This window comes from Cryobacterium sp. MP_M3 (genome assembly GCF_015752155.1).
Taxonomy (GTDB): Bacteria; Actinomycetota; Actinomycetes; order Actinomycetales; family Microbacteriaceae; genus Cryobacterium.
In genome coordinates this window covers 455,982-511,483 of record NZ_JADOVI010000001.1, presented here as the reverse complement: position 1 = coordinate 511,483, position 55,502 = coordinate 455,982, and the positions used below count along the sequence as shown (strand labels likewise).

Below are 55,502 nucleotides of genomic sequence, written 5' to 3'. Positions count from 1 at the left end.
GCGCGGCTTCCGAACGGCCGACTTTGGTGCTGCCATGAATTTCTCCTGAATCCTGAGGGCGAGACGGGCCGGGCCGAGGCCTAGCGCGCCTTCTTCTTGCCGGCTACGGTGCGCTTCGGGCCCTTGCGGGTGCGAGCGTTGGTCTTGGTGCGCTGGCCGCGAACGGGCAGGCCCTTGCGGTGGCGGATGCCCTCGTAGCTGCCGATCTCGACCTTGCGGCGGATGTCAGCGGCAACCTCACGGCGGAGGTCACCCTCAACCTTGAAGGTTCCTTCGATGTAGTCACGGAGGGCGACGAGCTGGTCGTCACTCAAATCCTTGACTCGGATGTTTCCATCGATTTCAGTGTCGGCGAGGGTCTTGAGTGCCCTCGTACGGCCAACACCAAAGATGTAAGTCAGTGCAACTTCCACGCGCTTATCGCGAGGAATATCAACGCCGGCTAGACGTGCCATTGTGGCTTCTCCTGTATATGAGTGGAGGTCTGTAGCAATGCCTGTTCATCGGCCTCCAACCGATGGTGTCGCCCCGAAGGGTTCCCGGCATTGCTATTTTCTGTATTCAGTTTGTCTCGACGTGCTCGACACCAGTGCGGTGATCGAGCGTGGCGAGATCAGCCCTGACGCTGCTTGTGACGCGGGTTCTCGCAGATGACCATCACGTTGCCGTTACGGCGGATGACCTTGCACTTGTCGCAGATCTTCTTGACGCTGGGCTTGACCTTCATTGTGTGTCCTTGTATTCGCTGTCTTCGTACCCCAGGAACGCCTCGGGCCGTTACTTACAGCAACGCTTACTTGTAGCGGTAGACGATCCGGCCGCGAGTCAGGTCGTACGGGCTCAGCTCCACGATCACGCGGTCCTCAGGGAGGATACGGATGTAGTGCTGACGCATCTTGCCCGAAATGTGGGCAAGAACTTTGTGGCCGTTGGTCAGCTCAACACGAAACATCGCGTTGGGAAGAGCTTCGACTACTGCGCCCTCGATTTCGATGACACCGTCTTTTTTTGCCATAACTCACTATCGCTAGGGTATTGATTGCTGGTCGTGCGTGGATTGTGGTGCCTTGACACGCCGAAAGCGACGGCATCAGACACCAAGGATTTACTCTATGGTATGAAGTTGCGATTTGCCAATTCATGCCTATAATCCTCGGAGTGTCCGACGCCGTCGCCGGGTTCGTGTCCTCGAGCGTGGCCCTTACAGCCGGTCCTGGGCCGCGCGGACGACCTGCACCACATCGGCGAAGAGCGGATGCGCGGGGTCGAGGCCGCAGACCTGGCCGGTGAAGGCGTCCGCGGTCTCGGAGCGCAGCATCCGCTGCAGTTCGACGCTCTGCTCGTCGTCCGGCACGTCGAACCGGAGGGCCGCTCCGACCGCCGCGAGCAGCGCCGTCGGGCGTGTGCCGCGCTCGGCGATCTCCGCCGCCGGCCCGATGAACCGTTCGTGGCGGCTGAGCTTGCGCATCGGCTGGCGCCCCACCCGTTCGACCGTGTCCGGGAGGGCGGGGTTCGCAAAGCGCACCAGGATCTTCTCCCGGTAGGCGCGCTGCGCCGTCTCGTCGAGGCCGTGCTTGGCCACGAGCAGGGCGGAGGTCTCCTCGAGAACGCGACGGGCCCCGTCCAGGACCGCCGGCTCCGCGAGGGCGTCGGAGATCCGGGAGACACCGGCGAGCGAGCCGAGGTACGCCACCGTGGCATGGCCGGTGTTCACGGTGAAGAGTTTGCGTTCGATGTAGGGGGCCAGGTTGTCGACGAAGGTCGCCCCGGGGATGACCGGCGCGGAGCCGCCGAAGGCGCCGCGCTCGATCACCCATTCGTAGAACGCCTCGACGGTGACGTCGATGCCGGAGCCTGCCGCCTGGCCGGGCACGATCCGGTCGACCGCGGTGTTGGCGAACGCGGCCCTCCGGGCGAGGTTCTCCCGTTCCTGGACGGGCACGTCCTTCCAGACGTGCCCGGCGAGCACGTCGGTGGCGTTGATCGCGTTCTCGCAGGCCATCACGGCGAGCGGCGCGAGCTCGGCCGCCCTTCGGCGCAGGCCGGCGAGGATCACCGGCGCCACGAAGGGGAGGACTGTCGGCCCGACCGCCGTGGTGACGATGTCGGCCGTCGCGATTTCCTCGATCAACCTCTCTTCGTCGGTTCGGCTGTTGATGGCACGGAAGTCGTCGACCACGCGGTCGGTCGACGTCTCCCCTGCCTCGTGCACGGTGTAGCTCGTCGCGGCCTGCAGGGCCTCGATCAGGGAAGCATCCACATCGGCGAAGACAACCTCGTATCCGGCATCGTGGAGCAGGAGGCCGACGAATCCGCGGCCGATGTTGCCGGCGCCGAAGTGGATGGCTTTCATTCTGCGTTGACCTCCTCGAGGAGCGTGAAGATGTCCTCAGCCGTTGCTGCATCGATCAGTTTCTGCACCTCGTCCTCGTCCGAGAAGACGACGGCGATTTTCGAGAGGATCTCCAGGTGCTCATTGTTGAGGCCGGCGATTCCGACGGCGAACCGCACGGGCTGACCGTTCCAGTCGATCGGGTCGGGATAGCGCACGAGCGACAGGGACGACCGGATGATCGATTCCTTGGCCTCGTTCGTGCCGTGCGGGATGGCGAGGAAGTTGCCCATGTAGGTCGACACGCTCGCCTCCCTGTCGAACATCGAGTCGACATAGGCGCTCGTCACGGCGCCGGCTGCAACGAGCAGGGCACCGGCCTCGCGGATCGCGTCCTGCTTCGTGGTGGCCGTGCCGGCGGCCACCACATTTCCGGGTTCCAGGATGTGCTGGGTCATCGTGTCGCTTCCTCGGTCGCCCTGCTCTGCAGCAGGGTGACGACCTCGTCGTATTTCGGGCTGTTCATGAAGTTGTCCACCGAGACGAAGATCGAGTCGGGCGACTTGGCCTGCGCGCGGGCGGCCAGGTCCTGGTGGGTGATGACCAGGTCGGCGGTGCCGTCGAGGTTGGCAATGGCCTGGTTGACCACCGTGATTCCTTCGAGCCCTGCCTTCTTGATCTTGTTGCGGAGCACCGATGCGCCCATGGCGCTCGAGCCCATGCCGGCGTCGCAGGCGAACACGATGTTCTTGACGGGACGGCTGGTGCCGGTCGCCGTGGTGCCCGCTCCGGCGAGTCCGCCGAGGACACTGCTGGACTTGCCCTTCATCGCCTCCGTCTTCGCGACGGCCCCGGTGAGGTCGCCGTCGAGGCCGTTGGCGATGTCGCGCTTGCGGCTGGACCGCAGGATGACCGCGGCGATCAGGAACGACACCGTAGCGGAGAGGATCACGGAGAGGATCACGCCGACGTAGCTGTCCGACGCGGTCTGGATGAGGACCGCGAAGATGCTGCCCGGTGAGGCGGGAGCGCGCAGGCCGGTCTGGAAGGCCACGTTGGTCGCCACGCCGGTCATGCCGCCGCCGATGGCCGCGAGGATGAGGATCGGCTTCATCAGCACATACGGGAAGTAGATCTCGTGGATGCCGCCGAGGAAGTGGATGATGATCGCACCGGGCGCGCTCGCCCGGGCGAGGCCGAGACCGAAGAACGAGTAGGCGAGCAGGATGCCGAGGCCGGGGCCGGGGTTCGCTTCGATCAGGAAGAGCAGCGACTTGCCGGATTCCGAGACCTGCTGAACGCCGATCGGTGTGAACACGCCGTGGTTGATGGCGTTGTTGAGGAAGAGCACCTTGCCGGGCTCCACCAGGATGCTTGCGAGCGGCAGCAGGTTGTTGGCGACGAGCCAGTTCACGCCGCTCTCCAGCACGGAGCTGAAGCCGGTCACGACGGGGGCGATTCCGAAGAACGCCCCGAGGGCGAGGATGCCGCCGAGGATTCCGGCGGAGAAGTTGTCCACGAGCATTTCGAAGCCGGGCTTGATCTTGCCGGCCCACAGGCTGTCGAGCTTCTTGAGCAGGTACGCCGAGAGCGGGCCGACGAGCATGGCGCCGATGAACATTGGGATCTCACTGCCGACGATGACACCCATGGTGGCGATCGTGGCGATGACGCCGCCGCGGATGCCGTAGACCATCCGGCCACCGGTGTTGGCGATGAGCAGTGGGAGCAGGTACACGATCATCGGGCCGACCATCTTGGCGACCGTCTCGTTGGGGGTCCAGCCGGTGGGAATGAAGAAGGCGGTGATGAGGCCCCACGCGATGAAGGCCGCGATGTTGGGCATGATCATTCCGCTGAGGAAGGTGCCGAAACGCTGGACGTGCACGCGGGCTCCCCCGCTCTTGTTCTGTGTCCCGGTTGACGTCGTCGTCATTTTTCTGCCTTTCGTGTGGGTTGTGATTGGGCTGGTGCGTGGATTGTGTTCTCGTGCATTCGTTCTCCCGCGGTCTCGGTGGAGTCGGGGTGGTCAGCGGGTCAGAGCGTGGAGCGCCGCATCCAGTGCCTCGGCTCCGTCCCGTGCGGTGAAGATGGTGTTCGGCAGCAGTGAGCAGCCGGCGCCCGCCCGTTCGGCCTGTGCGGTGAACTCGTCGAAGCGGGGAGCAAGGTGCGGTCCGACCAGGAGAACGTCGACCCCGTCGAGGGCATCGGGCAGGTCTGCCTCGCTGCCCGCCGTCACCTCCAGGTCCAGGCCGCGGGCTTCGGCCGTCCGGCGCATCCGCAGGGCCACGAAGGTGCTGGACGCACCGGCACCGCAGACAACCAAAATCCTCATCGATCCACCTTTCGCTGTAGCGCTGAACCCAGTCTGGCCAGATCGTCCGAAACGGGCCACCACATCCTTTTCCGCACCCCCGGAAGCCGTTCTGGGCGGAACGATCACGCCAGGCATGGTTGACTACAAGCGGATTGATGGAGCTGTGTGCAATGAGCGATAAACAGACACGGATGCTGGACTACCTGTCCCAGACGCCGGCCTGGGTCACCGCCGGTGAGCTTGCCGACCTCCTGGGCGTCACCCCTCGCACCGTGCGGAGCTACATCACGGCGCTGAAGGCGGCCGCGCATCCGCTCGAGGTCGTCGAATCGGGTGCCGCCGGCTACCGGCTCGACCTGGACGCCTACGCCGCCTACCGGGCGGCGCGGCGGTCGAGCACCGAACCGGAGACCCCGCAGAACCGGCTCTACGCGCTGGTGCGCCGGCTCACCGAGGCGGAGGCAGGACTCGACGTCTACGACCTGTCCGAGGAGCTGTTCGTCAGCGACTCCACCGTCGACGCCGACCTGGCGAAGGTCAGGCAACTTCTTCCCGACACCGGGCTCACCCTCAGCCGCCACGGCAGCGTGGTCACCCTCAAGGGCTCCGAGACGGATCGCCGCCGCCTGCTCAGCCGGATGTTCCGCGAGGAGAGTTCCCGCGGCCTGCTCGAGCTCGAGGCGATCCAGAAGGAGTTCGCGTCCGAGAGCCTGGGGGCGTTCAAGACCGACCTGATTGCGATGCTCGACTCCCAGGGCTACTTCGTCAATGAGTACGGCACCAACGACGTGCTGCTGCATGTGGCCATCGCGATCGACCGGGTGACCAGGCGCACCGCCCCCGTGTTCGCCGCCGCCCCCACCGGCCAGCCCGACGACATGACCCTGGCCCTCTCCACACTGGTCACGCGCCATTTCCAGGTCGAACTGGGCAGCGGGGACCTCGACTACCTGGCTCTGCTCCTCAAGACCAGGGTGATCACGCCCGGCCACGACAAGCCGGCCGCCGTGCTGATCGAGAGCTTCGTGCGCGCCGAAGACCTCGAATCGGTGCGCCGGATCGTCGGCCAGGCCGGCGAGGAGTTCCTGGTCGACCTGGTCGAGGAGAACTTCATCGTTCGCCTGACGCTGCACGTTCGAAACCTGATCAACCGCGCGCAGGACCGTTCATATTCGCACAATCCGCTCACCCGGTCGATCAAGACGAGCTACCCGATGATCTACGAGCTGGCGGTGTACATCGCCAGCGCGCTGCAACGCCAGGAGAACATCGTCATCAACGACGATGAGATCGCCTACATCGCCATGCACGTCGGTGCGCACCTGCAGCAACAGTCCCGCCGGGAAGACCTGGTCAGCTGCGCCCTGGTCTGCCCGAACTACTACGACATGCACGTGTTGCTCCGGGAACGCATCGAACGGGTGCTGGGCGATGAGCTCGAGGTGGTCTCGGTGATCACCCGCAGCGACGTCGAATGGGCAGACATCGAGGCGGACCTGGTCCTCACCACCATCGACCCGCTGGTGCCCTCCGAGGGCGTCATCGTGATCCAGCCGTTCCTCACCGAGGGCGACATCGATCGAGTCAGGAAGGCCGCCAGCCGCATCCGCCGGATGCGTCGCCGGGCACACCTCAAAGACGACCTGCTGCAGTTCTTCGACGAGTCGCTGTTCTCGCACAACTTCTACGTCGCCGACGAGAGCGCCATGATCACGGCCCTCGGCGAGCGGATGCTCAGCCAGGGCGCCATCGGCCAGGACTACATCGACGGCGCCATCGAACGCGAACTGATGTCGTCGACTGCATTCACCGACAATCTCGCGGTGCCGCACTCGATGTCGATGACGGCGAACCGGACCGCGATCGCGGTCGTCGTCAACGACTCGCCGATGGACTGGGGTGAGAACCGGGTCAACGTGGTGGCCCTGGTCGCGTTCAGCAAGGAGGGGCGACGCAGTTTCCAGACCGTCTTCGACCAATTCGTCGAAGTTTTCTCAGACCGGTCAGACGTTCAACGGCTGGTGAAGCGGTCGGTGGACTTCGCCTCGTTCATCGACGAACTCGTCCACCTGATGGACCAGTGACCGGTTAGGACTCCGGCACCGGCTCAGGCCGACGCGTCCACCCAGCTGCGGGACTTGAAGGCGTAGATGGCCGCGTCCAGGGCCTCGTCGCCGTTCTGGGAGGCGAAGACGGTGTCCGGCAGGAGGGCGATGCCGACGCCGGCCTTGATCGCCTGCGCCCGGATCTTGTCGAAGCGCGGCGCCAGGTGCGGCCCGACGAGCAGCACGTCGACCGGCCCGAGGGAGCCGGGCAGGTCGGATTCGCTGCCGGCGTGCACCGAGACGTCGAGGCCTCGCTCCGCCGCCGTGTGGCGAACGCGGTGTGCCACGAATGCGCTGGAGGCTCCGGCACCGCAGACGACGAGGATCTTCATTGACGTGCTCTTTTCTCTTGGCGGGCGATGACCCACCTCAATTCTCTCGCTTCCGGCACGGCCCTGCCACCAATCGAGCGCCACCCAACCCCGGCTTCGCGTAGGACTGCCCTACTGGATCGGCACCGGGGTGATGCCGAGGGGCGCCAGGCCGGCGGCGCCGCCGTCTTCCGCGGTCAACACCCAGATGCCGTCCTTGTGCACGGCGACGCTGTGTTCCCAGTGCGCAGCGGCTTTACCGTCCCTGGTCGCGACGGTCCAGTCGTCATCACGGGTGTACGTCTCGATGTCGCCGAGCACGACCATGGGCTCGATCGCGACGACCAGGCCGGGCTTGACGTCCGGGCCCTTCTGCCGCACCCTGTAGTTGAACACCGGCGGGGCCTCGTGCATGGACCGGCCGATGCCGTGGCCGACGTAGTCGGTCAGGATCCCGTACTGGCCTTGGGATTCGACATAGTCCTCGATGGCCTCGCCGACCTCGTTCAGGTGCCGTGCGACGGCCAGCCTGGCGATGCCATGCCACAGGGACTGCTCGGTCACGTCCGCGAGCTTCTGGCGTTCCGCCACGAGCTCGGGCCGGCTCGGGTCGGGAATGACGAAGCTGAAAGCCGCGTCGCCGTTCCAGCCGTCGAGGATGGCCCCGCTATCGATCGAAACGAGGTCACCGGCCGCGAGCACGCGTGAGCCGGGGATGCCGTGCACGACGTCGTCGTTGACCGACGCGCACACCGTGTGGTGGTAGCCCTGCTCGAGTTTGAAATTCGGCTGTCCGCCCAGCGCCACGATGGCGGCCTCCGCGGCGGCGTCGATCTCCAGGGTCGTCGCCCCGACCCGGATCGCGGCGCGGGCCGCGTCAAGCGACGCGGCCGTTGCCAGGCCCGGGGCGAGCATGAGTCGCATCTGCGCCGGCGACTTGTAGATGGAACGTCGAAGGCTCATGATGTCGATCCCTGCATTGCTGATTGTCGTGCGTGAATTGCCGCCGGCCGGGTGCGGCCTGCGTGCGCTCTGACCCGCGGCTCAAACGGCGTGGATGCCGCGCTCTGCCAGGGCGTCGAGGATGCGGGTGGTGACCTCGTCGACGGCGCCCAGGCCGTCCACGGTGACTACGATGCCACGGGACCCGTAGATGTCGATCAGCGGGGCGGTCTGCTCCGCATACACGTCCAGGCGGTGCCGGATGACCTCGGCCGTGTCATCGGCCCGGCCCTGTTCGGCTGCGCGCTTGAGCAACCGGGCGACGACCTCGTCGGTGTCGGCGACGATCTGCACGACGACGTCGAGAGCCGTTCCGTCGGCTTCGAGCAGCCGGTCCAGTTCCTGCACCTGATCGAGCGTGCGCGGGTACCCATCGAGCAGGAACCCCGCGGCGGCATCGGCCTGGTGCAGGCGGTCGCTGACGATCGCGTTGGTCAGGGAGTCGGGCACGTACTTGCCGGCGTCGATGAACTCCTGCACCTGGACGCCGAGGGGGGTCTTGTTCTTCACGTTGTAACGGAAGATGTCCCCGGTCGACACGGCCGGGATCGCGAAGGCGGCGGCCATCCGCTCGGCCTGGGTGCCCTTACCGGCCCCGGGCGGGCCGATCACGAGGAGACGCGTCATCGGAGAAGCCCTTCGTAGTGGCGCTGCTGGAGTTGTGAGTCGATCTGCTTGACCGTCTCGAGTCCGACGCCGACGATGATCAGGATGCTTGCTCCACCGAACGGGAAGTTCTGGTCGGCGCCGATCGCAGAGAAGGCGATCAGCGGCAGCAGCGCGATCAACCCCAGGTACAGTGCGCCGGGAAGGGTCACCCGGGTGAGCACGAAGTCGAGGTACTCGGCCGTGGGGCGCCCCGCGCGGATGCCGGGAATGAAGCCGCCGTACTTCTTCATGTTGTCGGCGACCTCTTCGGGGTTGAAGGTGATCGCGACGTAGAAGTAGGTGAAGCCGACGATGAGCAGGAAGTACATCGCCATGTAGAGCGGGTGATCGCCCTTGGTCAGGTTGTTGGTGATCCAGGTCACCCAGGCGGCGGGCGACTGGCCGGCCGCGGGCTGGTTGAACTGTGCGATCAGCGCGGGCAGGTACAGCAGCGATGAGGCGAAGATGACGGGCACGACGCCGGCCATGTTCACCTTGATCGGGATGTACGTGTTGTTCCCGCCGTAGGTGCGGCGGCCGACCATCCGTTTGGCGTATTGCACAGGGATGCGCCGCTGTGACTGCTCGACGAAGACCACGGCGGCAACCACGAGCAGGCCGACCACGATCACGATCAGAAGGATGTCGATGCCCTTCTGCTGGCCGATCGCACCGAGCGAGTTCGGGAAGCGGGCCGCGATCGAGGTGAAGATCAACAGGGACATGCCGTTGCCGATGCCGCGCTCGGTGATGAGCTCGCCCATCCACATGATGACGCCGGTTCCGGCGGTCATGGTGATGACCATGAGCATGATGGCGTACCAGGCGTCATTGGTGATCAGTTGCGAGCACTCGGAGCTGGCCGAGGTGCCGAAGAGAGCTCCACTGCGGGCCACCGTGATCAGCGTCGTCGACTGGAGGATGCCGAGGGCGATGGTGAGGTAGCGCGTGTACTGGGTCAGGGTGCTCTGACCGGACGCACCCTCCTTGTAGAGGGTTTCAAAGTGTGGGATGACCACGCGCAGCAGCTGCACGATGATCGAGGCCGTGATGTACGGCATGATGCCCAGCGCGAAGACTGAGAGCTGCAGCAGCGCGCCACCGCTGAACAGGTTGACGAGCTCGTAGAGGCCGCTGGTTCCCTGGTTCGCGGCAAGACACGCCTGCACGTTTCCGAAGTCGACGAACGGCGCCGGGATGAATGAGCCCAGGCGGAACAGGGCAACGATCCCCAGGCTGAACCCGATCTTCTTGCGAAGGTCGGGCGTGCGGAATATCCGCGCAATGGCGCTGAACACAATGCCTCCAGTTGATAACGTGAAAAACGAGCTTGTCGAGACCAGCATCGAAAGATTTCGATCGGTGGCCTCGACAAGCTCGTTCAGCGTCTACGGACTTACTTGATTGAGCCACCTGCAGCGACGATCTTCTGCTCTGCTGAGCCGGAGACCTTGTCCACCGCAATATTCAGCTTAACGGCAATGTCACCGTTGCCGAGAACCTTGACCTTCTCGTTGTCGCGAACCGCGCCCTTGGCGACCAGGTCGGCGATGGTTACATCGCCGCCGTTCGGGTAGAGCTCGGCCAGCTTCTCCAGGTTGACAACCTGGTACTCGACGCGGAACGGGTTCTTGAACCCGCGCAGCTTCGGGGTGCGCATGTGCAGAGGCATCTGCCCACCCTCGAAGCCGACGCGCACGTTGTAGCGTGCCTTCGTGCCCTTGGTGCCACGACCCGCGGTCTTACCCTTGGATCCTTCACCACGTCCGACGCGCTGGCGCGACTTCTTGGCGCCGGCGGCGGGACGAAGGTGGTGAACCTTCAGGACCTGCTCGCGCTTCTCAGCAGGAGCGGCCTTGACGGCAACCTTGGCGGCTGCAGCCTTCTTGGGGGCTGCAGCCTTCTTCTCGGTGGCGGGCTTGGCGGCCGTCTTCTTGACAGCTTCCTTCTCGTCAGCCATTAGTCGATCTCCTCAACCTTGACAAGGTGAGCGACGGTGTTGACGTAGCCGCGGTTCTGCGAGTTGTCCTCGCGGATGACCACGGCGCCAATGCGTCGGAGACCCAGGCTGCGAAGAGTGTCGCGCTGGTTCTGCTTCTCACTAATTTTGGACTTGATCTGTGTCACTTTGAGGCGAGCCATCAGGCACCTGCCTTTGCTGCTGCTGCGGCTGCTGCCGCTGCGGCGTCGGCACGCAGGAAACGTGCCGGGGCAACGTCTTCGTACGCGAGGCCACGGCGAGCCGCAACCGCACGCGGCTCTTCGAGCTGGTGCAGGGCCTCGACAGTGGCGTGGACGATGTTGATGGTGTTCGACGAGCCGAGCGACTTGCTCAGCACGTCGTGGATGCCGGCGCACTCGAGTACGGCGCGCACCGGGCCACCGGCGATAACGCCGGTACCTGCAGCGGCCGGACGGAGCAGGACGACGCCTGCAGCGGCCTCACCCTGGACGGGGTGCGGGATGGTCAGGCCGACGCGGGGAACGCGGAAGAAGTTCTTCTTCGCTTCCTCGACGCCCTTGGAGATCGCGGTAGGCACTTCACGCGCCTTGCCGTAGCCGACTCCGACCAGTCCGTTGCCGTCTCCGACGACGACGAGAGCGGTGAAGCTGAAGCGACGACCACCCTTGACGACCTTGGACACCCGGTTGATGGTGACGACGCGCTCCAGGAACTGGCTCTTGTCGGCATCGCGGCTACCGCGGTCCTTGTTGGGGTTGCGCTCACGGCCACCACGACGAGCCTCACGAGGCTCGTTCTGCGGGGGCGTCGTCGACGCAGCAGTTTCGACGGGTGCCTCAGCGGCCACCACGTTCTCCTTAGTTGCTGTGCTTGCAGTTTCAGTGCTCACAGGTTCAATCCACCCTCTCGAGCTCCCTCGGCGATGGCAGCGACGCGTCCCGCGTACTTGCTGCCGCCACGGTCAAATACGACGGCTTCGATACCGGCGGCCTTCGCGCGCTCGGCGACGAGTTCGCCGACCTTGCGGGCCTTGGCGGTCTTGTCACCATCGAAGGTGCGCAGACCGTCTTCGAGCGTGGACGCCGAAGCAAGGGTGAAACCCTTGCTGTCGTCGACGACCTGCACGAACACGTGGCGAGCCGAACGGGTCACGACGAGACGCGGCCGAAGCGCGGTCCCCTCGATCTTCTTGCGAAGACGTGTGTGCCTGCGTCCGCGGGCAGCAGCCTTGCTCTTACCTCTAGTTCCGAGACCCATGGTTACTTACCACTCTTTCCGGCCTTGCGGCGAACAATCTCGCCGGCGTAACGCACACCCTTGCCCTTGTAGGGCTCCGGCTTGCGAATCTTACGGATGTTGGCGGCGACCTCGCCGACAGCCTGCTTGTCGATGCCACCGACCGTGAGGCGGTTGACGCTCTCCACGGTGAGGGTGATGCCGGCAGGTGCCTCGACGAGGACCGGGTGCGAGAAGCCGAGGGCGAACTCGATCGAGGTGCCCTTCTGGGCGACGCGGTAACCGGTACCGACGATCTCGAGCGACTTGGTGTAACCCGTGGTCACTCCGATGATCTGGTTGGCGATCAGCGTGCGGGTCAGGCCGTGCAGCGAACGCGAGTTGCGCTCGTCGTTCGGGCGAGTGACGACGACGTGGCCGTCTTCGATCTTGACCTCGATGGGGTTCGCGACGGTGAGCGCGAGCTCGCCCTTCGGACCCTTGACGCTGACGAGCTGGCCGTCAGCGGCCACAGTGACATCCGCGGGGATCGGGATGGGGAGTCTTCCAATACGTGACATCGTCGACTACCACACGTAGGCGAGAACTTCTCCGCCTACGCCCTTCTTCTCGGCCTGGCGGTCGGTGAGCAGACCGCTGGAGGTGGACAGGATGGCAACGCCGAGGCCACCGAGAACGGTGGGGATTTCGGTCGACTTCGCGTACACGCGCAGGCCGGGCTTGGAAACCCGCTTGATGCCTACGATGGAACGCTCGCGGTTCGGACCGAACTTGAGGTTGAGCGTGAGGGTCTTGCCGACCTCTGCATCCTTGACATCCCAGGCCGAGATGTAACCCTGGGCCTTGAGGATGTCTGCGATGTTCGCCTTGAGCTTGCTGTGCGGCATGGACACGGTGTCGTGGAACGCCGAGTTAGCGTTGCGCAGTCTGGTCAGCATGTCTGCGACCGGATCTGTCATTGTCATTTGTGGTGCCTTTCTCGCCTGGTTTCGTTCATCCGTTACACGGGTGACGACCTTGGTCGTTGTGGGGCTGGACGGTTGTCCAGCCCCCGGGGTGTACTACAAGGAGCCGAAGCTACTTTACTTGGTGTTTTCGGCCGTCTTGAACGGGAAGCCCAGCGCCTTGAGCAGCGCGCGTCCTTCGTCGTTGTTCTTGGCCGTCGTCACAACCGTGATATCCATACCGCGGATACGGTCGATCCGGTCCTGGTCGATCTCGTGGAACATGACCTGCTCGGTGAGACCGAAGGTGTAGTTGCCGCTGCCATCGAACTGCTTGTCCGACAGGCCGCGGAAGTCACGGATACGGGGAAGGGCGAGGCTGAGCAGCCGGTCGAGGAACTCCCACATGCGGTCGCCACGAAGTGTGACGTGCGTGCCGATGGGCTGTCCTTCACGCAGTTTGAACTGCGCGATCGACTTGCGTGCCTTGGTGACCTGCGGCTTCTGGCCGGTGATCTTGGTGAGGTCGGCGACGGCGCCATCCATGATCTTGCCGTCGCGGGCGGCCTCGCCGACACCCATGTTCACAACGATCTTGACCAGGTTCGGAACCTGGTGGACGTTGGTGAAGCCGAGGTCCTTGGTGAGCTGGGCGGTGATCTCATCGCGGTACTTCTGCTTCAGGCGCGGCAGGACTGCCGGCGTTGCTTCGGCCGCTGCTACTGCAGTGTCGGTCATCAGAGGTCCTTCCCTGAATTCTTGGCGTAACGGATGCGGACGGTCTTGGTGACCCCGTCCTTCGTCACGTCTTCGAGGCGGACGCCGACGCGAGTCGGCTTCTTGGTCTCCGGGTCGACGATGGCCACGTTGGACACGTGAATCGGCGCCTCCATGGTCTCGATGCCGCCGGTCTTGGTGCCGCGCTGGGTCTGGCCAACGCGAACGTGCTTCGTGACGAAGTTGATGCCCTCGACGAGGACACGGTTCTTCTCCACGAACACGGCGATGACCTTGCCCTGCTTGCCGCGGTCGCCGCCGCGGGCCTGGGTGCGGCCGGTGATGACCTGAACGAGGTCACCCTTTTTGAGTCTGGCCATGATTTAGATAACCTCCGGTGCCAGCGAGATGATCTTCATGAACTTCTTGTCGCGAAGTTCGCGACCGACCGGTCCGAAGATTCGGGTGCCGCGAGGGTCACCGTCGTTCTTCAAAATCACTGCGGCGTTCTCATCGAACTTGATGTACGAACCGTCTGAACGACGGGTCTGCTTTTTGACGCGAACGACAACGGCCTTGACGACGTCGCCCTTCTTGACGTTTCCGCCCGGGATCGCATCCTTGACCGTGGCGACAATCGTGTCTCCCAGTCCGGCGTAGCGACGGCCGGAGCCGCCGAGCACGCGAATGGTCAACAGTTCCTTGGCACCCGTGTTGTCGGCAACCTTGAGTCGTGATTCTTGCTGAAGCACTTTTTAACTCCTTCTATCAAGCAAGCGCGAGGCTTACTTGGCCTTCTCGAGGATCTCGACCAGGCGCCAGCGCTTGGAGGCGCTGAGCGGACGGGTCTCACTGATCAGGACCAGGTCGCCGATGCCGGCGATGTTCGCCTCGTCGTGAGCCTTCAGCTTGGACGTACGGCGGATGACCTTGCCGTACAGGGGGTGCTTCACGCGGTCTTCGACCTCGACAACGATGGTCTTGTCCATCTTGTCGCTGGTCACGTAACCACGCAGCGTCTTGCGGTAGCCGCGAACGAGAGCCTCAGCCTCGGCAGCGACGACCTTTTCGTCAGTCTTCGCCATGACTAGGCCTCCTTCGTCTCGACGGCGTCGTCCGCAGCGGTGTCGTCAACCGACGAGGCTGCAGGCTTGGCCTTCTTTGTCTTCTTCTCAGCCTTTTCCGCCTTGGCGGGGGCTTCGACGGGCACGGGAGTCGGGCGAATGCCCAACTCGCGCTCACGGAGAACCGTGTAGATGCGAGCGATGTCGCGCTTGACCGCGCGGAGGCGGCCGTGGCTTTCGAGCTGGCCGGTGGCCGACTGGAAGCGAAGGTTGAACAGTTCTTCCTTCGCCTTCTTCAGCTCGTCGAACAGTCGCTCATTTTCAAAAGTGTCGAGCTCGACCGAGGCGAGCTCCTTGGATCCGATCGCCATTATGCGTCGCCCTCCTCGCGCTTGATGATGCGTGCCTTCAAGGGCAGTTTGTGAATTGCGCGGGTCAGCGCTTCCTTCGCGACGATGTCGGTGACACCGCTCAGCTCGAAGAGGACGCGACCCGGCTTGACGTTGGCGACCCACCACTCGACGGAACCCTTACCGGAACCCATGCGGGTTTCGGCCGGCTTCTTGGTGAGCGGGCGGTCCGGGTAGATGTTGATCCAGACCTTGCCGCCACGCTTGATGTGACGCGTCATGGCGATACGAGCGGACTCGATCTGACGGTTGGTCACGTAGGCGGGCGTGAGTGCCTGGATGCCGTACTCGCCGAACGACAGTTCAGTACCACCGGTTGCGTGGCCGGTGCGGCCCGGGTGGTGCTGCTTGCGGTGCTTGACTCTGCGTGGAATCAACATGGTTATGCCTCAACTCCTGCTGCAACCGGTGCCGCTGCCTCTGCGCGGGGCGCACGACGGGGTCGGTCGTCACGTCGTTCGGGGCGGGTCGACTTAGCGTTGGCCTGCTCGCGAGCGAGTTCCTTGTTGGTGATGTCGCCCTTGTAGATCCAGACCTTCACGCCGATGCGGCCGAAGGTGGTCTTGGCTTCGTAGAAGCCGTAGTCGATGTTCGCGCGCAGGGTGTGCAGTGGCACACGTCCTTCACGGTAGAACTCCGAACGGCTCATTTCGGCGCCACCAAGGCGACCGGAGACCTGGATGCGAACACCCTTGGCGCCGGCGCGCTGGGCACCCTGCAGGCCCTTGCGCATCGCGCGGCGGAATGCCACACGTGCGGAGAGCTGCTCTGCGATGCCCTGTGCGACGAGCTGAGCGTCGACCTCGGGGTTCTTGACCTCGAGGATGTTCAGCTGGATCTGCTTGGCGGTGAGCTTCTCGAGGTCGGAGCGGATGCGCTCGGCCTCCGCGCCGCGGCGACCGATCACAATGCCCGGACGGGCGGTGTGAATGTCGACGCGAACACGGTCACGAGTGCGCTCGATCTCGATGCGGGACACGCCGGCACGGTCGAGGCTGGTGCTCAACAGTCGGCGGATCTTGACGTCTTCAGCAACAAAGTCGCTGTAACGCTGGCCGGGCTTCGTCGAGTCAGAGAACCATCGCGACACGTGGTCGGTCGTGATTCCCAGACGGAAGCCGTAGGGGTTTACTTTCTGACCCATTACTTCGTACCCTCCTCAGGAGTGGCGAGCACAACAGTGATGTGGCTCGTGCGCTTCTTGATCTGGAATGCGCGACCCTGTGCTCGGGCCTGGAAACGCTTGAGGGTCGTACCCTCGTCAACGAACGCCTGGCTGACGAACAGATCCTGCTCGTCCAGGAAGGTGTTGGCTGCATCTGCCTTGACCCGGGCGTTCGCGATTGCCGAAGCAACCAGCTTGTACACCGGATCGCTCGCACCCTGGGGTGCGAACTTCAGGATTCCCAGGGCCTCATGTGCCTGCTTGCCGCGGATCAGGTTGACAACGCGACGAGCCTTCTGGGGGGTAACGCGGATGTGACGCACGCGTGCGATCGACTCCACCATTTCTTCTCCTCCTTCACGTCACCGCGTTAGCGGCGACGGCCCTTCTTGTCGTCCTTCACGTGTCCACGGAAGGTGCGGGTGGGCGCGAACTCGCCGAGCTTGTGCCCGACCATGCTCTCGGTGACGAACACCGGGATGTGCTTGCGTCCGTCGTGAACCGCGATGGTGTGCCCGAGCATGCCGGGGATGATCATCGAACGGCGCGACCAGGTCTTGATTACGTTCTTGCTGCTGGCTTCATTCGCCTTGACAACCTTGCGAAGCAGGTGGTCGTCAACGAACGGGCCTTTCTTGAGACTGCGTGGCATCGTCTACTCCTACTTACGCTTCTTGCCGACGGTACGGCGACGAACGATGAGCTTGTCGCTTTCCTTGTTCGGGTGGCGGGTGCGCCCTTCCTTCTGGCCCCAGGGGCTGACGGGGTGACGTCCACCGGACGTCTTACCCTCACCACCACCGTGCGGGTGGTCGACCGGGTTCATGGCAACACCACGAACGGTCGGGCGAACGCCTTTCCAGCGCATACGGCCGGCCTTGCCCCAGTTGATGTTCGACTGCTCGGCGTTGCCGACCTCGCCGATCGTGGCGCGGCAGCGGGCGTCGACGTTGCGGATTTCTCCGGACGGAAGGCGCAGCTGGGCGTAGATGCCATCCTTCGCGACGAGGCGAACAGACGATCCAGCGGAGCGGGCCATCTTGGCGCCACCGCCCGGACGCAGCTCGACCGCGTGAATGATGGTACCGGTGGGGATGTTCTTCAGCGGCAGGTTGTTGCCGGGCTTGATGTCAGCACCGGCGCCCGACTCTACGATGTCGCCCTGGTTCAGCTTGTTCGGGGCGATGATGTAGCGCTTGGTTCCATCAAGGAAGTGCAGGAGCGCGATGCGCGCCGTGCGGTTGGGGTCGTACTCGATGTGAGCGACCTTGGCGTTGACGCCATCCTTGTCGTTACGACGGAAGTCGATCAGACGGTACTGGCGCTTGTGTCCACCACCGATGTGACGGGTGGTGATGCGACCCTGGTTGTTACGGCCACCGGTCTTGGACAGGGGGCGCAGCAGGGACTTCTCCGGGGTCGACCGGGTGATCTCTGCGAAGTCTGCAACAGATGAACCGCGACGACCGGGAGTCGTGGGCTTGAACTTACGAATAGCCATTTCTTATTCCTCTAGTCCGCGCCGCTTAGCCGACGGCCGTGAAGATGTCAATGGAACCGGACTTGAGCGTGACGATGGCACGCTTGGTGTCCTTGCGCTTGCCCTGACCGAACTTCGTGCGACGCGTCTTGCCGATCCGGTTCATGGTGTTGATCGAAGCGACCTCCACCTTGAAGATCTTTTCGATCGCGAGCTTGATCTCGGTCTTGTTGGAGCGCGGGTCCACGATGAAGGTGTACTTACCCTCGTCGATCAGGCCGTAGCTCTTTTCAGAGACGACCGGAGCGATGATGATGTCGCGGGGGTCCTTGTTGAGCGGGGTAGCCATTATGCGGACACCTCTTCCTTCTTGGTCTTGCTCTCCACGAACGCGTCGAACGCGCCCTTGGTGAAGACGATGTCGTCGCTGACGAGCACGTCATAGGCATTCAGCTGGTCCCACGGCAGAACGTGCACCGTCGGCAGGTTGCGGATGCTGCGGAGCGTCATTTCGTCCGTGCGCTCCAGTACAACCAGGACGTGCTTGCTGCTGGCGATCTGGCTGAGCAGTTCGATGGCGCCCTTGGTGCTGGGCGTCTCGGCGCTGAACAGTGCCGTCACGACGTGCAGGCGGTCGCCACGGGCGCGGTCCGAAAGCGATCCGCGCAGTGCTGCCGCGATCATCTTTTTCGGGGTGCGCTGCTCGTAGTTGCGCGGGGTCGGTCCGTGGACGATGCCACCACCGGTCATCTGGGGGGCGCGGATCGAGCCCTGACGAGCGCGACCGGTTCCCTTCTGCTTGAACGGCTTGCGGCCTGCACCGGAAACTTCACCACGACGCTTGGTCTTGTGAGTGCCCTGGCGTGCGGCAGCGAGCTGCGCGACGACGACCTGGTGGATCAGCGGGATGTTGGTCTGAACGTCAAAGATTTCGGCAGGCAGCTCAACGGAGCCGGCCTTCTTGCCCTTGGCGTCGATGAGATCGAGTGAGGTAGTCATGCGACTAGGCTCCCTTCACTGCATTGCGGACGAATACGAGGCGGCCCTTGGCACCGGGAACGGCACCCTTGACCAGCAGGAGGCCCTTTTCGGCATCAACGGCGTGAACCTTGAGGTTCAGCACGGTGACGCGCTCGCCACCCATGCGACCAGCCATGCGCATGCCCTTGAAGACACGGCTCGGGGTCGAGGAAGCGCCGATGGAACCGGGCTTGCGGTGGTTACGGTGTGAACCGTGCGAGGAGGAGACACCCTTGAAGTTGTGACGCTTCATGACACCGGCGAAACCCTTACCCTTGCTGGTGCCCATGACGTCGACCTTGGTGCCGGCAGCGAAGACACCGTCAACGGTGAGTTCCTGGCCCAGGGTGTAGTCAGCGGCATCCGCGGTGCGGAGCTCGGTGAGGTGACGGCGAGGCGTGACGCCTGACTTTTCGAAGTGTCCGGCGGAAGGCTTGTTGACCTTGCGCGGGTCGATGGCCCCAGCAGCGATCTGAACGCCGGCGTAGCCGTCGATCTCCTTGCTGCGGATCTGGGTGACAACGTTGGGCGAGATCTCGATGACGGTGACGGGAACGAGCTTGTTGTTCTCGTCCCAGACCTGCGTCATACCGAGCTTCTTGCCGAGGAGACCCTTGGTGGTCTTGGTATCTGCGTAAGACATCGCGGGCCCTAGAGCTTGATCTCGATGTTGACGTCGGCCGGAAGGTCGAGACGCATGAGCGAGTCGACTGCCTTCGGGGTCGGGTCAATGATGTCGATCAGACGCTTGTGGGTGCGCATTTCAAAGTGCTCCCGGCTGTCCTTGTACTTGTGAGGGGAACGGATGACACACACCACGTTCTTCTCGGTCGGAAGCGGCACGGGGCCGACGACGGTCGCGCCCGCACGGGTCACGGTGTCGACGATCTTGCGCGCCGAGATGTCAATGACCTCGTGGTCATACGACTTAAGTCGAATGCGGATTTTCTGTCCCGCCATGTCGAACTCTCTTTCTTGTCAAGGCTTCGTACATCCCGAAGGCTGCATTGGACGCCGTAGTAGCACTGCTGCTGTCGCACCACTGTTCATCTGTCAATTTCGATTCATCGCGCCGCAGCCGCTGGGCCGCACCACTTCGAACCGCGCCAACACCTGTTCCCGGCCGGAGCCGGGGGGAAGGCATGGTTTTACCCGTGCAATCCCGGTTGTTGGTTTGAGCTCTGTTCTGCTACCCGCGGCCTAGCTGCGTATCCCGGCGTGTTGCCACACGCCCGACACCAGCTATGCACTGCCTGGCAGTGATCCCGACACCGCGTGCAGCGCGGCAGTCGAAAGTGTTGAACTAGAAGAGTCTGCCACAGGCTTGGGTCATTGTGCAACCCGGGCGTGTCGCGGGCGGCGTGTCGCGCGATCCGCGTCGTTCCGCGGGAGTTCCGCGTGAGTTTCGTGTGCTCCGGGTCACGCTGGAACCGCACACGGCAGAGTCTGTCTAGACGGCGCCGTCGGGTTTGATCACGGCGCGGACCGTGCGCCAGAGAATGGTGATGTCAGCGGTCAGCGACCAGTTCTCCACGTAATAGAGGTCAAGGCGGATACTGTCGTCCCAGCTCAGGTTCGACCGCCCGCTGACCTGCCACAACCCGCTCATCCCGGGCTTGACGATCAGGCGGCGCTGGGCCACGTCGTCGTAAAGCGCCACCTCGGCGGCCCGCTGCGGGCGCGGCCCGACCAGGCTCATCTCGCCGAGCAGCACGTTGAACAGCTGAGGCAACTCGTCCAGGGAGTACTTGCGCAGCACCTGCCCGACCGGTGTGATGCGCGGATCATTCGTGACCTTGAATAGAGGAGTGTCCGACGTGCCCTGGGCGTCGAGCAGGCTCTCCAGCTGGTCGTCCGCGTCGGGCACCATCGACCGGAACTTCAACATGCCGAACGGCTTACCGCGACGGCCGATCCGCTGCTGGTGGTAGATGATCGTGCCCGGTCCGGAACGCCGCACCGCGACCGCGACCCCGATCAGCACCGGCGATGCGATCAGGATGATCAGGGCGGACCCGACGATGTCGAAGGTTCGCTTGGAGACCCGCTTCACCCCCTCGAGGGACGGGTAGCTGACGTGAATCAGCGGCAGGCCCGCGACCGGGCGGGCATGGATCCGAGGCCCGGCGACATCCGTCAGCGCCGGCGCCACAATCAGCTCCACGTCGCGGGCCTCGAGTTCCCAGCCGACCCGCCGCATGTCCCCCGGGTTGATCTCATCCGCCCCCGTCATGATCACGGTATCGGCCTGCGTCTCATCGACGACGCGCAACAGATCGTCGTACGCTCCGAGCACGGGCACGCCATGGACCGGGCCGGAGGAGGCTGTGCCCAGACGGGTGAGCGCGCCGACCAGAAGCAATCCCGTTCCCGGGGTTCGCTGGATTGTCTCCGCCACGTGCGCCGATTTCAGCCTCTCACCCAGGAGCAGCGCGCGCGAGGCATAGCCGCCGGCGGCCTGCTGACTTCGCAGCCACTGCCGCCATTGCCAACGAGACAACAACAGCAACAACATCCCGATCGGCAGGGCCGTCAGGAAGTAGCCGCGGGCGAGTTCGATCTTGAACAGGAACGCGACAATTGCAAACACGCCGAAGAGTCGAATCGTGGCATCGGCGACCCGCTTGTACTCGAGTGTGCCGCTGCCGATGACCTTGTGGTCACGAGTCGCGAAGACGTCGAGGAAGATGATCCAGGTGACGCACAGGAATACGGAAACCACCATGTAGCCGGCCTCGAGGTCGAACCCGACCGTGCTCTCGGTGACGAGTTCCGGCGGCTCAAACCCGAACCACAAGAACTGGGATCCGAAAACCGCGGCCGCAATGACCAGAGCATCAGTGACGAAGAGCCGCACCGCGAACGCCCGTTGCCAGGACCCGCGCCGAATTGAACCAACCAAGCGATTGTCTGACGCCGACACATGCACCCCTACCGTGAACATTCTCCCCGCAGCACTGGGCCCCGGATTCCCCTAGACAAAGGATCGCACACAATATGACACGATCCAGCGATCTCGCGCGTACCCGTGCCCCTCAGCTCCGCAGCCCGGATTGCCACAGCGCGCGCGCGATGAGCCTCTCGTCCCGCGCATGCACGATCGCCCGGAGGACGACCGCGAAGAACGCACCGACAATCGCGCCGATCGAGTTCGCAACCACGTCGGAAAGCGTCGCGAATCTCGCGCTCAGGAACGACGCCTGAGTGAGCTCGATCGAAACGGACAGGGCGGGACAGACGACGAGCGCCAGCCACCACACCCTCACCGGCAGAAGCATGGTCAAGAGGAATCCCAACGGCACGAACATCATCACGTTTGCCGAGAACTCGAGCTTGTTGTAGCCGAACCATCCCGGCAGCCCGTGACGCTGCAGCACTGCGAGGAGCTTCTCGATGGATGCTGAGTACCCCTGGTCGAGCGGCGTCGGCCACATGGTCGCCAACAGAACGATGGTCAGCGATGCGACAAGCGCAAGCGAGGTCAGCCACTCCCGCGCCCTGCTCTTCGGCGGTTCCAGATTCGACATCTGCAGTTCGTTCCCTCTCATCGGGCCCTATCCGACGAGCGCCGGGGCGGCGAGCGCCCCGTCGACGTAGACCGGCTGCGCACCCAGCGTCACGGACACCTGGCCGGCGACCGGCGCCACGGAAGTGACCTGACCGGATGCCGTGGTCACCGCCAGGGGGGTTGTGGACGCGAAAGTCACGGTGGTCGGCACCGTCGCCCAGGCGACCCTCGTTGTGGCCGAGCCGACACCGTAGACGTAGGAGAAGGCGGTCTTGCCCAGTGCGTCGCTGCCTGCGGGTTCTTTGGCCGACAATTTGCGGATCAGCATGGCCTGGGCCATCGCCGAGGGTTTGGGCTCGAACGCGTGCACGGTGGCTGTGGGGCGGCGGAGGAGACCGAAATTGCCTTCATGGTCTGCGGAGTCCGTTGAATCGTTGACCAGGTCGTACCAGAACACCTTCTTCACTCCGTTGGAGAGGGCAATCGTTTCGGCGCGCACCAGGAAGTCGGCCTGACTGCGTTCGCTGGGCTCACCGAATTTCGACGGCGTCCCGAACTCGGTCAACCAGATCGGCTTGTCCTGCCCGTTGTTGTACTCCTTGATCCTGGCCTGCGCCTTCTGGATGTCCGCCGTCAACAACTCGGGCTGCTCGACGTAAGGGTGATAACTGACCACGTCCAGGTACTTCAAGCCGCCGATCTTGTAGAGCTCGGTCAGGTAGGGGTCGTCCTGGTTAGCGTTCGCCGGCCCGACGATCAACGTCGCGGGATTCTTTGCTTTGACAGCCTCCGCGCTGGCACGAAGCAGCGGAAGGTAGCAATCAGCGCCTAGACCGCACTCGCTGTCGTTGAAACGGTGGGAGTTGAGTTCGTTGAAGATCTCGACGGCGGGAGAGGAGTAACGGCTGACCAGCGCGGCGGTGTAGTTCGCGTATGCCTGGATTCCTTCCGCGCTGGTGGGAATCTTGCCACCGTCGTAGAGCCCGTTGGCGCCATTGCTGATCGGAAGCACGGAGAGTCCGGCCTTCTCGAATGCAGGAAAGGACGATTCATAACTGTCCGGGAAGCTGAACTGCCCCTTTGCCTGCTCGGCGGACGGCCAGTATGCGTCAGTGCGCATGCTTCGCAAGCCAAGGGCCGCCGCGGATCCTTCCGAACCTACGTAGTACGGTTCACCGATGTGGGCGCCAACGCCGAACCGCTCGTCGGACGCACTGGTCCCCTCTGCTAGGGGGTCGAGCAACATGAACGCGGTCGTGATCGCTGATGCAGGATCCCCCGTCGCAGACACGGCAATCTTGTAGTACCCCTGTTTCAGGTCGGTGACGGGGATGACGCCCTTGCCGCCGACGATTGGCAGGGTGCCGGACGCCACCGCCCCGTTGGTCTCATCTGAAACAGCCCAGTCAACGGATTTGGTGAACCAGGCGAGGTCGAGACCCTTCGCACCGGTTTCGAGAACGAGCGCCTTGTTGAGAATGCCGTTCGGAGACGCGTACTCCTCGAACGACGCGTTGACGATCTGACCATCAGGTGACCCGTCCGTTGGCGTCACCTGTAGACCATCCACGAGGAAGGCCTGGGTCGGACCGCTGGGTACGATCGCGACGGGGAGGTTGGTTTGTCCAGCCCCGGTCTTGTATGACCAGGAAGCCTCGGACCACCGAGCGGCCCCGGCGGGGAACATGAATCGTTTCGCCTTCTCTGCGCCCATGACGAAGGCCACCGGCTTGGTGGTGGCGCCGGCCTCGGGCGACTTGATCCAGGCGCTGAACGTGTACGTGGTTTTCGGCGTTACGGCGATGACCTGGCTGAGTCCGCGTCGAGTCTTGGACGCTCCCGTCGTGCTGTCGACCCGGAGGGAGACCGGTCCGTCCTTTGCTGTGTCTGCATCGACGCTGAACTCGGTTCCCGTGTCGGTGTCATTGGTCGAGGCCCAGCCGGTGAAGGTGGCAGGTGCATAGAGTGATCCCGAGGCGGCGGAGCGGGTCGGCCCGGCTGGAACCGGCGCAGCGGAGTTCGCGACCGAGAACGCCACGGCAGAGCCGGCGAGCACGACTGCCGCACCGGCGGCGATGGCGACCGGCAGCATCCAGCGCGGGCGTGGTGTCGGCTGGGTGGCTGGGCTTTTCATAGTTCTCCTGCGTCGGTGGACCCTGTGCTGTTGATGACTGGCACGCCGCGGCAGCAAGGGCACGACGACGATGCGCCGCACGTCGTCATGCGGTGCCGCGCAGGGGTCACAAGCGAGAAATCACGAATCCACCGCTCCACCCCCGAGCATGTCCAACCTAGCGCACCCCGCTGGCGCTGGAGAGGGCCGGCAGTGTCAGAAACTCCGGAGCGAACGATCGAGCGAAGGCTGCGCTCAGGTGGTCGGAATCCATGTAGGCCGGAATGCCGCCTATCACCGCGTGGCACGTCACGGCATCGCAGAAGACCGGCTGCACATCCAGGAACGTGAAGTCTCCGCTGTGCATCATGCCGGCGGCTTTCATAATCGGGCCCGGAACGCCAACAAGGTCGGCCGAAACAGCACACGGGTCGAAGGGCGTGCCGCTTCTGGCGATGCAGTCCGGAATCATCACGCCGCGCTCGGGCACGTTGTTGATCGCGATGACCTTCTTTCCTGCAGCCAGCCAGCGCGACCAGGCCTCGGAATAGCCAATACCCGAGTCGGCAAGGTGCCTGCCCTGATCGTCGATCGGACCGTAGCTGCGGTCGTTGCTCGACGTCACAACGACGTCGATCGACGGATCCGCTGCGACCGCGGCGATGGCGGCTTCACGCCAGGCGAGGCAACCGACGCTGTGTGACGGGTCCAGGTAGACGACAGCAGGGTCCAGCGTGGCCGGACAGGCCGACTGAAGATAGGTCGTGATTCTCAGCCCGAGCCGGGCCGAGACGGCGTCGAGCGGAGTTGCCCACACGCCGGCGTGGGAGTCCCCCACCAATGCAACGTTGAGATTCTCTGTTCCGTGCGGCACACCGAATGAACAGCTCAGCAGAGCGGTGGCGCCCCGCACCTGCTGACACGTGGACCCGTTCGAGAGGTCATTGATCTGGTTCCCCTGATTCATCAGCACCGCGTTCGGATCGGCGAGCACGTGGGAGCGGGGGCATTCCTCGTCAGCGCGCGCGGCGAGCGCCCCGAAACAACGGCCCGGATGAGACGACTGCTCGAAGAGCCCCTTCGCGACGGACTCCGCCAGCGTTCCCAACTGCGCCGATGCCGGAACAGTGATGCCGAGCACGAGCACCACGGCCACTGCCGCTCCGCTCAGAACCCACCGAGGTCGCAGCAGGAACGACTTGGTCGATCCACGGATCGGGTCCTCCACGAATCGTTTGGTGAGATGGGAGAGCACCAGCACGAGTCCCAGCAACACCAGCTTGTCCCTCCCCGTGAGTTCACGGTCGAGCACAAACGGAGCAGCCACGATCCACGGCCAATGCCAGAGGTACAGAGAATAGGAAATGCCGCCCAGGTATTGCAGTGGCGCCAGGGACACGATGCGGGTCGGCGCCCATGGATGGTCAACATCGCCGATCCGGAGCAGGACCGCTGTCGCGGCGACCGGCACGAGCGCCGCGACTCCTGGTACGCCGCTGGTCGAGTTGAAGGAGACCGCGGCCAGGGCGAGTGCCGCCCATGAGCTCCACACCAGCACCAGCGCGGCGATCCCCCGCTCTCTGGCCACGACGGGGAGGAAAGCCACCAGCCCGCCCGCTGCGAATTCCCAAGCTCGTGCCGTCGTTTCGAAGTACGCTGAAGCCGCGTTCTCGCCCGTCGCGCGGACGGCCCAGACCAACGACCCGACCAGCACGACTGCGACGAACGCCACCAGAACGAGCCTCCGCACTCGATCGGTCCTCCCCGCGGCGGCCAGAATTCCGGCCGAGAGCAGCAGTGGCCAGAAGAGGTAGAACTGTTCCTCAACCGACAGCGACCAGTAGTGGGTCACGGGAGAGGCCGCCGCACCCTGGGCGAAGTAGTCCAGTGACGACTCGACGAGTTGCCAATTCAGCACATAGGCACCGGCAGATCCAATGTGGTCCAGGGCCGTCTCTCGGCTTGTGACGGGGAGCCAGATCAGGGTTGCCACGGCCGAGAAGAGCAGGACGACGATTGCCGCGGGCAGCAGTCGTTTCGCTCGTCTCGCCCAGAACGCAGCCAGGCGGATTGTGCCGGTCCTGTCGATCTCCCGACTCAAATGAGCCGTGATGAGGTAACCGGAGATGACGAAGAACACGTCGACCCCGATGAAACCGCCGTTGATCCGCTCGGGCCACAGGTGGTTCAGGAGCACCAGGACGACGGCGAGCGCGCGAAGCGCCTGAATCTCGGGTCGAAGCCCCGTGAGGGCACCGGCCGCGGCGCCCTCCCCGCGCGGGACGGCAACAGTCATCTCACTCCTCGGTGTGCCCTGCCCGATGATTCTATGGGCCGGACCGCGGCTCATCATCTCTCACACCGCCGCGTGCCCGCCCGAACGGTCCAGCGCCCGGTGGTGAGACCACTGCGAGGGCAGCGGCGAACAGGGCCGCTGTCTGCGTCGTTCCGAAGAATGTCGTGTTGTCCGCCATCCCATGGAAGAAAGCCCAGGCGACAATCCCGATCAGGGCCGCAGCTCCCACTGCGGCTTTGCCTGAAACCGACGATCTGACCCCTGTGATGCCCCAGACAAGGAACACCGCGAACAGCGCGACCACAACGAGGACGCTCGTGACACCGCTCTCCGCCCACATCGCAATCAAGAAATTGTGTGGGGGAAGTACCTCCGTGATCCCCAGCTCGCCCCTGGTGGCCCGCATCCGGCTTTCCCAACCGCCGAATCCAAGTCCGAAAACCGGGTTGGTCGCGAAGTACCGGCCGGCGGCTCCCCACAGCGTCAGCCTGGTTCCCCACGAGGTGTCAGTCTGAGCACTGATGCCCGACACATCCCTGTCGAGGAAGACCGACGCGCCGATTGCGCCGCCGCCCAGCACGACGATCATGCTCACGAGGAAGATCCAGATCTTCTTCCGACTCGCCAACAGCCAGGACAGCCCGACGAAAAGGCCCAGCCCGGCCAGCAGGATCAGTCCCGTCTTGGAACCCGTGAACGGCACCGACAATCCTGTCAGCACCGCCATCGCCAGCGCCAGGTGGCTCCCGGAGGTGAGCCACCACCACAGGTACCCCATCAAGTACATGCCAAGGAGCATCGAGGCGACGTTCGCGTTCGCGTTCAGCAGACCGCCCGACTTGGCAGGGTCCAGAACGTTGTTGGGGTCTCCCGAGTAGAGTCCGCGAACCGCACTTCCGATCAGGGACCCCGCCCAGTCGGAGTGAAGGTATGCGGCTTCCCGATTCGGGAACACCCGGAACAGAACCACCGCCGCGGACTGGAAAACGACCAGCGGCGTCGATGAGGCCAGGACGATCTGCATGACTGACCTGCCGCGGGACTGCAACTCGAAAGCGAGCAGCACGACGACCCAGAACGCGAAAGTCTGAAGGACGCGGATTCTCCAGATCGACAGGTCTTCACTCCAGAGGCCGGCAACGAGCTGGAACGCGAGAATGAACGAGACCATGACGGCAACCGGATGCCGGAGTTGTCTCCAACAGTCCATCACTGTCTTTGGCGCCATCGCCAGCGTCCAGAGCAGCCCGGCGGAGAGACTGTTGGTGAACGGAGGCAGGAAGCCCTGGGCCAGGTTCGCCACTGCCGAGACGGCCAGGCGCATCCGGCGGCTCAGCACCAAGGCAACGCCCGCAGCCCCGAGAAGCACAATCACCGCAGTGAGGATGATTGATTCCATGGATTCCGTTTCGCCGCTGAACTCCCCACCGGTTCGCGATTAGGTTCAAGCGAGCCGACGAATCCCCACCGCTCGGCACTTCACGTACGTAGTGTGAGTCAGCCTACCCAAGCAATCGACGGTGATACGTCGATCCGGCCAAACGCAAGGACCGCCACACACGGTGCAGGGACTACTCGCGGGTCGCCACTCGGCGCGCCGGATTTCCGGCCCAGATCTCCCCAGCAGGCACGCTCCGCAGCACCAGCGCATTCGCGCCGACGACCGCGCGGTCACCGATGGTGAGCGTCTCGCCCGACCGGAACAGCACGGTTGCGCTCGCACCGATGACAACGTCATCCCCAACCAGGATTCGCCCTCCCGGCCGAGTCACGTCGGGGGCCAGATGCGTATCGGAACGACCTAGTGTGACGCCCTGATACAGCTTCACGTTGTCCCCGAGAACGGTTCGCTCATGGACGACGAGCCCGACCGCACCGTGCGGCAAACTGAGGCCGCGGCCGACGACGACGCCGGAGGGGATGTTCACGCCCAGGACGCGCAGGACCGCGTTTGCGACCCGTCCCAGCAGGGGGACCTTCGCCACGTAGACGAGCCTTTCGTGAAACGACATGTGCTCATCCTGCCAGTCGGGGTCGACGGGTTCTCTTCACGAAGACTCACTCGTGGCCTCAGCTGAGCCGGCGTAGACAGTCCGGAGATGAAAGTAGTCCACGACCTTATTGAACGCCTCATCGTTTTGGTCCAGACCGACGTTCTGGACCCACAGAGCGCCCGCCTGGGTGGCCCCGTTCGGCGGGTAGTCACGTCCGGTGTTCACCCGCACGGCTTGGGTTCCGGCGAGCGTTGCCATCGCCTTGAACCAGATGTCGTCGGCCGAGGGGCAGAGCACTGATGCGAGCGCCCAGTCCTGGACCGTCGGGTCGAGCGCACCGGGAGGATAGAGAATGCCGCCGTTTCCGGTCAGGAAGATGGAATGCCCGGGCCGGTCTGTCCGGCAGTGCGGCCAGCTGAGGTATGGCTGCACCGTCTTCCCCGTCAGGAGAATCTGCGTGCCACGGGTTCCGACAATGGTGCCGGGAAAGCGCTGTGCGGCCGAGGCGAGCGCGTTCGCCCAGGATCGCCAGTAGAACACATCGTCGTCCGCGGTGATGATGGTGGCCTCAGGGTACTTTTCGACCACGGGGAGCAGTTTCTTGAACGACCTCTTGTTGTCCGGAGTCCACAGGATCTCGATTCGTCCGCCGGCCCGGCCGAGGAGTCGCCGCAGTCGGGACGGGAGTGCCGGCAGCCCACCGGGGAATTCAAGCTCGGAAAGCACCAGCACGATACAGTCGATCTGCAGTGATTGCCTGAGGATGCTCCGGAGCGTGAGATCCACGGAGCCGATCCTCGGGGGATGCGTCGTCACTGCGACGATGATTCCCCGACCGGTCTCGCGGGCCCTGGCCGGGAAGAAGACCTGCGGCAAGCGCACCCAGGCGTTCGCAACCAAACGATCGAGCCAGGAAACCACCCTCGGCGAAATCACGAATGCACACCCGCTTCGACTCGATTCGGAGGAGCGCGTTGCCCCCACCGAGTGTAACCGCCACGCCGGCCATTCCCGATGTCGGCAAACACGGCCATCAGGATGAGCAGGCATCCTCGAATAGAATCGCCAGAGACCGACCACCGTGACACAGCCATCCCCGAGCACCGCCCCGGATCGGCACTATTCGAAGGCACCCTTTCCCATGTCAGCTCGCCGCGGCATCTACGTTGCCACCCTGGGCAACCTGATTCCGCCGCTGGCCGCCCTGGTCACAGCACCGGTGCTCGCCCAGGGGTTGGGCGTGGCAGGCCGAGGTGAAGTGGCCGCCGCCACGGCGCCCTTGATCCTGGCTTCGACGATCCTGACTCTGGGAGTGCCGGAATCCTTCACCTACTACGTGGCCAGGAATGCGGCACGGCTTGGGAAGCATGTAATCCCCGGCCTGGCGATTCTGCTCATCTCAGGCCTTGCCGGCAGTGGAGTCATCGCGGTATTCGCCAGCCCTTTGAGCGGTGGAAACCAGGCGTTGTCTCTGCTCATCCTCATTGCCACGACGTCGCTGGTGCCGGCGCTGCTCGTGACCGGACTCCGCGGCATAGCGGCAGGGCAGCAACTGTGGCGCAGAATCGCCCTGGAACGCTCGTGCGGCGCCATCCTGCGCATGGTGACCGTCGTAGTCCTCCTTCTGGCAGGAAACCTGACCCCGTTGACCGGGACAATAGCGCTTTCGGTCTCCACCTTCGTGGGCGGGTTCATCTATCTCCTGCCCCCGGTCACGTCCCCCGGTCGGTTGAGTCGCGAGGGGGGCGAAGGGCGTTCGGAACAGGTCGATGTTCGGCTGCTCGGTTACGGCGGCCGCGTCTGGTTGGGATCGCTCGCCGGCATCCTGTTGATGAGAGTGGATCAACTCCTGATGACGCCGCTCTCAAGCGCAACCCAACTCGGGCTCTACGCGGTGGCCGTCAGTATCAGCGAGCTCATTCTCATCTTCAACTCCGCGGTCAGAGACGTTCTCTTCTCGCTGGAGTCCAAGTCTCCCAACGCGTCACGGATCGGCCAGGCCACGCGGCTGTCGACGCTCGTCACCGTCGTTCTCGGCGTGTTCGTCGCCGCTCTGTCTCCGTGGGCCATCCCGACGTTCTTCGGTTCGGATTTCTCCGGATCGATCAGTGTCACCATCGTGCTCCTGGTCGCGGTCATCGTCGGGAATCCCGGTTCGATTGCCGGCGCCGGGCTCAGCGGTCGCGGGCGGCCGGAACTCCGGAGCACCTCGCTGGTCATTGGCCTCGTCTTCAACGTGGCGCTCATCGTCTTCCTTGTGCCGCACATCGGGGCGCTCGGCGCCGCCGTCGCGACCCTCATCGGCAACTTCATCTCCGGAAACCTGAACGTCGTCTGGATGCGTCGCTACTTCTCGGTGCCGATGGCGGATTCCTACGGGCTTCGGCGTGCGGACATCCTGGTGTTGCGCCAGGCACTCGCCTGGCGCCCGCGTATCGCCCGCACGCGCCCCCGCTGACGATTCCGCCTCCAGAAGACGCGACGCTCCTCAGCCGAGGAACCATCTCAGGTGCTCATCGATCCAGCCCTGGGTGTCATACCGCTCGCTCCATCGGCGGGCCAGCACCTTCCGCCCGGGATCAGCGTAGATCTCCTGGACTGCGGCAGCGAAGCCTTGCGGAGTCGGCGGGGCAACCGCGCCACCACTCGCCAGCGCGAACTCCCCGAACCCTGAATCATCAGCAATGACCGAGGGAATCCCCAGGGCCGCGGCTTCGAGGAGCACAGTCGGAAACCCTTCACCCGCCCCGTTTGACGTGAACAGGTGCACGTCCGCGCACTCGAAGATCTCCTCGGCATCGGCAAGCTGGCCGGGCACACGAATTCCGGTCCCGACGAGCGATTGCTGCAGCCGCTCATTTAGCGGGCCATATCCCGCGACGAGAAGCGAGAACCCTCCCGTTTCAGCGGCGGCCACGGCCAGCCCGGGACGCTTGGCTGCCTCGAGACGCCCGGCAAAAACGGCGACCGGGCCTTCCCCGAACCCCCATCTTGCCCGTGCCGCCTCGACCCGGCCGACGTCAGGTGGTTGAAGCCGAACAGTGTCCACGGAATTCGGGATGACCAGCACCGGACAACGGTCACCGATTCGGCGACGGATGTCCGCGGCGACGATATCCGAGACGCAGGCGATGGATTCAACGTGTCTGGCCGCCGCGCGGTAGAACGGCAGAATGAGAATCCCGAATGGCCCGCGAGGAAAGAGCCCGTGCTCGGTCCAGAAGACCCTCCCATGCCCCGCCAGGAGCTTGGAGAAGGCGACCTGCTCGCGCTTGAAATGAAGGTGGAAGATCTCCCGCGGTGCGGCCGAGGCCGATACTGAGCGCTCGAGGGCCCGCCTCTCCCGCCGGATTCGCAACAGACCGCCGGGCAGGGTGCGAAGGCTCCACTTCGGGCCGAAGAGTGCCTGCACCCGGTCGAGCTCTCCCGGAGGCCACGGTTCAAGAGAGCCGATGAGTCGTACCGATCGGCCGCGTGCCGCCAATCCCTTGTAAAGACGTGCGATATAGCGTTCTGCCCCGCCATCGAAAGCCGTCGTCGCGACAACGGTGATCCGGGTCTCCGGCGTCTCCGGCGCCTCCGGCATCAGAGGAACTCAGCCACGCAGGGCCTCCAGAAAGGTCAGCAGTTGCCGAGCTTTTCCCGACCAGTCGCGCTCGCGCGCGTGCGCAATCCCGGGTTCATTCGGTGAGGGAAGCGCCAGCGCCTGTCGCACTGCAGCGATCGCTTCAGCCGTTGATGAGTACATCAAAGCGCCGCTCTCTGTTCGGCCGCTGAGAGTCGCCGTTGCCGGCGCAACAACGTGCAAACCTGCCGCGAGATACTCGTAGAACTTCATCGGGCTGCGACCGGCGTTCTCGACTGCTGAATTGAACGGCAGAATCCCCACCACTGCCGAGTTCAGTTCGCTGGACAGCACCGAGTAGTCCAGAGGACCCGTCAGAATGACATTACTGGGAAGCTCCGGATGAACGGATTTCAGGGGTCCGATGAGCCGCACGCTCTCCTCCGGGAACGCCTCTGCCAGGGCAATGACCAGCGGCCAATCGAACCGATGATCGAGCGCGCCGGCGTAGACAAGCCCACTGCGAGCGCCGCGCGACTGCGGCGCCGCGAAGCGGCTGAACTCGACCCCGTTCTCGAGAACAAGCTGGGGAGTCGCAGCGCCCAGGTGCAGTGCCTGCAGCACGGTTTGGGACGTGGCGACCACGGCGACCACGTTCTTGAGCAAGCGGAGTTGGCGACGAGACGCTATCCCTTCCGGGTATTCGTCTGTGGGCCGGTACACCGCGAGGCCAGGGGGGTGCTCGTCCAGAACTCCCGACATCAAAGGTTGATCGATGAGGATGTAGTCCGACTTCCAGAACCCGATCCGTTCGATGTGGCGCCTCAAACCACGTCGATTCGCGCTCAGGCGCAGAGGAAAAGGGAACAGCGGCACGGAATGGAGAGTTCCGAATTCATCAACGACACCACGGCCAAGCGCCAAGTCCCGCCGCCGCTTTTCCCCACGACGGGCGAGCAGATGCAACAGTGAGAGCGGCGTAGACACGTGTGCGACGCGGCATCCGATCAGGGAGAGTTCCCGGGCGAGATGATGGCTGCCCACCCTGAAGTCACCGCCGTCAACGGTGTGGCTCAGGAAGAGGATCTTCGGCCGGCCATCCGTGTCACCACTCTGGGCCGCGCCAAGCGTCTGGTTCACGCTCACTTGTGGTCCTCGTTTCGGCTGCATCGCGACAGCGACCCTTTATGGTACCAATTCCCATTTCTGAGTCCAGGAATTCGAGCCGCTCTTTGCTCTAAAGAGCGATTAGACCGTGGGTTTCCTGACGAAACAGGGTCGCGACACGCAACGCCCATTGGCGTGAGGTGTGAATTCCGTCCCGTCGTGTGGGAGTTCCTGACGCAAACGCTGGGCACCGACCGCTCTGGCCACAGAACCAATCCCGGGTATTCACGAGCCTGATCTTCCCCCCGACCAGGGATCTTTCGGCTGCCTGTCCAGTCTTCCAGGTCGCCGGGACTTCGCTAATGCAGTCAAACGGCACACTCACTGCGGTTTTGCACTCGGCGATTGCTTTGCCTTGCGGCGGCGGGGTTACGAAAATGATGTGAGCAGTGTACGGGGCGATCTTGTTCACCGTGGATTTCGCTGCGGTCGCCCATTCGGTGACCGCCACGCGCCCAGTCGCTCCGCTTCGCAGGTTCAGCGAGTTCGACCACTCGTAGTTATCGCTGACGATCACCGCAGTGGGGTGAAGCCGTTCAATCTCACTAATGGATGTCTTTCGATGCTCGGAGCATGCGCGGGCATGGGCTGCCGTGTCGAACTTCGCAGCGAGGTCTATGACTGGGCAGCCAGCCAGAGTGAGGCCGCGAATGAAGTACTTCTCGCCATACACTGCCCGCACGGTCGCGATCAATGTAATAGCTGTCGAGTCTCCGAAAACTACAATCGAGGGTTTATTTGGGTCGCCAAAGGCGCACGATGCTGGGTCTCCAACTGCCGTCTCACTGCATCCCGCCCGGTCTTCGACAGGGCCTTCAACTGAAACCTCCGATGCTGTTGGGGAGAGGCTCGGCCATTTGGCGGCGTTGATGGCGGCAGCGATGTCGGACGCCATCGCTGTTGCAGCTTCGCTGGCAGTCGGGTCGATAGCCACGGATTCCGGGATTCGTGACACCCCTGCACCGGACCCTTTAGAGATCATGTACGTTCCGACGACAGCGGCCGAGACCATACTCAGCAAGACAACGGCGATCGCGCCCATCGCGAGGCGCCTCGAGTAAGCCCGCCACCAGATCCCTAACGCCTGCGTCCTATCTCCACCAGACCCGAATCTGTCCAAGAATGGAGCGCTAGTGAAAGGCTGCTCAACAGCTCTATAGGAGATGACCGCCAATGAAAACATGAGGAACAGGGCGACTATGTAGAAGAACCTGGACGTGGTTGGAATGAACACCCCGAGGAACACGATTGTAGGGAAATGCCACAAGTACAACGAATACGAGATATCACCGATGAAGCGACTCACTGGATTGGCCAGCAGACAGGAATGCGAGTCTGAACCGATTCCGCTTGCGAGAACCAGCACGGTCGATACCACCGGAAGAAGCGCCCAGGGCGCCGGAAACGTGGAAGTTTCCGAAATAACAAGCATCGACGACACGATTCCAACAATGCCCAGGTATGACATGGAGGTCCGGACGGCACTTGGCATCCTCAGGAATGCGCCCGCCGAGAGAGCGAGTATCGCTCCCACTCCGAGTTCCCAAGCCCTTGTCAGGGTCGAGAAATACGCCACCGTCGGGTTCGTCATGGATTCCGACAATGACCAAAGGAATGACGCGACAACCACGACCGCGACAACTACGACAACGGCCAGACTCCGGAGTCGCGAGGTGGAGCCCTTGACGACTTTGCCTGCAGTGATCAGGACCAGAAACAAGAGGCCGGGCCACACAAAGTAGAACTGTTCCTCCACCGACAGGGACCAGAAATGCTGAAGCGGAGAGACAGCATTTCCTGACTGAAAGTAGTCGGTTCCAACATCTGCGAAGTGCCAATTCGCAAAAACGAGAAAACCAGCCAGGGCATCCAGCGCGACTAGTCGCGCCCGTGAACCGATCAAGAGGACGGCCAACAGACATGTGCTAGCCAGTACGATTGTCGCGGCCGGAACAATCCTGCGAATTCTTCTTTTGTAAAAGTTCGCAAAGGAGATAGTCCCGGTCCTCAGAAATTCCTTATGCAGAATCCCTGTAATGAGGAACCCACTGACAACGAAGAAGACATCCACGCCGACGAATCCGCCAGATGGCCATTTGAAAAGGTGGTCCGAAATGACCGCCATAACAGCGACCGCGCGCAGCCCTTGGATGTCCGATCGCTTTTGCCCCATTCGCCCAGCTTAGAGAAACCGAGGTCGGTGAGGCCCTAACAACACTGAATATTCGCTTCTGTGGACACCGCTTGTGGTGCGGGTGAGCACCGTCGCTCGGTAAGTCGCCCGGCGTGGTTGAGCACCACCTAAGTAGGCTTTTTTCACCGTGTGTCAGCAGGCATGAGGAACGGCCCACAGGCTGCCACTGCGGAGCCCGTCTATGGCCGCCAGGCGATGGCCGCCAGGCGATGGCCGCCAGCGGGCAGCCAGCTCCCCGGCAGGTGGCTCAAATTCTCATCACATACGGGAACACACCGTTATTGCCAGCGCGTGATGGGGAACGCCACTGGTGCTGAGCGACATCATCACTGGTGCTCTCTCGCACGATCGGTGGTGCTGAACCGCGCGATCAGGTGGTGCTCAAAGCCTCAAATACTCACAACACCGCCTGATCAACCCCCAATTCGCGGCGCTCTCAGTGACGCGGACGGTCTACCTCGTCAAGCGCCGATACTGCCGAAGCGCCTCGGGAAGTATGTTGCACAGCACCAGCGCCTCACTCAGAGCCAGGCCGAAAGCCACGCCCGCCCCGCCAGCCAATACCCCGCCGACAATCATTGTCGGCACTCCGATCAGGGAACTCATCAGAGTCGCTCGCAGCACTACCGCCGCCTTGCCACTGGGCAAGAGCAAGTTGCGCATGAGCGGGGTTGCCGTCGAAAGAAAGAAATAAGCAACGCCAAACCAGGCGCAGACGGCGCCATCCGCGGTCACCGGCGCCCCGAATAGAAATGCCGTAGCCACCGGCCCCACAAATGCCAGCAGAGTAAGGCCGAGGAACCCCAGAACGATATGCGCGAGCATTGCCGCCTTCTGCCTACGGCGAGGTGCAAGGCTTGAGTTGTCCAGGACCCATGCCTGGAGAGCATTTGCCAGCGCGGAGATACCGAACATCCCGTATCGGTAGAGCTTGTCTGCCGAAGCGAACATCCCGGTGACAAGAAGGCTGCCGGTCGCGCTAACGATTGGGAGTGGCGTCCCCGCGTACGTCGCGCCGGTCATATCGACGAGGGCAGGGATGATCATCAACCGCATCTCGGCAAGGATCGACGACCTTCGATTCCCTGACAAGGGCACCCAAGAACCGATGATCAGCCGATTAAACCCCAATAATCCGAGCAGTGAAGCACTCAGCAACAACACTGGATACGTCCAAATTGGAAAGCCCCACAGCAAGAGACCGGCAGCAAAAGCGGTCACGATCAATTTTGGAAGGGCCTCGAAGACTGCGATGAGTCGTGGCTGGCCAACCCCAATTGCATACCAAGATGGAGAAAAACCAAAGAAGGCCATTGCCATAGTCATGGAAATGGAATCGACGACATGAGACGGAGATGCCAACAAGGCACTCACCCCCACCAGGAACGGGCTGAGGACGAAGAATGCGATGACCCGTGAAGTGAATGCCGTCTTGTACAACTCGCGTCGGGTGCGGAGATCAGGCTCCATTGCTACAAGCGGCGGTCCAGCGATGTTCCAACCGAAGCTCACGGCCACGGCACCAAACGTCCCAACCGCTTGCGCCGTTGCCACGCTTGCCCAACCGTCCACGCCGCCAACCCGAGCGATGATCGGCAACAGCAGCAATGGCGCGGCGGCGGACAACAACGGGAGTACGGCGAATCCCCCAAAGCGAAGAAAGAGCCGCCTCATGGTGATTCGACGGTCTTCCGGGGCATGTTCCATCCCCGTCGCTGAGTTCCGTGAGTACCAGCCATGTTTGGGCTACGCACCATTCAAGGTGCTGAGGACTTCGCGTTCAAAAGCCTCGGCCGCCATCGCTGGCGTATAAGCCCTCAGCCGTTCTTGCCCTTCGCTCGCCATGCGCGCACAGAGTTCCTCATCGCGGAGGAGGCGTAAGGCGTTGGCTGCCAGAGATGCGGCATCGCCAACAGGTGAGAATAGCGCTACCCCATCTGCGTATCCCCGAACTCCACCGTTGTCGGTTGAGACAACTGCCGACCCGCTCGACATCGCTTCTGCCGGCGGTAAGCCCCAACCTTCGGCGTCGCTGGCACAGACGAAGACGCGAGATTGCTGATACAAGACTCGAAGCAGTTCGCTCGACGGCTCCTGAAGATGATGGACATACGCTGGGAGATCGACCGGCTTTGGGATTACCCCAAAGGTGGCGAACGAAACCTCCGGCATCTCGGCCGCAATCAGGCCGAATACCTCGACGACAAGGTCCGTACGCTTCCACGGAATATCCGAGACGAGAGCCAGCACCCGAAGGGGTCGCAACCCAATGGGAGGGCCCGGTGGGAAGTCAGCCCCGTCAATAGCGTTCGGAACTTGTACTGCAGTCACCCCCAGCTCAATGGCCTTCGATTCAAGCCATGGCCCTACCACTATCCGATGCAGGGGTAGGCGCCAAGTGTCGTCCACCCGCGACGAACCACCTCGCCATGCTTCGTAGTGCTGAATGAAATACACGCCCGGCACGCTCTGCAAGGCCGCCGCGCGCGCGACAACCTGCGCCGTTTCCGTAGCCGTTGCCACGATTACGTCAGACGGGGGAATCCCCCCAACGGATTGCCGGGCGAAATTGACGACATTGACTCTACGGTCCAACGAAAACCAGCGCGGTCGGGCATGGCGTCCCAGTGTGTACTGTACGAATCTCAAGGCATGGCGCCAGACCATCTCCCGGTGGCGCCGCGCCTCATCGGGACGCATTTGTACGAGATTAACGGTGTTGCCTGCCTTCGCCAGGTGATTCGCATACTGGTAGACGATCTTGTATCCGCCGCCCGCCCTTAAGGCGAAACCAGGCAGGATGACTGAGATTGTGGCCATTTCATCGCTTTCTCACTAGGTGTTCTAAAGAGGTCTTCCAGGGGTGGGCCAGCGCGTTATTGTCCCACTCTGCTCAGCACCTGAGTGACCTTGTGAGCAACGGTGTCCCAGTCATACTCGGCCCTCCATGCCGATGGCATCACCACTGGCCCCTGATCAGAGATCTCCTTCAGAGAGTCGAGAGCCGCAGCCCATTCTTGTGGCACGCCAGAAGCGATCACAGCGACGCCAGTACCTGCGCAGATTTCCGCCACGCTTTCACACCCTGCCCAGTACGCGACGGGTGTCCCACAACTCAGCGATTCGAGTGCAGGGAGTCCAAATCCTTCCAGAATGGAGGGCTGGACTGATCCCGCAACGCCGCGATAGAGCGCAGCCAATTCCTCGTCGGTCACATCTGACCGGATATCAACCTGTCTCGTCAGCCCCTTCTCGGCGACGCGTGTCCGCGCTCGCTCGACGTCGCCGGTTACGACCAAGAGCCGGTAATCAGGGCGAAGGAGGAGGGCGTCCAGGACCACATCGACATTCTTATGTGGCTTGAAGTTGCCCACGTAGAGAAACGTGGGGAATGAGAACCCCGTTCGGTCGCCGGCACTTACGAAGCTGCTCGAACAACCGTTCCCGACAACTTCAATATCGACATGTGCAGTTCCAACCCACCCGGCAATCGCTTCAGCTGAGGTTCTCGAAACCGTCATGACTACCCCGGCCCGCCGGATTGCCCGCCGGACAATTGTGCCGTAAAAAAGAGTCTTCAGGAAAGTCCGCTCGGCGTCGACCTGCAAGTGAATTAGGTCGTGGATAACCAATATCTGCCGTGCACGAGTGATTCCGGCGTTGAAGCCGGGACTGAACACGACGTCATTGTGTGTCAGCTTTAGTCGACACGTGTTCAAAACGTCAACAGGTGCAGTTGGTGACTTCGGGCCGCCAATCGGTCGCCAAGGCATTTGCAACCGAAGTAGGACCTCCTTGGAGAACCTCCCGATGCCGTGCTCCCCGATCCATCGATCGTCCACTACAAGTTGGCGCATGATCTCCCCCAGATATCGACCCTTGCACCGGCAAGGAAGAAAGTATCCCAGGAGTGGCGAAGGAGTCCCTTAGTCCAGCGACAGTGCGATAACGGTCACCGGCGAAGTACCAGCGCTCAGTATATGTTGACAAACGCTTTCCCCGACGGCTCTGCCTCGTTGCATCGCAACCCAGCGACGACCAAGACGCGAGGTAGTAACGTATTCTTTGGACGCGCGATTTCGTTCGCCTCCAGATCGCGTCAGCCGCTCCGCCGACGTTTGAATGTCAGTCACATCGGGGGAAACATGCTCGCAGGGCCTATCAGGTTTGTGCTCATTTGGGTCGTCGCGGCAGTTAGCGCTCTCGTCGCTGGAGAGATTCTCGAGGCAAATGGTGCGGGGGCGCTCGCGGTCGCCCCATTGGTCATTCTCTCTGTCGCTGCAATCATTATCCAAGCGGGGCACCGCCTCGGGACAGCGATGGCAGTGAGCATGACGCTTCTCGCTATCTCCAGATCAACACTCTCCTCGCCCACTCTCACCACGACAACGCCATTGATCGTGGTTGGTTTGCTTCTCCTCGCTGTCTGCCTCAACCATCGGAGCATTTCGCGACCTCGAGGTGCAGTCCTTGGAGTCTTGCTCCTGGGGTTCCTCCTCGTCGCGGCGCTTGTCCTACCAACAATCGTGCAATCGGATCTCCAAACCAGCGCCAAGTCCCTTGGAATTGGACTCATGTGGCTATTGGCTCTATTCACGGGCGCGAGTTTGACTCGCACAGAGAGGCTCCACTTCCTGAGGTATTTCATCGTCATCGGCTGCCTTGAAGCTGTCCTCTCGATTGGTGAGTCACTCCTGAAGCTGGATCTCGTTAGGGACTTGATCACGGGAAGCACAAGCGATGCCACCTACTTGGTGAGGGGAAACGTCGTTCTCGGTGATTGGACGAATCGTGCCCAAGGGACTCTGGGACACCCCATCCCGTTCGCCGCATTCATCGCAATCGCTCTATTGATACTTCTTTTTTCAGGTGCGGTCGAATCGCGTGCGGTGAAGATTCCTTGTGGTCTTCTCCTCGCCACCGGGATCGCACTCTCTGGTGCACGCTCAGCCGCCGCAGCATTAGCCGTGGGCTTCGCGGTCTACTGTTTGTCCTTATTGATCTCTGCCCGGGGAAACGTCAAAGCGGACCCGCGTCTGCGTCTGGCGGCGCTTGCCACGATGGCGCTGGCTGCCGTTGGGGTCTTCTTCTTCGCCCGCGCGGCGGTCATTGGGGATTTCTCCCTGCTTCACCGCGGGGCCGTGCTGGACGCGACAAAGGACCTTGCCGGTTTACCCGTCCTGCGCTTCATTTTCGGTTCCGGTTACAACGCCGCGCCAAAACTCTATGAAGCTGGCTTCCTGCACGCGGACGGACTTCAAGTGATTGACAATGCCGTCGTCTCGGAACTCGTGGTGTCAGGCGTGGTCGGCGTCGTTTTGCTTTGCCTGCTGGTCGCCTTCGGAATCAGGCATTCGTCTCATTTCGGACGCGCATTGATTGCGACATTCGTGGCCTTCTTCTTTTTCTTCGATCTGTTCAGCTGGCACGCAATTGCGTTTCTCTTTTTTGCAGCCTTGGGATTCGGCAATGGGATCGGTCATTCAACGCCCCAAGCCGCACCCTTAACGCCAAAACCGCAAGAGTCCCGATCTGTCGGGAACCTGGCGGCGGCGGATCAGCCCCTAACGATCTCTCAAGACGACTAGCACCCAACCCAGTCGACTATCTTCCGGTCGAACACGCTCACGTCGAACTCCCATGCCCGTGCCGTGCAGGATGCCGGCTCCGCCATTGCCGCGATTCCGATGGCCTCCCGGAGCGAACCTGGATCGAAAGCGTCCAAGAGCGCCCCTGTGACGCCGTGCTGCACGGTCTCGGCCGCTCCGCCAACCCTGTTGGCCACGACCGGTGTGCCAGCGGCCATGGCTTCAACAGGCATGATCCCGAAATCCTCGATCGCCGGAAAGACAAGCACCATCGCGCGGCGGTAGAGCTGGTTCAGCATCGCGGCGGAGGGCCGCGGCACAAACGTCACCAGACCGGGGTGCAGGTCAGCGAGCGCTCGGAGACGCGGTTCGTCCGGGCCCTCCCCTGCGATCACGACTGACACCCCGGCCGCGGCGCCGGCCTCAATGGCGATGTCCAGCCGCTTGTACGGCACGAAGCGCGACGCTCCAAGGATGAACGTCTCCGGAAGCAGACCCAGGGTCTGCACTTCTTCCGGGGTAAGGGAAGCCACGGCGTCTTCTGCGTACGATTGCACGCTCACGGGCGGGTAGATGACCGTGGCCTGCCTCCCCCAAGCCCGTTCCACGCGACGAGCCACGAAGGAACTGTTCACCGCTATTGCGTGCGCTTCCTGCGCGCGCTTGCGATCGAGGACCTGCAGCGGACCCGAGGCGGCACGAGCAATGAGTCCGTTGCCGCGGAGGTCAAGTTCGGGCGTCCAGATGTATCTTGCCGGCGTGTGGGCATAGACATATTTCGGCGCCCCCCGGGCAGGGCCCGCGAACCGCGCGTGGTGAGCGAACAGGTGCGAGCTGCAGAGAATCCAGTCGGCTTCGCGTGCGCCGAGGTGCCGCCACGTCGTCGGCATCAGGGGCAATGCCAGCGCCTTGTGACGGCGCAGCGGGCTGCGCGCGAGCCATGTCTCGCTGACACGCCCCGCCGCGAAGCGTTCTGGCGCGTCATCCCACAGGGCAGTGATCGATGCATCCGGGAAGATCCGCGCAAGTTCGACCACCACGTTCTCGGAGCCACCTCGCTGCGACAGCCACTCGTGAACTATGACACCCGACATCTTCTACTTCCCTATTGACGGTCTTTCCAAGACCAAATCCGGGGCGAAGCGCCCTCAACCACATTAGTCACCGGATGGAGCAACGGGCCGATGGCCGAATCGGACTCCTGCACTGCTGATTCCACTGTGTTCGGTCAGGACAGTGCCCGACCGAACTTGCGATCGCGAAGCTCACTCTCGTAAGCGGGAATAGACCCCTCCCGTGACAGGAGAATGCCCGCGTGCAGTCCCCGGAGAGCTCCTGATCTCATCCGGACGAGGTTGGCCACCGCGCTTAGACCGATCCACATGCGACTCCCGCCCCACCACGCCCCACCATGTTTTCGGGCAAAGACGATGGCTGACCAGGTGTGGTAGGCCTTGATTGCGACCGGATAGCTGGCTCGGTTCGTCGACACCTCATGAGTTGCCGTGGCGTCACGACAAACGCGGAACCCCCAGCCGTTCGCCCGCAATCGGAACGACATGTCCACGTCCTCCCAGTACATGAAGAACTGCTCATCCAGGAGGCCCACGTCGCGCAGAGCATCGGAGCGCACGAGAACACAGGCCCACGTGATGAAGTCCGGGGCGCTCATCGTCCGCGACGTGTGCGTCGAAATGCCCAACGAGGGGACAAGGAATCCCCCGGCAGATTCTTCGCTGCCATCCGGGTTGAGAATGCGTGGTGCGGTCATCCCCAGGGTGACATCCGCGGCCAGGGTATCGATCAACAGTGACGCGGACCTGCCATCGACCACGGCGTCGTTGTTGATCGCCAAAATTGCGTCGTAACCCTCATCCAACGCCTGCTGCAGGGCAACATTGACCCCACCGGCGAAGCCACGGTTCTCGGCAAGCTCCACGAGAGACCAAGTCACTTTGTCAGGGAGTAGGCCGGCCTCCAGAACGCCGCGTAGGTCCCCGGATGACTCGTTGTCCACGACGAAGACATGATCGACCCGTCCTGACCCGAGGAGCGAAACGACGCAGCGCAAGGTGCGCGCGCTGTCTTTCCAGTTGAGCACGACGGCACAAACCCTCAAGACGATCCCTTCCCCCGGAGCTTGAATACTTACGCAGACTACACGTTTGAACGCGCGCGAAAGTTCGGAAATGCCGATTCTGAATGACTATTTTCCCCAGACAGACCCCCCAAACGCGCCGGCGTGCAGTGCGGAGAGGTCCCATCATCGGCGCACCTGGCCCGCTGCCGCAAGCGGGTGGATCTTTGTCCGATTGGCCAAGCAGAACTCAGCGTGTGCCCTACTCGTCTCCGATCTTCCCGTCGGCGGCGGCGCGGGCGCCCTCGATCTGCTCCTCGAACTTGCCGCCGGTGACCTTGTTCGCCAGGTCGGCGACGCCGCCGAGGAGTTTGTCGCTGATGTCCTCAGCCTGCTCGCTGTTCAGCGCGTCCTTGACCTTGTTGTCGCCCAGGAAGTCCTGGGCCTTCTTGGTGATGTCTTCGAGTCCCATGGTGTTCTTCCGTTTCGGGCAGCGGCGTTGCTGCCGAGTCAAAAGTAGAGCAGGGATACGTCCCGGCGCAAGGGACTTTCGGGCACGAAAAAGGGGCCGGTCCCGAAGGACCGACCCCTGATCTCGACACGCTCGATCACCGAGGTGACCAGGCGGCGAAGGGAACTACTTGATGATCTTCGTCACCGTTCCGGCGCCGACGGTGCGGCCACCTTCACGAATAGCGAAGCCGAGGCCCTCTTCCATGGCGATCGGCTGGATCAGCGCGACGTTCATGTCGGTGGTGTCGCCGGGCATGACCATCTCGGTGCCCTCAGGCAGCGTGATGACGCCGGTGACGTCCGTGGTGCGGAAGTAGAACTGCGGGCGGTAGTTCGCGTAGAACGGGTTGTGACGGCCGCCCTCTTCCTTTGACAGGATGTACGCGGTGCCCTCGAAGTCGGTGTGCGGCGTGACCGAACCCGGCTTGACGACGACCTGGCCGCGCTCAACGTCTTCGCGCTTGGTGCCACGAAGAAGAAGACCACAGTTCTCGCCGGCCCATGCCTCGTCGAGCTGCTTGTGGAACATCTCGATACCAGTGACCGTGGTCTTGATGGTCGGGCGGATGCCGACAACCTCGACCTCGGAGTTGATCTTGAGGGTTCCACGCTCGGCGCGGCCGGTGACGACGGTTCCACGACCGGTGATCGTGAAGACGTCCTCGATCGGCATCAGGAAGGGCTTGTCCTTGTCGCGGACGGGCTCCGGGAAGTACTCGTCGACAGCCGTCATCAGCTCGAGGATGTTGCCGACCCACTTCGGGTCGCCTTCCAGGGCCTTGAGCGCGGAAACGCGAACGACGGGAGCGTTGTCGCCGTCGAAGCCCTGCGCGGTGAGGAGTTCGCGAACCTCGAGCTCGACGAGCTCAAGGATCTCTTCGTCGTCAACCATGTCGGACTTGTTCAGTGCGACGAGCAGGGACGGCACGCCGACCTGCTTCGCGAGCAGAACGTGCTCACGGGTCTGAGCCATCGGGCCGTCGGTGGCGGCAACCACGAGGATCGCGCCGTCCATCTGGGCAGCACCGGTGATCATGTTCTTGATGTAGTCAGCGTGGCCCGGTGCGTCAACGTGCGCATAGTGACGCTTCTCGGTCTCGTACTCAACATGCGAGATGTTGATCGTGATGCCGCGCTGGCGTTCTTCCGGAGCCGAGTCGATCGACGCGAAGTCGCGCTGAACGTTCGTCGTGGACGGGTACGTGTCGGCCAGGACCTTGGAGATCGCTGCAGTCAGCGTGGTCTTTCCGTGGTCAACGTGACCGATCGTTCCGATGTTTACGTGCGGCTTGGTCCGCTCGAACTTGGCCTTGGCCACTGTGGGTCCTCCTCAGGACTCTCGGCTTCACCGCCCGCTGGTTTGCGGCCGGTGAACCTGCTGGATTTGTGTACTTATGCTACTCGGGCCGGGAGGCCTAAGCGATTTGGGCCCGAAGGCCCCAGGCTATTCGCCCTTGTTCTTCTGGATGATCTCTTCGGCTACAGCCCTCGGGACCTCCGCATAGCTCTCGAAAGTCATCGAGTACACGGCGCGGCCGGAGGTCTTGGACCTCAGGTCGCCGATGTAGCCGAACATCTCCGAAAGTGGAACATGGGCGCGAATTACCTTCACACCGCTTGCGTCCTCCATGGTTTGGATCTGACCGCGGCGCGAGTTGAGGTCGCCGATTACGTCACCCATGTATTCCTCAGGGGTGCGTACTTCGACACTCATCAACGGCTCGAGCAGAACCGGGTCTGCCTTACGAACGGCTTCTTTGAAGCCCATCGATCCGGCAATCTTGAACGCCATCTCCGAGGAGTCGACGTCGTGTGCGGCGCCGTCAAGCAGGCTTGCCTTGACGCCGACCATCGGGTAGCCGGCCAGGACGCCAACGTGCAGCGCATCCTGGATTCCTGCGTCCACCGAGGGGATGTACTCCCTGGGGATGCGGCCACCCGTGACCTTGTTTACGAACTCGTAGCTCTTCTCGGCCGTGATCTCGAGCGGCTCGATCGCGATCTGAATCTTCGCGAACTGCCCGGATCCACCTGTCTGCTTCTTGTGCGTGTAGTCGTGACGCTCGACCGCCCTGCGGATGGTCTCGCGGTATGCGACCTGGGGCTTGCCGACGTTGGCTTCGACGTTGAATTCACGCCGCATCCGGTCGACCAGGATGTCCAGGTGCAGTTCGCCCATTCCCTTGATGACCGTCTGACCAGTTTCCTGGTTCTGCTCGGTGCGGAAGGTCGGGTCTTCTTCGGCCAGCTTCTGGATCGCGAGACCCAGCTTTTCCTGGTCCTGCTTGGTCTTCGGCTCGATCGCAACCTCGATGACCGGGTCAGGGAACGTCATCGACTCGAGCACGACCTGGTTGTTCGGGTCGCACAGGGTGTCGCCGGTGGTGGTGTCCTTGAGGCCGATGACCGCGTAGATGTGACCGGCAGTCACGAAGGCCACCGGGTTCTCCTTGTTGGCGTGCATCTGGAAGATCTTGCCGATGCGCTCCTTCTTGCCCTTGGTCGAGTTGATGACCTGGGCGCCGGAGTCGAGGTGGCCGGAGTACACGCGAACGTAGGTCAGACGACCGAAGAACGGGTGCACGGCAACCTTGAACGCGAGAGCCGTGAACGGCTCGGTCGCATCCGGGTGGCGCATGATGACCTTCTCCTCGTCACGCGGGTCGTGCGCCTCAATGGCGGGCACGTCGAGCGGGGTGGGGAGGTAGTCGATGACGGCGTCGAGCATCGGCTGAACGCCGCGGTTCTTGAACGCCGAGCCGCAGAGGACCGGGTAGATCTCGCTGTTGACCGTGAGCTTGCGAATGGCGCCCTTGATCTCGGCGACGGTCAGCTCTTCGCCGGAGAAGTACTTCTCCATGAGGTCGTCGTCGGTCTCGGCGACGGTCTCGAGGAGGAGCTTGCGGTAGGAGGCGGCCTGGTCGACGAGGTCGGCCGGGATTTCTTCGATGGCGTACTTGGAGCCCATCTCGACGTCACCCTTGGAGTCGCCGCGCCAGGTCAGTGCACGCATCTCGACGAGGTCGACAACACCTTCGAAGGTGTTCTCGGCGCCGATCGGCAGCTGGATGACGAGCGGCTTCGCGCCGAGGCGCTTGACGATCGTGTCGACGGTGTAGAAGAAGTCGGCGCCGAGCTTGTCCATCTTGTTGACGAAGCAGATGCGGGGCACGTCGTACTTGTCGGCCTGGCGCCAGACGGTCTCGGACTGAGGCTCAACGCCCTCCTTGCCGTCGAACACTGCGACCGCGCCGTCGAGGACGCGGAGCGAACGCTCCACCTCGACGGTGAAGTCAACGTGGCCGGGGGTGTCGATGATGTTGATCTGGTTCTCAGCCCAGAAACAGGTCGTCGCGGCAGACGTGATGGTGATGCCACGTTCCTGCTCCTGCGCCATCCAGTCCATCGTCGAGGCGCCGTCGTGCGTCTCACCGATCTTGTGATTGACACCCGTGTAGTACAGGATGCGCTCAGTGACGGTGGTCTTGCCAGCATCAATGTGAGCCATGATGCCGATGTTGCGGACCTTACTCAGGTCGGTGAGCACGTCAAGTGCCACGGGGGTCCTCCGGAAGTTTTGTAAAAGATGAGGTTGAACAGGCGTTCGCTGGTCGAGCTTGTCGAGACCATGGTCTCGACAAGCTCGACCAGCGGCGGACGACTACCAGCGGTAGTGAGCGAAGGCCTTGTTCGCCTCGGCCATCTTGTGCGTGTCCTCGCGGCGCTTCACAGCGGCACCGAGGCCGTTGGATGCGTCGAGGATCTCGTTGGTGAGACGCTCGGTCATGGTCTTCTCGCGACGAGCCTTGGCGTAGCTGGTCAACCAGCGGAGGGCCAGTGTGTTGGCGCGGTGCGGCTTGACTTCAACCGGAACCTGGTAGGTGGAACCACCGACGCGGCGCGAACGCACCTCGAGGGTGGGGCGCACGTTGTCGAGTGCCTTCTTCAGCGTGACAACAGCATCCGCACCGTTCTTGGCAACGACGCCTTCGAGTGCATCGTAAACGATGCGCTCGGCGAGGCCCTTCTTGCCGTCGAGGAGGATCTTGTTGACGAGCTGGGAAACGATGGGGGCGCCGTATACCGGGTCAGCGATAACGGGACGCTTGGGCGCTGGGCCTTTACGAGGCATTACTTCTTCTCCATCTTGGCGCCGTAGCGGCTACGAGCCTGCTTGCGGTTCTTGACGGCCTGGGTGTCCAGTGCGCCGCGAACGATCTTGTATCGAACACCGGGGAGGTCCTTAACACGACCGCCGCGGACGAGCACCATCGAGTGCTCCTGCAGGTTGTGACCCTCGCCGGGGATGTAGGCGGTGACCTCTGTGCCGTTCGACAGCTTGACGCGGGCGACCTTGCGGAGAGCCGAGTTCGGCTTCTTCGGGGTGGTCGTGTAGACACGGGTGCAAACGCCGCGCTGCTGGGGGTTGGACTTCAGGGCGGGAGCCTTGGTCTTGGTGACCTTGGGGCTGCGTCCCTTTCTGACCAACTGCTGAATGGTGGGCACTAATTACTCCTTGTTTTTGCTGCACGGTGACAGCTCATTGATGGTTAGCATTCGAATCATTCGGTTTCCCGGCCGACTCGAGTTCATCTGGACCCGCCGGCACACACGCAATGAATTCCGTGTGATTTGGTGGGTATGCCGTGGGGGCTGCTCGGTGAGCAAACCCTGAGTGAGTGCCGAACCGGACGCGCCTAAGGTGCAGCACGAGGGTATCGCGGTGGCATGACTCAAGCGCACGACAAAGCGCACACCTCGAAATACTAACTCGGCAGTGGCGGCCCGGTCAAATGGGTTACGGGGTCTGACGGGTTCGTTCAGCCGTTGTTCAGATGCTGCGCGGCCAGAGCGGCGAATCGAGCGCCGTGTCGAGGTCGGCGAGGAGGGCCAGCACCCAGGGTTCGACATAGTCGGCTACGGCCTGGCGCATCCGCTCACGGTGCCGGAACAGCTCGGCGCAGACCCGGCTGCCGATCAGGGCCGCGTGCTCATCGGCGAGCTTCAACTCGGTGCGGATGGCCGTCTTCTCCTCCGCAGTGAGTGGCGGCGGAGCGGATGCGGCGGCAGCGGCCTGGTCGGGCCGGGCCAGCTCGGCGAAGGTGAACAGGTAGGGCGCGTCGGCCGTGGCGGGCGGGTCGAGGTCCAGGCCCTTGTACTCGGGGTCGAGGCCCTCGGTGGGGTGGTAGCTCGCGGCCGCCTTGCGCTCTTCGTTCAGGTGGATCTCGCGGCTGAGCAGGGGCAGGTTTCGCTCGGTATATTCGTCGACTGCGGCGTCGATGACGAGCTTCACGCGCATGGCGAGGGCGTGCTGCACGGCGTGCGGGACATCCGTGGCCAGACCGGCGGCGACGATGACCGGCGAGCCGAAGCAGGTGCGGCAGAGGCGGGCGCGGCTGCGGTGCGTGCCCGGGCGCCAACGCGGGAGCCAACGCAACCAGTTGTCAACCTCATGGCTGACGCGTGACTCGATGGATCCGTCCATGGACGTTAAGGATACTCTCTCGGGCTGCCTCGCGGCCGGTGAATTCCCGGCCAGTCCCCGGCCCATCCCCGGCCCGATGCTCGCCCTAGGCGACAGACTCGGCGAACCCGTAGGGGTCCCCCGAACGCCACGCGTTCAGCACGGTGATGACGGCGAGCGCGGCACAGGCCGCGGCGATGCCGGTCATGTCCGCCAGAGCAGCATCGTCGAGGGGCTTCTCTCCGGCGAGGGCGTCGTGCCAGAGCAGCGGAAGAACGCCGAACAGGCCAAGGCTGATGAAGGAGAACCAGGTTTCCAGACGCCACTGGGTGGCCGTGAGGCGCCAGAACGTGCGGGCGCCGCCGGTCGGGATCGTGCCGCGGGCGGCCAGCCGACGATACGTCGCGCGCTTGAGCAGCGATGCGAGGAAGACGCCCACACAGCCGGCGGCCAGGAATCCATACAGGGAAAGCAGGGTCCAGAAGTCCTCTGAGGCGCCGCGGACCGTGGTACCCCACGCGCTTCCACTCGTTTCGGCGTGTACCGCCAGCGGGATGAGCAGGAGGTACACGACGACGGGCAGAAGCATCCACAACAGGGCGTACCTCAAGGGCGTCGGGCTCATCTCCAATCCGACGGACCCTCCCTGCAAAAAAGTGCGCCGGCGCTGCGACAGACGGCCCCGGCGGAACATCTCCCCGAAGAAGAGTGCCACCCCGGTGAAAAGCAGAATCACCCCGGGCAAGGAAGGGTAGTTGAAGTCTTTTCCCACAAATGGCAGAAGCTCGACCATGCGCGAACCGCTCAACCCGACCAGATACAGCCAGATGAACAGGGCTGCGGCGGCGGCACCGAGCAGACCACCGGCGACGTAGAACAGACGGGGGCTGGGTATGCGGGGCGGTTGTGAGTCACTCTTACGCTTGGCCGGCGAGGCCGGAGTGCGGCTAGGGGTTGCCATTTGAGCCTCCGGCCGGCTCGTCATCTGCGGCGACAGCCGATTCCCGCCACCGAATCGAGTCGACGATGGCGTCGAAGAGCGCGACGATCATCTCCGGATCGCATTCGACCGGGGTGTCCGCCACGATGTGCAGCAGCTGGTCACCCGCCGGGGTCGGCAGGAGGTACTCGAGCTTCGTATCGGGGATCGTCTCCCGTCCGGGCTGGATCTCTACGACGCGCCAGGTGCGCGCCACGATGCCGCATTCCAGAGTGAAGACTTCCGCCGCCGGGAGCATGTCCTGGAGCATGGCGGCCTGGCGCTCCGGCTGCGGACTCTCCCCGTTCCACGGCACAAAATCGAGCACCATCGCAGCAGGAAACGGGATCCCGGGCAGAATCTCCAGCGAGAGGGCAACTTGGAACGCCCCAGCGGCACGAGCCCGGGCGACCACATCCCGCAGTTGGAGCTTCACCTCACGCCTCACCCTCGCCAGTCGGTCCTCCCGACCGACCTGTCGGATGACGAGGCCCGCAATAATACGTTCGGAGAGGGGCTCCTCGCTGACGGGAATGTTCGCCCACGAGCCGGGCAGCACCATCGAAATGTCGGCGGCACGCATGGCCACTTGCCTGGTCATAGTGCCTCCGTCACGATGTGGAGTGTTTCGACGATCGCCTGGGTTTCTTCACGCATGCTGGCGAAGGCCCCGAAGTCATCGCAGGTGAAGGCGAATTGGAGCATCTCCCTCGACCCCACGGGGAACACCGCGAAGACGGTGCGCTCGGATAGTCGGCCCTCGGCCTCACCAAGTTCGGTGAATTCGATTCGCTGGAACAGTCCCACGACCTCGCCGGCGGGGATGTCGGCGCGCCAGAGTTCCAGGTCGCGTGACCGCGCCCCGGGGCGCATCCGAGTGGATTCCTCCCGGGCTATCCGCTCATAGGCCGCTGGCCCATCGTCGTCGTCCATCGCGAGTTGCTGCACGGTGAGAACGGCACCGATGGTCAGGTATTTCTCGGGCCGCACCGAGACCGCTGCAGTGAGCCACGGATTCCGCTGGCCCAGAAGTCGGGTGCGAAGCTCGGCCAATTCGTCGACGAAGTCTCCGGTGGCACCCGGATTCGCGTCGCGCAGGGCGACGTCGGCGACGACGCTCTCGGCCCAGCGCTTCGAATCCACGCTTTCCGCCGGGTCGAGCGGCACGGCATAGAAATTGGACGGCACGTCGAAGTCGTAGTCGACGATCTGCAGCCCCCTGACACCGGCAGTCACCGTGTGACCAGGCCTTCGACGCCGTTGGACGCGACTTTCAGCAGGCTTTCCGGTCTCAGTTTGATGTCTCCCTCTGTGTTCAGGTTGCCGGGATCATTCATCAGCTTCTCTATCGAACCGCCCACCTGCCTGGCATCCAGCACCACAAGGGTGACCTTCGCCCCCGCGGTCAGGTCTCCCCAGGGCATGTCGACGGACTTGAGCTTGAGCGGGTTTTTGAGGGCGGCAAGACCTTCCGTCTTGGCCCCGGCGAGCCACTTCTCGGCGAGATTGGTTCCGGTGCCGAGTTTGGATTCGAACGGGCTCTGGAAGATTTCCTTTGCGGCGCCCTTGAAACTCGTGAGGCTCTTCAGTTCGGCTCGTGCGGCGGTCTTCGTCACGCCGAAGACCTTCTTGAACTGGCCTGCATAGAGGCCCTTCGATTTCGACGCCCGGAATGCGAGCGCCCCGGCCGACTTGGCCTTCGCGGCCTTGGCAAGGTACGTGACCAGTTTGCCGCCGAACGCGGCTAGTGCTACTCCCACCGCCGCAAAAATCACGTCGCTGAGGCTGCCTTCACCCCGCTGGAGTTTGACGCTGGCGTCAATGAGCGCGATCACCGCGCCCAGCAGGGCCAGACCGACCAGAACCGCACCCAAGATGGGGACCCACGAGAGGAAGATCGCCAGCACGCCCGCCCATTCGCAGACTACTTTGATCGCGTCCAGGACCGAGCCCAAGTCGTCCCAGCGAGAGTCATTGAGCTTGTCGCCCACGTCACCGGTGACAACGTCATTGATGTCATCCGCGGTCGACTTCGCGGCAGCATCCTTCGCCTCCCTGGCGGCGTGCCAGAGTCCCTGGGCGACGCCGAGTTCGTGCACCCGGGTGTCGTAACGGTCCGCCATGTTCTCGGCGGCCTTCTGGTTGACCGCCTGGTCGTCGCCGGCCGCTTCGGCCTTTTGATCGGCCTGCGTCTTGTTCGTGCGGGCTGCGGAGACTTCGCCTTCTGCCTGCGAAATGGTGGAGATCGCGGTGACCGCGTCGTCCTGGGCCGTCTTGAGCTTGCCCGAATAAGCGATCAGGGCTGTTGCCGTAAGGCTGTAGCGTTCCTGGGCCTTGCCGATGTCCCGCGCAACATTCTCAGCAGATTCCTTCAGCGCGGCAACGGCCTTGCTCTTGTTCTCGTCGGCCTCGGAGATGCGATGGAGCGTCGTCACCGAGCGGGCGATGGCCAGCCCGAGTTCCTCGTAGCGGCGGGCCTTGGCCAGCACAACGTCGGCGTCGCCGGTCAGGTTGTTGAACGCAGTATCCCTGTTGCTCATCGTGTTCCTCGCTCGATTCCCCTAGACAACGCGGTGACCCGGAGAACCGGCACCCGGCCCGATTCCACTGTCTTTGTTGTCTTCGGCGGCCTCGACGAGGGCCTTGCCGAGTTCCGCATCCACCTGAGTGAACGCATCCCGAATGGCCTTGACCTGCTCGTGCAGTGCCGTGACCTGTTCGGTCATGTTCTTGCGCCGGTCGTTCCAGCTGTGTGAGAACTCACGCACGCGCTCCCCCAAACCGTCGTGTCCGACCACATCAGCCATCTCCCCGGTGAATGTGTCGGCATTGCTGTACTCGGTCGCGATATCGAGCAGATCCTTCTCCAACTGCTCAAGCAAGTGCATCTGAATGACGATGTCAGACATCGAATTCTCCTCCCCCGGTGTGCTCGGCCGGCCGCGTCCGGCAGGCCGGCCGAGCCCACGAATTCAGTTGGCGACTAGCCGGCCAGCCCGGAGCCGAGCTGGTCGTCGACGCCCTGGATGGCGTCGCGCGCCTGCACCAGGAAGTCGGCCATGCCGGAGATGCCGGCCAGGGCTTCGTTGAGGCCCTTGTCCATGCTCTGGTAGGACGTTCCGAACTGCCCCGAGGCACGGTCCGTCTGGAAGCCCTGGCTGATCAGGCCCTCAACAAGTCCCCTGAGGCGCACGAGGGTGTCTTCGATCTGCCCCTGGCCCGTCTTCAGGTTGTTCGAGGCAGTGGTCATCTCGTCGTACGTTACGTTCATGTTCGCCATGAAATACTCCTTCAAACATCGAGGCCAACCCCCATGAGCCGACCGACTGTTCTCAACCTATCGGGATTGCCGAGACCGCTCGATGGGCACGACTACCCATGGGCGTTTCCATTTCGGGCAGCGGCAGGGGCAGTTGCACCCGCACGAACTTCCCGCGCGAGACGAAGACACCTCTGCCCGGCGGAAATTCCGCCCGGTTGGAGCGCGGCAGCGGTGTCTTCAGCAGGAACTCGCCCTCCGTGTAGTCCGGCTGCAGGAGGAGTCCCCGCCGCACGGTCTTGATCTCGCTGAAGAGGCCCCAGGACGAACTCCAGGTCGACGTCTCACTTTCGGCGATGAAGGTATGGTCGCTGCGCTTGACCGCCTTCACGAGTTCGGTCAGCGGTGTCTCGGCCGGGGTTTGCAGGAAGTCGGAGATGGTCTCCACGATCACCACGATGCTTCCCTCCGTGTCGGGGTCGGCGACGGCCGCGGCCAGGTCCCTGGCCAGGGCCGCGACCTCCTCGATCGTCGTGGCGGTTCCGGCCCACCAGCCGCCCTGCGCCAGGGGTGACCGGGAATTGCCCAGGTAGTACTGTCTCGCCGCCGGGCGTGCCCGGCCGTACGCCTGCGTGAGCGCGCGCAACGCCGTCGTCCGGCCGCTCGCGGGCGGCCCTGCGACGAGCATGACCCCGGACGGGTCGAAGGCGTACGGGCCGAGATCCACATCGCTCACTCCCAGAACCGGCTTGCCGTCGAGCGCGTCCGGCAGCTCGAGCGGAGAGTACTCGGTGGGCATCGAGCCGATCTCCGGAACCGCCGTCACGCCCGCGCGGCGCATCGACTCGGCGAGGAGCTTGGTCGCGGTCGACTGATCGGCAAGCGCACTCGACCCGCCGAGGATCGCGATCTGGGTCTCCATCCCGTCGACAATCGCGCGGCCCGCGGTCGATTTCGAGCTGAGGATGTCGGAGGGAACATCGAGCATCCCATAGCCACCCTCGTCGGCCAGGCGCAGCACGATTCGTTTCTGGATGCTCGACCCGATCGACGTGGGGATCGCCCCTGACCGGTCGGCGGTCAACGCGACGTGGATGCCCAGCTGGCGTCCGTCGGTGAGGATGTCCTTGAAGACGCCGTACCAGGGCATGCGTCCGCTCGTGGATTCCCATTCTTCCCGGAAGGCCGGATAGCCGTCGATGAGGAGAAGGATGCGCGGCTCGTCGCGCTTGCCGGTGAGCTGGCGGTAGTCGGCGATGTTCGACGCGTTGGCCTCCGCGTAACGCGGGCCGCGTTCCTCGAGGACCGACTTGAGCCGGCGGAACAGCCGAACGATGCGTTCCGAGTCGTCCCCGGCGATGATCGATCCGACGTGCGGGAGGTCCTCGAGCATCCGGAGGCTGCCGGTGCCGAAGTCGAGCCCGTACACCTGGACCGGCCCGCCGCGCGGCGTGATTCCCGCCGCGCCGGCAAGCGTGCGCAGCAGTGCGCTCTTGCCGGAGCCGCCGGTGCCGAAGATGGCCACGTGACCGTCGGCATCCGGGCGGAAGTACACGGCCTGCTGTTCCTGGCGGTGCGGGAGGTCTGACACCCCGAGCAGAAGCTCGGAGTCGGTGCGCTGGCGGAGTTTGACGAGGTCGTAGGCGGGGGCCAGCTCGTCGAGCCAGGGACGACGGGGGTCGGGGATCTTCGCGGATGCTGCCGCCGCGACGATCGTGGTCACCAGCCGCTGCTGGTCGGTGGGGCCGAGGTCGCGGTCTTCGTCGACGTGGCCGTGGGCGCTCGGGTCCTCCCACTTGCTCTCCGCCCCGAACCGGAGCTCGGCGACGTCGATCCCGGCGCGGTCGGGTTCGCGGCTGGTCCACCCGCCGGCGTAGGCGGACTGGAACTGCTGCAGCCGGCCGGGGCCGGTCTTGGCGACTCCGCGGCCGGGGATGCCCGGGTCGAAGTGCGAGGCGTCCTTGGTGCCGATGACGTCGGTGCTGTCGGACTCGTCGGCCATCCGCAGGGCGATCCGCAGCGGCGTGTTGGCGCGCAGGTTGTCCTTGATCACGCCGGCCGGCCGTTGGGT

Annotated in this window: 63 protein-coding genes (2 of these 63 cut by a window edge); 3 read left to right on the top strand and 60 right to left on the bottom strand. The window is 63.4% G+C overall.

Annotated elements, in window-relative coordinates; all coding sequences use genetic code 11:
* The 8 genes from rpsK to IWX89_RS02290 all read right to left on the bottom strand — a co-directional run.
* Positions 1-36 carry the 5' portion of a 30S ribosomal protein S11 gene (gene rpsK / locus IWX89_RS02325; RefSeq protein ID WP_055821293.1) on the bottom strand. It extends 363 nt beyond the left edge of the window, so only the first 36 of its 399 coding nucleotides appear in the window; it begins with the start codon at positions 34-36; its stop codon lies beyond the left edge, outside the window.
* A 44-nt stretch (positions 37-80) separates the two neighbouring features.
* On the bottom strand, positions 81-455 hold the full coding sequence (rpsM, locus tag IWX89_RS02320; protein WP_134363338.1) for a 30S ribosomal protein S13: 375 nt from the start codon (positions 453-455) through the stop codon (positions 81-83).
* A 158-nt stretch (positions 456-613) separates the two neighbouring features.
* The gene (gene rpmJ, locus IWX89_RS02315) at positions 614-727 is read right to left on the bottom strand and encodes a 50S ribosomal protein L36 (RefSeq protein ID WP_035834639.1); all 114 of its coding nucleotides are present in this window, start codon (positions 725-727) and stop codon (positions 614-616) included.
* Between the two features lie 66 nt (positions 728-793).
* Positions 794-1,015 carry a translation initiation factor IF-1 gene (infA, locus tag IWX89_RS02310; RefSeq protein ID WP_022883252.1) on the bottom strand — a complete coding sequence of 74 codons (222 nt, stop codon included), beginning with the start codon at positions 1,013-1,015 and terminating at the stop codon, positions 794-796.
* 186 nt (positions 1,016-1,201) lie between these two features.
* Positions 1,202-2,353 carry a mannitol-1-phosphate 5-dehydrogenase gene (locus tag IWX89_RS02305; protein WP_196901948.1) on the bottom strand — a complete coding sequence of 384 codons (1,152 nt, stop codon included), beginning with the start codon at positions 2,351-2,353 and terminating at the stop codon, positions 1,202-1,204.
* Positions 2,350-2,790 carry a PTS sugar transporter subunit IIA gene (locus IWX89_RS02300; RefSeq protein WP_196901947.1) on the bottom strand — a complete coding sequence of 147 codons (441 nt, stop codon included), beginning with the start codon at positions 2,788-2,790 and terminating at the stop codon, positions 2,350-2,352. Before IWX89_RS02300 ends, IWX89_RS02305 begins: the two co-directional genes overlap by 4 nt.
* Positions 2,787-4,268: a PTS mannitol transporter subunit IICB gene (locus IWX89_RS02295; protein WP_196901946.1), complete on the bottom strand. Its 1,482-nt coding sequence runs from the start codon at positions 4,266-4,268 to the stop codon at positions 2,787-2,789. Before IWX89_RS02295 ends, IWX89_RS02300 begins: the two co-directional genes overlap by 4 nt.
* Positions 4,269-4,361: 93 nt before the next feature.
* Positions 4,362-4,667, bottom strand: coding sequence for a PTS sugar transporter subunit IIB (locus tag IWX89_RS02290; protein WP_196901945.1), 306 nt, complete (start codon positions 4,665-4,667; stop codon positions 4,362-4,364).
* A gap of 152 nt (positions 4,668-4,819) precedes the next feature.
* Between IWX89_RS02290 and IWX89_RS02285 the strand changes: the two genes are divergently transcribed.
* Positions 4,820-6,733 (top strand): BglG family transcription antiterminator, encoded by a 1,914-nt coding sequence (locus IWX89_RS02285; protein WP_231382752.1) that lies wholly within the window; start codon positions 4,820-4,822, stop codon positions 6,731-6,733.
* 23 nt (positions 6,734-6,756) lie between these two features.
* Here the strand turns inward: IWX89_RS02285 and IWX89_RS02280 are convergent, their stop codons facing one another.
* The 31 genes from IWX89_RS02280 to IWX89_RS02130 all read right to left on the bottom strand — a co-directional run bounded on the left by IWX89_RS02280 (position 6,757) and on the right by IWX89_RS02130 (position 29,411).
* Entirely contained in the window at positions 6,757-7,086 is a 330-nt protein-coding gene (locus IWX89_RS02280) for a PTS sugar transporter subunit IIB (protein WP_196901943.1), read from the bottom strand.
* Positions 7,087-7,197: 111 nt separating this feature from the next.
* A complete protein-coding gene (gene map, locus IWX89_RS02275; RefSeq protein WP_196901942.1) occupies positions 7,198-8,028 on the bottom strand; it encodes a type I methionyl aminopeptidase in 831 nt (276 codons plus the stop codon).
* 81 nt (positions 8,029-8,109) lie between these two features.
* Positions 8,110-8,694 carry an adenylate kinase gene (locus IWX89_RS02270; protein ID WP_196901941.1) on the bottom strand — a complete coding sequence of 195 codons (585 nt, stop codon included), beginning with the start codon at positions 8,692-8,694 and terminating at the stop codon, positions 8,110-8,112.
* A complete protein-coding gene (secY, locus tag IWX89_RS02265; RefSeq protein WP_134508209.1) occupies positions 8,691-10,013 on the bottom strand; it encodes a preprotein translocase subunit SecY in 1,323 nt (440 codons plus the stop codon). The genes IWX89_RS02270 and secY overlap by 4 nt, the downstream gene beginning before the upstream one ends.
* A gap of 98 nt (positions 10,014-10,111) precedes the next feature.
* A complete protein-coding gene (gene rplO, locus IWX89_RS02260) occupies positions 10,112-10,675 on the bottom strand; it encodes a 50S ribosomal protein L15 (RefSeq protein ID WP_196901940.1) in 564 nt (187 codons plus the stop codon).
* Entirely contained in the window at positions 10,675-10,857 is a 183-nt protein-coding gene (gene rpmD, locus IWX89_RS02255; protein WP_174774754.1) for a 50S ribosomal protein L30, read from the bottom strand. The genes rplO and rpmD overlap by 1 nt, the downstream gene beginning before the upstream one ends.
* The gene (gene rpsE / locus IWX89_RS02250; protein WP_134365623.1) at positions 10,857-11,528 is read right to left on the bottom strand and encodes a 30S ribosomal protein S5; all 672 of its coding nucleotides are present in this window, start codon (positions 11,526-11,528) and stop codon (positions 10,857-10,859) included. The genes rpmD and rpsE overlap by 1 nt, the downstream gene beginning before the upstream one ends.
* A gap of 35 nt (positions 11,529-11,563) precedes the next feature.
* Complete coding sequence (rplR, locus tag IWX89_RS02245; RefSeq protein ID WP_134508213.1) at positions 11,564-11,935, bottom strand: 50S ribosomal protein L18; 372 nt, start codon at positions 11,933-11,935, stop codon at positions 11,564-11,566.
* Between the two features lie 2 nt (positions 11,936-11,937).
* Positions 11,938-12,474, bottom strand: a complete 537-nt coding sequence (gene rplF, locus IWX89_RS02240; RefSeq protein WP_196901939.1) for a 50S ribosomal protein L6 — start codon at positions 12,472-12,474, stop codon at positions 11,938-11,940.
* A gap of 6 nt (positions 12,475-12,480) precedes the next feature.
* On the bottom strand, positions 12,481-12,879 hold the full coding sequence (gene rpsH / locus IWX89_RS02235) for a 30S ribosomal protein S8 (RefSeq protein WP_134363327.1): 399 nt from the start codon (positions 12,877-12,879) through the stop codon (positions 12,481-12,483).
* 117 nt (positions 12,880-12,996) lie between these two features.
* Positions 12,997-13,596, bottom strand: coding sequence for a 50S ribosomal protein L5 (gene rplE / locus IWX89_RS02230; RefSeq protein ID WP_196901938.1), 600 nt, complete (start codon positions 13,594-13,596; stop codon positions 12,997-12,999).
* Positions 13,596-13,955: a 50S ribosomal protein L24 gene (gene rplX, locus IWX89_RS02225; protein ID WP_196901937.1), complete on the bottom strand. Its 360-nt coding sequence runs from the start codon at positions 13,953-13,955 to the stop codon at positions 13,596-13,598. Before rplX ends, rplE begins: the two co-directional genes overlap by 1 nt.
* A gap of 3 nt (positions 13,956-13,958) precedes the next feature.
* Positions 13,959-14,327 carry a 50S ribosomal protein L14 gene (gene rplN / locus IWX89_RS02220; RefSeq protein ID WP_134508221.1) on the bottom strand — a complete coding sequence of 123 codons (369 nt, stop codon included), beginning with the start codon at positions 14,325-14,327 and terminating at the stop codon, positions 13,959-13,961.
* A gap of 33 nt (positions 14,328-14,360) precedes the next feature.
* Positions 14,361-14,660, bottom strand: coding sequence for a 30S ribosomal protein S17 (gene rpsQ / locus IWX89_RS02215; protein WP_134508223.1), 300 nt, complete (start codon positions 14,658-14,660; stop codon positions 14,361-14,363).
* Positions 14,661-14,662: 2 nt separating this feature from the next.
* Entirely contained in the window at positions 14,663-15,010 is a 348-nt protein-coding gene (gene rpmC, locus IWX89_RS18855; protein WP_196901936.1) for a 50S ribosomal protein L29, read from the bottom strand.
* Positions 15,010-15,429 carry a 50S ribosomal protein L16 gene (gene rplP, locus IWX89_RS02205; RefSeq protein ID WP_134508227.1) on the bottom strand — a complete coding sequence of 140 codons (420 nt, stop codon included), beginning with the start codon at positions 15,427-15,429 and terminating at the stop codon, positions 15,010-15,012. The genes rpmC and rplP overlap by 1 nt, the downstream gene beginning before the upstream one ends.
* A gap of 2 nt (positions 15,430-15,431) precedes the next feature.
* Positions 15,432-16,193, bottom strand: a complete 762-nt coding sequence (rpsC, locus tag IWX89_RS02200; RefSeq protein WP_104100964.1) for a 30S ribosomal protein S3 — start codon at positions 16,191-16,193, stop codon at positions 15,432-15,434.
* Positions 16,193-16,558 (bottom strand): 50S ribosomal protein L22, encoded by a 366-nt coding sequence (gene rplV, locus IWX89_RS02195; RefSeq protein WP_134369265.1) that lies wholly within the window; start codon positions 16,556-16,558, stop codon positions 16,193-16,195. The genes rpsC and rplV overlap by 1 nt, the downstream gene beginning before the upstream one ends.
* A 26-nt stretch (positions 16,559-16,584) precedes the next feature.
* Complete coding sequence (gene rpsS, locus IWX89_RS02190) at positions 16,585-16,866, bottom strand: 30S ribosomal protein S19 (protein WP_104100966.1); 282 nt, start codon at positions 16,864-16,866, stop codon at positions 16,585-16,587.
* A 9-nt stretch (positions 16,867-16,875) separates the two neighbouring features.
* Entirely contained in the window at positions 16,876-17,715 is an 840-nt protein-coding gene (gene rplB / locus IWX89_RS02185; protein WP_134508229.1) for a 50S ribosomal protein L2, read from the bottom strand.
* 25 nt (positions 17,716-17,740) lie between these two features.
* Positions 17,741-18,043: a 50S ribosomal protein L23 gene (rplW, locus tag IWX89_RS02180; RefSeq protein WP_134508231.1), complete on the bottom strand. Its 303-nt coding sequence runs from the start codon at positions 18,041-18,043 to the stop codon at positions 17,741-17,743.
* Entirely contained in the window at positions 18,043-18,693 is a 651-nt protein-coding gene (rplD, locus tag IWX89_RS02175) for a 50S ribosomal protein L4 (protein WP_134567816.1), read from the bottom strand. Before rplD ends, rplW begins: the two co-directional genes overlap by 1 nt.
* Before the next feature lie 4 nt (positions 18,694-18,697).
* Positions 18,698-19,357 carry a 50S ribosomal protein L3 gene (gene rplC / locus IWX89_RS02170; protein WP_196901935.1) on the bottom strand — a complete coding sequence of 220 codons (660 nt, stop codon included), beginning with the start codon at positions 19,355-19,357 and terminating at the stop codon, positions 18,698-18,700.
* 8 nt (positions 19,358-19,365) lie between these two features.
* On the bottom strand, positions 19,366-19,674 hold the full coding sequence (rpsJ, locus tag IWX89_RS02165) for a 30S ribosomal protein S10 (protein WP_035834607.1): 309 nt from the start codon (positions 19,672-19,674) through the stop codon (positions 19,366-19,368).
* Positions 19,675-20,164: 490 nt separating this feature from the next.
* The gene (locus IWX89_RS02160; protein WP_231382750.1) at positions 20,165-21,616 is read right to left on the bottom strand and encodes a sugar transferase; all 1,452 of its coding nucleotides are present in this window, start codon (positions 21,614-21,616) and stop codon (positions 20,165-20,167) included.
* A 133-nt stretch (positions 21,617-21,749) separates the two neighbouring features.
* Complete coding sequence (locus IWX89_RS02155) at positions 21,750-22,241, bottom strand: VanZ family protein (RefSeq protein WP_196901933.1); 492 nt, start codon at positions 22,239-22,241, stop codon at positions 21,750-21,752.
* Between the two features lie 27 nt (positions 22,242-22,268).
* Positions 22,269-24,356: a glycosyl hydrolase gene (locus IWX89_RS02150; RefSeq protein WP_196901932.1), complete on the bottom strand. Its 2,088-nt coding sequence runs from the start codon at positions 24,354-24,356 to the stop codon at positions 22,269-22,271.
* 157 nt (positions 24,357-24,513) lie between these two features.
* A complete protein-coding gene (locus IWX89_RS02145) occupies positions 24,514-26,631 on the bottom strand; it encodes an acyltransferase family protein (RefSeq protein ID WP_255548454.1) in 2,118 nt (705 codons plus the stop codon).
* A gap of 31 nt (positions 26,632-26,662) precedes the next feature.
* On the bottom strand, positions 26,663-27,955 hold the full coding sequence (locus IWX89_RS02140; RefSeq protein WP_196901930.1) for an O-antigen ligase: 1,293 nt from the start codon (positions 27,953-27,955) through the stop codon (positions 26,663-26,665).
* A gap of 247 nt (positions 27,956-28,202) precedes the next feature.
* Positions 28,203-28,643 (bottom strand): serine O-acetyltransferase, encoded by a 441-nt coding sequence (locus IWX89_RS02135; protein ID WP_196901929.1) that lies wholly within the window; start codon positions 28,641-28,643, stop codon positions 28,203-28,205.
* A gap of 36 nt (positions 28,644-28,679) precedes the next feature.
* The gene (locus tag IWX89_RS02130; RefSeq protein ID WP_196901928.1) at positions 28,680-29,411 is read right to left on the bottom strand and encodes a hypothetical protein; all 732 of its coding nucleotides are present in this window, start codon (positions 29,409-29,411) and stop codon (positions 28,680-28,682) included.
* 355 nt (positions 29,412-29,766) lie between these two features.
* Here IWX89_RS02130 and IWX89_RS02125 point away from each other — a divergent pair, with 355 nt between their 5' ends.
* Positions 29,767-31,083 carry a flippase gene (locus IWX89_RS02125; RefSeq protein WP_196901927.1) on the top strand — a complete coding sequence of 439 codons (1,317 nt, stop codon included), beginning with the start codon at positions 29,767-29,769 and terminating at the stop codon, positions 31,081-31,083.
* A gap of 30 nt (positions 31,084-31,113) precedes the next feature.
* On the opposite strand, the gene IWX89_RS18355 is transcribed toward IWX89_RS02125, so the two are convergent.
* The 6 genes from IWX89_RS18355 to IWX89_RS02095 all read right to left on the bottom strand — a co-directional run bounded on the left by IWX89_RS18355 (position 31,114) and on the right by IWX89_RS02095 (position 39,231).
* Positions 31,114-32,211 (bottom strand): glycosyltransferase family 4 protein, encoded by a 1,098-nt coding sequence (locus IWX89_RS18355; protein WP_231382749.1) that lies wholly within the window; start codon positions 32,209-32,211, stop codon positions 31,114-31,116.
* A gap of 9 nt (positions 32,212-32,220) precedes the next feature.
* Complete coding sequence (locus tag IWX89_RS02115; protein WP_196901926.1) at positions 32,221-33,336, bottom strand: hypothetical protein; 1,116 nt, start codon at positions 33,334-33,336, stop codon at positions 32,221-32,223.
* A 91-nt stretch (positions 33,337-33,427) separates the two neighbouring features.
* Positions 33,428-35,530 (bottom strand): acyltransferase family protein, encoded by a 2,103-nt coding sequence (locus tag IWX89_RS02110; RefSeq protein ID WP_196901925.1) that lies wholly within the window; start codon positions 35,528-35,530, stop codon positions 33,428-33,430.
* A gap of 474 nt (positions 35,531-36,004) precedes the next feature.
* Positions 36,005-37,258, bottom strand: a complete 1,254-nt coding sequence (locus tag IWX89_RS02105; protein ID WP_196901924.1) for a lipopolysaccharide biosynthesis protein — start codon at positions 37,256-37,258, stop codon at positions 36,005-36,007.
* A gap of 39 nt (positions 37,259-37,297) precedes the next feature.
* Positions 37,298-38,371: a glycosyltransferase family 4 protein gene (locus IWX89_RS02100; protein WP_196901923.1), complete on the bottom strand. Its 1,074-nt coding sequence runs from the start codon at positions 38,369-38,371 to the stop codon at positions 37,298-37,300.
* 56 nt (positions 38,372-38,427) lie between these two features.
* Complete coding sequence (locus IWX89_RS02095) at positions 38,428-39,231, bottom strand: glycosyltransferase family 1 protein (RefSeq protein ID WP_307836347.1); 804 nt, start codon at positions 39,229-39,231, stop codon at positions 38,428-38,430.
* A 651-nt stretch (positions 39,232-39,882) separates the two neighbouring features.
* Between IWX89_RS02095 and IWX89_RS02090 the strand changes: the two genes are divergently transcribed.
* On the top strand, positions 39,883-41,139 hold the full coding sequence (locus IWX89_RS02090) for a hypothetical protein (protein WP_196901921.1): 1,257 nt from the start codon (positions 39,883-39,885) through the stop codon (positions 41,137-41,139).
* Here the strand turns inward: IWX89_RS02090 and IWX89_RS02085 are convergent.
* From IWX89_RS02085 to IWX89_RS02015, 15 genes are all read right to left on the bottom strand, one after another.
* The gene (locus tag IWX89_RS02085; protein ID WP_196901920.1) at positions 41,136-42,233 is read right to left on the bottom strand and encodes a glycosyltransferase; all 1,098 of its coding nucleotides are present in this window, start codon (positions 42,231-42,233) and stop codon (positions 41,136-41,138) included. The two genes, IWX89_RS02090 and IWX89_RS02085, sit on opposite strands and share 4 nt — an antisense overlap.
* A 134-nt stretch (positions 42,234-42,367) precedes the next feature.
* Positions 42,368-43,240 carry a glycosyltransferase family 2 protein gene (locus IWX89_RS02080; RefSeq protein ID WP_196901919.1) on the bottom strand — a complete coding sequence of 291 codons (873 nt, stop codon included), beginning with the start codon at positions 43,238-43,240 and terminating at the stop codon, positions 42,368-42,370.
* Positions 43,241-43,478: 238 nt separating this feature from the next.
* Positions 43,479-43,688 carry an Rv0909 family putative TA system antitoxin gene (locus IWX89_RS02075; protein ID WP_196901918.1) on the bottom strand — a complete coding sequence of 70 codons (210 nt, stop codon included), beginning with the start codon at positions 43,686-43,688 and terminating at the stop codon, positions 43,479-43,481.
* Positions 43,689-43,853: 165 nt separating this feature from the next.
* Positions 43,854-45,047, bottom strand: a complete 1,194-nt coding sequence (gene tuf / locus IWX89_RS02070; RefSeq protein ID WP_196901917.1) for an elongation factor Tu — start codon at positions 45,045-45,047, stop codon at positions 43,854-43,856.
* A 126-nt stretch (positions 45,048-45,173) separates the two neighbouring features.
* Entirely contained in the window at positions 45,174-47,288 is a 2,115-nt protein-coding gene (fusA, locus tag IWX89_RS02065; protein ID WP_196901916.1) for an elongation factor G, read from the bottom strand.
* 102 nt (positions 47,289-47,390) lie between these two features.
* Positions 47,391-47,861 (bottom strand): 30S ribosomal protein S7, encoded by a 471-nt coding sequence (gene rpsG / locus IWX89_RS02060; RefSeq protein ID WP_066597688.1) that lies wholly within the window; start codon positions 47,859-47,861, stop codon positions 47,391-47,393.
* Positions 47,861-48,235 carry a 30S ribosomal protein S12 gene (rpsL, locus tag IWX89_RS02055; RefSeq protein WP_055811472.1) on the bottom strand — a complete coding sequence of 125 codons (375 nt, stop codon included), beginning with the start codon at positions 48,233-48,235 and terminating at the stop codon, positions 47,861-47,863. The genes rpsG and rpsL overlap by 1 nt, the downstream gene beginning before the upstream one ends.
* 325 nt (positions 48,236-48,560) lie before the next feature.
* A complete protein-coding gene (locus IWX89_RS02050; protein WP_196901915.1) occupies positions 48,561-49,214 on the bottom strand; it encodes a spermidine/putrescine ABC transporter substrate-binding protein in 654 nt (217 codons plus the stop codon).
* An 85-nt stretch (positions 49,215-49,299) separates the two neighbouring features.
* Complete coding sequence (locus tag IWX89_RS02045) at positions 49,300-50,154, bottom strand: hypothetical protein (protein WP_196901914.1); 855 nt, start codon at positions 50,152-50,154, stop codon at positions 49,300-49,302.
* Positions 50,141-50,773: a hypothetical protein gene (locus IWX89_RS02040; protein WP_196901913.1), complete on the bottom strand. Its 633-nt coding sequence runs from the start codon at positions 50,771-50,773 to the stop codon at positions 50,141-50,143. The genes IWX89_RS02045 and IWX89_RS02040 overlap by 14 nt, the downstream gene beginning before the upstream one ends.
* On the bottom strand, positions 50,770-51,408 hold the full coding sequence (locus IWX89_RS02035; RefSeq protein ID WP_196901912.1) for a hypothetical protein: 639 nt from the start codon (positions 51,406-51,408) through the stop codon (positions 50,770-50,772). The genes IWX89_RS02040 and IWX89_RS02035 overlap by 4 nt, the downstream gene beginning before the upstream one ends.
* A complete protein-coding gene (locus IWX89_RS02030) occupies positions 51,405-52,712 on the bottom strand; it encodes a hypothetical protein (protein ID WP_196901911.1) in 1,308 nt (435 codons plus the stop codon). The genes IWX89_RS02035 and IWX89_RS02030 overlap by 4 nt, the downstream gene beginning before the upstream one ends.
* 21 nt (positions 52,713-52,733) lie before the next feature.
* A complete protein-coding gene (locus IWX89_RS02025) occupies positions 52,734-53,081 on the bottom strand; it encodes a hypothetical protein (RefSeq protein WP_196901910.1) in 348 nt (115 codons plus the stop codon).
* Positions 53,082-53,155: 74 nt separating this feature from the next.
* The gene (locus IWX89_RS02020; protein WP_196901909.1) at positions 53,156-53,452 is read right to left on the bottom strand and encodes a WXG100 family type VII secretion target; all 297 of its coding nucleotides are present in this window, start codon (positions 53,450-53,452) and stop codon (positions 53,156-53,158) included.
* A 52-nt stretch (positions 53,453-53,504) separates the two neighbouring features.
* Positions 53,505-55,502: the end of an FtsK/SpoIIIE domain-containing protein gene (locus tag IWX89_RS02015; RefSeq protein ID WP_196901908.1), read on the bottom strand. It continues 2,547 nt past the right edge of the window; the window shows 1,998 of its 4,545 coding nt (coding positions 2,548-4,545); its start codon lies beyond the right edge, outside the window; it ends in the stop codon at positions 53,505-53,507.

Coding starts and splice junctions, on each gene's coding strand:
- rpsM (WP_134363338.1), bottom strand. CDS start 455: ATGGCACGTCTAGCCGGCGTTGATATTCCTCGCGATAAGCGCGTGGAA.
- rpmJ (WP_035834639.1), bottom strand. CDS start 727: ATGAAGGTCAAGCCCAGCGTCAAGAAGATCTGCGACAAGTGCAAGGTC.
- infA (WP_022883252.1), bottom strand. CDS start 1,015: ATGGCAAAAAAAGACGGTGTCATCGAAATCGAGGGCGCAGTAGTCGAA.
- IWX89_RS02305 (WP_196901948.1), bottom strand. CDS start 2,353: ATGAAAGCCATCCACTTCGGCGCCGGCAACATCGGCCGCGGATTCGTC.
- IWX89_RS02300 (WP_196901947.1), bottom strand. CDS start 2,790: ATGACCCAGCACATCCTGGAACCCGGAAATGTGGTGGCCGCCGGCACG.
- IWX89_RS02295 (WP_196901946.1), bottom strand. CDS start 4,268: ATGACGACGACGTCAACCGGGACACAGAACAAGAGCGGGGGAGCCCGC.
- IWX89_RS02290 (WP_196901945.1), bottom strand. CDS start 4,667: ATGAGGATTTTGGTTGTCTGCGGTGCCGGTGCGTCCAGCACCTTCGTG.
- IWX89_RS02285 (WP_231382752.1), top strand. CDS start 4,820: ATGAGCGATAAACAGACACGGATGCTGGACTACCTGTCCCAGACGCCG.
- IWX89_RS02280 (WP_196901943.1), bottom strand. CDS start 7,086: ATGAAGATCCTCGTCGTCTGCGGTGCCGGAGCCTCCAGCGCATTCGTG.
- map (WP_196901942.1), bottom strand. CDS start 8,028: ATGAGCCTTCGACGTTCCATCTACAAGTCGCCGGCGCAGATGCGACTC.
- IWX89_RS02270 (WP_196901941.1), bottom strand. CDS start 8,694: ATGACGCGTCTCCTCGTGATCGGCCCGCCCGGGGCCGGTAAGGGCACC.
- rplO (WP_196901940.1), bottom strand. CDS start 10,675: ATGGCTGACGAGAAGGAAGCTGTCAAGAAGACGGCCGCCAAGCCCGCC.
- rpmD (WP_174774754.1), bottom strand. CDS start 10,857: ATGGCTCGCCTCAAAGTGACACAGATCAAGTCCAAAATTAGTGAGAAG.
- rplR (WP_134508213.1), bottom strand. CDS start 11,935: ATGGGTCTCGGAACTAGAGGTAAGAGCAAGGCTGCTGCCCGCGGACGC.
- rplF (WP_196901939.1), bottom strand. CDS start 12,474: ATGTCACGTATTGGAAGACTCCCCATCCCGATCCCCGCGGATGTCACT.
- rpsH (WP_134363327.1), bottom strand. CDS start 12,879: ATGACAATGACAGATCCGGTCGCAGACATGCTGACCAGACTGCGCAAC.
- rplE (WP_196901938.1), bottom strand. CDS start 13,596: ATGACCGACACTGCAGTAGCAGCGGCCGAAGCAACGCCGGCAGTCCTG.
- rplX (WP_196901937.1), bottom strand. CDS start 13,955: ATGGCCAGACTCAAAAAGGGTGACCTCGTTCAGGTCATCACCGGCCGC.
- rpsQ (WP_134508223.1), bottom strand. CDS start 14,660: ATGGCGAAGACTGACGAAAAGGTCGTCGCTGCCGAGGCTGAGGCTCTC.
- rpmC (WP_196901936.1), bottom strand. CDS start 15,010: ATGGCGATCGGATCCAAGGAGCTCGCCTCGGTCGAGCTCGACACTTTT.
- rplP (WP_134508227.1), bottom strand. CDS start 15,429: ATGTTGATTCCACGCAGAGTCAAGCACCGCAAGCAGCACCACCCGGGC.
- rpsC (WP_104100964.1), bottom strand. CDS start 16,193: ATGGGTCAGAAAGTAAACCCCTACGGCTTCCGTCTGGGAATCACGACC.
- rplV (WP_134369265.1), bottom strand. CDS start 16,558: ATGGTGGAGTCGATCGCACGCGTGCGTCACATCCGCGTTACCCCCCAG.
- rpsS (WP_104100966.1), bottom strand. CDS start 16,866: ATGCCACGCAGTCTCAAGAAAGGCCCGTTCGTTGACGACCACCTGCTT.
- rplB (WP_134508229.1), bottom strand. CDS start 17,715: ATGGCTATTCGTAAGTTCAAGCCCACGACTCCCGGTCGTCGCGGTTCA.
- rplW (WP_134508231.1), bottom strand. CDS start 18,043: ATGGCTACCCCGCTCAACAAGGACCCCCGCGACATCATCATCGCTCCG.
- rplD (WP_134567816.1), bottom strand. CDS start 18,693: ATGACTACCTCACTCGATCTCATCGACGCCAAGGGCAAGAAGGCCGGC.
- rplC (WP_196901935.1), bottom strand. CDS start 19,357: ATGTCTTACGCAGATACCAAGACCACCAAGGGTCTCCTCGGCAAGAAG.
- rpsJ (WP_035834607.1), bottom strand. CDS start 19,674: ATGGCGGGACAGAAAATCCGCATTCGACTTAAGTCGTATGACCACGAG.
- IWX89_RS02155 (WP_196901933.1), bottom strand. CDS start 22,241: ATGTCGAATCTGGAACCGCCGAAGAGCAGGGCGCGGGAGTGGCTGACC.
- IWX89_RS02150 (WP_196901932.1), bottom strand. CDS start 24,356: ATGAAAAGCCCAGCCACCCAGCCGACACCACGCCCGCGCTGGATGCTG.
- IWX89_RS02145 (WP_255548454.1), bottom strand. CDS start 26,631: ATGACTGTTGCCGTCCCGCGCGGGGAGGGCGCCGCGGCCGGTGCCCTC.
- IWX89_RS02140 (WP_196901930.1), bottom strand. CDS start 27,955: ATGCGCCTGGCCGTCTCGGCAGTGGCGAACCTGGCCCAGGGCTTCCTG.
- IWX89_RS02135 (WP_196901929.1), bottom strand. CDS start 28,643: ATGTCGTTTCACGAAAGGCTCGTCTACGTGGCGAAGGTCCCCCTGCTG.
- IWX89_RS02125 (WP_196901927.1), top strand. CDS start 29,767: ATGTCAGCTCGCCGCGGCATCTACGTTGCCACCCTGGGCAACCTGATT.
- IWX89_RS18355 (WP_231382749.1), bottom strand. CDS start 32,211: ATGCCGGAGGCGCCGGAGACGCCGGAGACCCGGATCACCGTTGTCGCG.
- IWX89_RS02110 (WP_196901925.1), bottom strand. CDS start 35,530: ATGGGGCAAAAGCGATCGGACATCCAAGGGCTGCGCGCGGTCGCTGTT.
- IWX89_RS02105 (WP_196901924.1), bottom strand. CDS start 37,258: ATGGAACATGCCCCGGAAGACCGTCGAATCACCATGAGGCGGCTCTTT.
- IWX89_RS02100 (WP_196901923.1), bottom strand. CDS start 38,371: ATGGCCACAATCTCAGTCATCCTGCCTGGTTTCGCCTTAAGGGCGGGC.
- IWX89_RS02090 (WP_196901921.1), top strand. CDS start 39,883: ATGACGCTTCTCGCTATCTCCAGATCAACACTCTCCTCGCCCACTCTC.
- IWX89_RS02085 (WP_196901920.1), bottom strand. CDS start 42,233: ATGTCGGGTGTCATAGTTCACGAGTGGCTGTCGCAGCGAGGTGGCTCC.
- IWX89_RS02075 (WP_196901918.1), bottom strand. CDS start 43,688: ATGGGACTCGAAGACATCACCAAGAAGGCCCAGGACTTCCTGGGCGAC.
- rpsG (WP_066597688.1), bottom strand. CDS start 47,861: ATGCCTCGTAAAGGCCCAGCGCCCAAGCGTCCCGTTATCGCTGACCCG.
- IWX89_RS02050 (WP_196901915.1), bottom strand. CDS start 49,214: ATGGACGGATCCATCGAGTCACGCGTCAGCCATGAGGTTGACAACTGG.
- IWX89_RS02045 (WP_196901914.1), bottom strand. CDS start 50,154: ATGGCAACCCCTAGCCGCACTCCGGCCTCGCCGGCCAAGCGTAAGAGT.
- IWX89_RS02040 (WP_196901913.1), bottom strand. CDS start 50,773: ATGACCAGGCAAGTGGCCATGCGTGCCGCCGACATTTCGATGGTGCTG.
- IWX89_RS02030 (WP_196901911.1), bottom strand. CDS start 52,712: ATGAGCAACAGGGATACTGCGTTCAACAACCTGACCGGCGACGCCGAC.
- IWX89_RS02025 (WP_196901910.1), bottom strand. CDS start 53,081: ATGTCTGACATCGTCATTCAGATGCACTTGCTTGAGCAGTTGGAGAAG.
- IWX89_RS02020 (WP_196901909.1), bottom strand. CDS start 53,452: ATGGCGAACATGAACGTAACGTACGACGAGATGACCACTGCCTCGAAC.